The sequence below is a fragment of the Halomonas litopenaei genome, from assembly GCF_003045775.1.
GTDB lineage: Bacteria > Pseudomonadota > Gammaproteobacteria > Pseudomonadales > Halomonadaceae > Halomonas > Halomonas litopenaei.
The window spans coordinates 56,587-114,257 of record NZ_PXNS01000015.1 but is presented as its reverse complement, the minus strand read 5'-3'; the positions used below and the strand labels follow the sequence as shown (position 1 = coordinate 114,257).

Sequence of the window (57,671 nt, the reverse complement as noted above, 5' to 3'; positions counted from 1 at the left end):
TCGAGATCGAGGAGCAAAGCGGTCTGGTCTACCACCCGATCACTCGTCGGTTCTCGCTGTCCGCCAACGACGTCTCGGTCAACTACCTGATGATCTGTCGCAAGGAGACCGCGTGAACGATTCGCTACCTCACGCCCTGCTGTTCGACCTTGACGGCACTCTGGTGGATACCGCTCCTGACCTGGCCCAGGCCACCAATCGATTGCGCCGGCTGCATGGTCTGGACAAGCTGCCCTACCCTGCCATTCGCGCCCAGGTGTCCAATGGTGGCAGCGCCCTGGTCACCCTGGCGCTGGGGCTCGAAAGCGAGCATCCCGACCACGCTGCGGCGCGTCAACAGCTGCTCGACCTCTACGCCGAAGCGGTGGCCGAACACAGCCAGGTGTTCCCGCCGCTCGACCGTCTGCTGCTCCACTGGGATGGCCTCGACCGGCCCTGGGGGATCGTCACCAACAAGCCACGTCTGTATGCCGAGCCCCTGGTCGAGGCGCTGGGACTCGCGCCGGGCGTCATGCTCTGCGCAGACGACCTGCCGGTGAAGAAGCCACATCCAGAACCACTGCTGGAGGCGGCCAGGCGCCTCGACGTCGCGCCCGAGGCGTGCTGGTATCTAGGCGACCACGTGCGCGACATGCAGGCGGCAAAAGCCGCGGGCATGCCGGCCATCGCCGTGGGCTATGGCTACATTGCCGAGGAAGAAGATTACCGGGACTGGCCGGCCGACCGCTGGTTCGATACCGCGGAGGCGGTTCTCGAGGCGCTGAAACGGCACTGAGAGTCTAATAAGAGGACGCTGAGAGGCCATTGAGGGCCATTGAGAGACCACTGAGACGTTGCGGAAAGCCAGACGTCGACGAGGCCAGGGCGGCGGCCGAAGCCCTGCACGACGACAGGAGGCGCGACCTGAGCGTCGCATCGCTGGTGCTGGGGTCGGGATCGGCAGTTTAGGCGGTGAGACGCAAGGAACGGCGGGCCGATCGGCTCGCCGTTCCTTTTGCAACGCTCGTTGCTCGCTTCGCTCGCCTGTGACGTCAGCTTCTCGGCGGCTGGGCGTCGAAGGCTTCCCCGTTGCGGCCCTTGCTGTCAGGGCCCATCAGCCACAGATAGGTCGGCATGATGTCCTCTGCGGTCCGCAGGCTCATGGGGTCCTCGCCCGGGTAGGCGCTCTTGCGCATGGCGGTGCGGGTCGCCCCGGGGTTGAGGGTGTTGATCCTCAGGGTCCCCAGATGATCGATCTCCTCGGCCAGTACCTGGGCAAAGCCTTCGGTGGCGAACTTGGAGACCGAATAGGCGCCCCAGTAGGCCCGCCCCTTGCGGCCAACGCTCGACGAGGTAAAGATCACCGAGGCGTCGGCAGACTTGGTCAGCAGTGGCAACAGCGCCTGGGTCATCCAGATGGGCCCGTTGATGTTGACCTGCATGACCTGATCCCACAGTTCCGGATTGTACTGCTCGAATGGCGTGATCCGGCCTAGCTGCCCGGCGTTGTGCAGGATACCGTCGAGCCGGCCGAACTCCTTGTCCAGCGCCTCGGCCATATCGTGGTAATCCTTGAGCGTCGCCCCTTCGAAGTTCAACGGGAAGATCGCCGGTTGCGGACCTCCGGCGGCCTCGATCTCGTCATACACCTTCTCGAGCTTGGCGGTGGTGCGGCCCAGCAGAATCACGGTGGCCCCGCGACGTGCGTATTCGATCGCCGCGGTGCGCCCGATGCCGTCTCCGGCACCGGTCACCAGCAGAATGCGATCCTTTAGCAGGTCTTGAGGTGCCTGGTAATCAATCTTGCACTCGGTCATGGCGCTTCCTTGATCAGGCCCCGGCCTGACGCAAATAGTCATCGGCAAGAGATGCCGCATTGCTGTCAGGATAGTCCTGCTGGACGGATTCCAGAAGTGCGTGGCCGCCTTCGGTATCTCCCTGCCGCGCTTTCAGCAGCCCCAGCTTGTACATGGCGTCGGGAACCTTGCTGCTGTCGGGAAAACGGTCCAGTACGGTCTCGAAGGCAACGGCGGCATCGCCAAAGGACGACTGTGCCGAATGCAATTCACCGAGCCAGTAGTAGGCGTTGGCGGTCAGGCTGGAGTCGGGATAACGATCGACGAAGGTATCGAAGTCGCTGATCGCCTGATCGAAGTCTCGCGACTGCACCTTGGAGAACGCCGACTGATAGGCCTCCCTGGCATCATCGCTGGCCTGGCCAGAGGACGAAGAGGATGCTCCGCTGCCGCTGCTGTCTGCAGATTCGCTCGGCGGCTCCGTTGCTTCACTCGGGGCGCTTGGCGGCGCTGCCTGGCGCGGCAACTCGGACATGCGCTGATCGAGGTCCATGTACTGCTGGCGACTCTGCTGCTTGAGCTGATCGAGCTGGTAGCGCAGTTCTTCGATCTGCCCGCGCAATTCTCGCAACTCGCGCTGGTGCTGCTCGACCTGGTTGAACAGTGCGAGATTGCCGCTGGCCTGGGCCTGGGTGGCCGTCTGATCGTAAAAGCTGTTGCCACCGCTGAGGTCTCTGACGACCGGCTGCTGAGCCAGTGCAGGTGACAGGATGGCGGGTACCATGACGGACAACGGGAGCACCAGGGCTCCCGCGCCGCACAGTCCCTTAAGACTGTGTCTCATTGACTTCTCCCACGTCCGACGTCAGTGGCTTTCAGTAAGCAAAGACCACACGGCGGTTCTGTGCAAAGGCATCCTCGTTGCTGCCGCGAGCTGCGGGGCGCTCTTCGCCGTAGCTCACCACTTCCATCTGCGAGGGATTGACGCCCTGCAGGCGCAGGTAGCGCTCGACGGACCCAGCACGACGCTCGCCAAGCGCGAGGTTGTACTCGCGGGTACCGCGCTCGTCGGTGTGGCCCTGCAGCACGACGGAGGCGTTGGGGTTGCTGCTCAGGTACTGGGCGTGGGCGTTGACCACCGATTCGAACTCGGGACGGATGGCGTCGCTGTCGTAGTTGAAGTAGATGGTACGCACTTCCGGGATGCGGCCGTCGGCCATCTGGCCGGCACCGTCGGTGCCATAGCCGGAGCCGCTGACCTGGCCGCTGCCGGCGGTGCCGGTACCGACGCCGGTGCCACCCATGGTACCGCCGGTACCGGTGCCTGCGGCGCTGCCGTCCTGGGTGCCGCCGGTGCTGGAGCAGCCAGCCAGAACGGCCAGGGAAGCGGCGATGGCCAGCGAACGGGCGTAGGGCTTGAGAAACATCGTGTCACTCTCCTTGCGTGATGCATCAAAGTCGATTCATCGGCATATGGCCGTCGAATCAGTTCAGAAACGGGGACCAGGCCGGCTCACGGACATCGCCCTGGGCGGCGGGCAGACGGAACTGCGCACGTCCATCGGCGGTGACCGCTCCCAGCACCCCGGTGCTACCCTGCTGGGTGGCGAAGATTACCATGGTGCCATTGGGCGCGATACTGGGAGATTCGGCCTGCTGGGCATCACTGATTTCCACCAGACGCCCGCTCTCGAGGTCCTGCTTGGCCACCTGATAGCCATTGTTGCCGCGGTGGATCAAGAACAATGTTTCGCCATCCGGCGACAGGCGACCACGAGCATTGTAGTTGCCGGTGTAGGTCAGACGCTCGGCCTCACCACCGGACACGCTCTGGCGATAGATCTGGGGGCCGCCCGAGCGGTCCGAGGTGAAGATCAGGGAGCGGCCGTCCGGCGCCCAGGCCGGCTCGGTCTCGATGCTCGAGGAGTTGGTGACACGCTGAACGTTGCGCGAGCCGATATCCATCACGTAGATCTCGGGCTGGCCGTCCCGGGACAGCGCCATCGCCAGGCGACGGCCATCCGGCGACCAGCTCGGTGCGCTGTTGAGCCCCTCGAAGTCGGTCAGCTTGACGCGCTGACCGGTGGCAAGATTCTGCACGTAGATGGCCGGCCGTTCGGTCTCGAAGGACACATAGGCCAGCTTGCCGCCATCCGGCGACCAGGCCGGTGACATGATCGGTTCATCGGACGTCAGGACCTGCTGGCTGTTGCGCCCATCGGCGTCTGCCACATAGAGCCCGTACTGGGTGTTGTCGCCCACCCCCTGCGAGGTGACATAGGCGATGCGGGTCGAGAAGGCGCCGCGAATTCCGGTGATCTCCTCGAAGATCTGGTCACTGATATAGTGCGCCGCGCCGCGCAGATCGGAACTCGATGCCGTGACCGTCTCGCCCAGCAGCCGGGTCTCGCCACTGACGTCGAGAAGCTCGAAGCGCACTTTGACCTGGCCACCCTCCTGACTGGTGCTGCCGACCACCAGGTAGCGCGAGTCGAGACTGCGCCAGTCACCGTAGGTGACCTCCTCGCTGGTCGAGGGCTGGTTGAACATCTCTGAGCGCGGCAACGGTTCGAAGTAGCCGCTGCGCTCCAGGTCATCGGAGACGACCTGGGCGATATCCTCCGGTAGCCCACCCGCCTGGTCGGCGAAGGGCACCACCGCGATCGGTGTGGCCCTTTCGTTGCCGCGGGTGATATCGATGGTCAGATCGGCCTGGGCCGCTGGCCCGGCCAGCCACACCAGCATGCCTGCCACAACAGCAAGCAGACGCTTGGCAAGGCTCGTGTTAGCGACGGTCTTGCTGACCCTCCTGGTCCACCAACTCGCATTCAAGGCTCTCATCAGCGAATGTCTCCCGGTCTGAATCGCAGATTGAATTGACGATAGTCGCGTTGCACGCCGCTGGGAAGGTCTCGCAGTTCGGTGAACGGAGCAGCAGACTCCACCGCCTGGATGGCGGAGTTGTCGAAGGCGGCGTTTCCGCTCGAACGTGTGACCGTTGCAGCAAATACTTCACCCGAGGGCCCCAACCTGACCTGTACCTCGGCGGTGGTGCCGTCGCCCACATTGGGCGGGATGACCCAGGCCTGCTCCACCGCACGCCGCACCAGCTGGATAAAGCCATTGGCGGCCTCGTTCCCCTGTTCGGCGTTGGAGACGGCACTGGAATCGCCCTCGATGATCCGCTGAAGCTGCCGCTCGGCCTCTTCTCTGGCCTTCTGTTCGGCGGCCTCGCGGGCCTGGCGTTCGGCTTCTTCCTGTGCCTTGCGTTCCGCTTCCTGGCGGGCCTGACGTTCGGCTTCCTCTCTTGCCTTCTGCTCGGCTGCCTCGCGGGCCTGACGTTCGGCCTCTTCCTGTGCCTTGCGCTCGGCTTCCTCTCTTGCCTGCTGCTCGGCTGCCTCGCGGGCCTGACGTTCGGCTTCTTCCTGTGCCTTGCGCTCAGCCTCCTCTCTTGCCTGCTGCTCGGCTTCCTCTCTTGCTTTCTGCTCGGCTTCCTCGCGGGCCTGTCGTTCGGCCTCCTGCTGTCGCGCCGCCTCTTCCTGACGACGTCGCTCGGCTTCGGCCTGGCGCTCCTGCTCGGCCTGCTGGCGAGCGGCTTCACGCTCGGCTTCCTCTTCGGCCTTGCGCTGGGCGGCGGCTTCGGCCTCGGCGGCCCGCCTTTCGGCTTCCGCCTGAGCCTGCTCGGCAGCTTCTTCCCTTGCCTGCTGCTCGGCTTCCTGCTGAGCCTGTTGTTCTGCCGCCTGACGCTCGGCCTCTTCGGCGGCCTGCTGCTCTGCGGCCTCGCGGGCCTGACGTTCGGCCTCCTCCTGGGCCTGGCGCTCGGCTTCTTCCTGAGCCTGACGTTCGGCCGCGCGCGTGCGTGCCTCGGCCGCCTGCTGGGCCTGATCGGTACGTGTCTCGGTGCTGATCAGGGTAGCCTGCACGATGGCGTTGTTGGGCGCCTCGGGTTCACTGCTCGGCCACTTGATCACACTGATGACCAGGATACCCAGGTGCAGGGCAACGGCCAGCACCGTCGGCAGACCATAGCCAACTCGCCCGGCGGAACGCTTAAGTGTCTTTCGCCGCTGTGGTTTCGCCATGAGCGCTCCTAACCGTCCTGGGGCGGGGGTTCGGAGATCAACCCGACGTTGGCGACGCCGGCGACCTGCAGCGTGCTCATCAAGGTCACCACCTGGCCGTAGGAGACGTTGCGATCACCCCGCACCATGACCGGCGTGCCGGGATTGCGCTCGAGCAGAATGACCACCCGGTCACTCAACTCGTCCAGGCTGACCTGGGTCTCGTCGCCACCGAGGCTGATGAAGTACTGCCCTTCCTTGTCCACCGAGACGATGATCGGGTCGGTGTCTTCGGTGTCCTCGATCGGCTCCGAGGTCGCCTGAGGCAGGTCGACCTTGACCCCCTGGGTCAGCATCGGCGCGGTGATCATGAAGATCACCAGCAGCACCAGCATGACGTCGATAAAGGGGACCACATTGATTTCCCCCATGGGCTTGCTGCGCCCACGGCGATTGAAGGGTCCAAGCATGCGGCGTCTCCTTGATCAGGCGGCGCCGGCGTCGGGCCGGCCCTGCAGGTTGCGGTGCAGGATGGAGTGGAACTCCTCGGCAAAGTCTTCGTACTTGCCCAGCAGGCGCGACGATTCCGCCGACAGGCGGTTATAGAAGATGACCGCGGGGATCGCTGCAAACAGGCCCATGGCGGTCGCGACAAGCGCCTCCGCGATCCATGGTGCCACCGTGGCCAGGGTCGCCTGCTGGGCCATCGACAGCGACTGGAAGGAGCCCATGATGCCCCAGACGGTGCCGAACAGGCCGATATAGGGGCTGGCCGAGGCCACCGTGGCGAGGAACACCAGGTGCAGGTTCAGGCGCTCTTCTTCACGTGACCAGGCCACCCGCATGCTGCGTTGGACGCCGTCGAGGATCGCCTGGGGGCTGCGGGTCTTCGGCATCAACCGATTGAACTCGCGAAAGCCGGCGCGAAAAATGTGCTCGGCGCCCTGGGTCTCGCCCTCGGCCGGGGCGTCTCGATACAGCTCGTTGAGGTCGACGCCGGACCAGAAGCGGTCCTCGAAGGCGCGATGCGCCTTGCGTGCACGGCGCATCACAAAGCTGCGCTGGAACACCACGATCCAGGAAAGCACGGAACCGATCATCAGCAGCAGCATGACAAATTGCACCACGCCGCTGGCGTTCATGATCAGATGGGGAATGGACATGGAGTCGTTCACGGAAATCCTCGTCTCGGGTCAGTCGTTGGAAGCGTCGAAGGCCTGGTCGTCAGGGGCCATGCCGAAATGGGTCCAGGCCTGGCGCGTCACCACCCGGCCTCGTGCGGTGCGCATCATCAGACCTTGCTGAATCAGGTAGGGTTCGATCACGTCCTCGATGGTGTCGCGCTCCTCGCCGATGGCCGCCGACAGCGAATCCACCCCCACCGGGCCACCGTCGAACTTCTCGAGCATCGCCAGCAGCAGGCGACGGTCCATATGGTCGAGGCCATGGTGGTCAACGTGGAGCATGTTGAGCGCCTGGTCGGCCACCTCGGCGGTGATGCGCCCTGCCGCCTTGACCTCGGCGAAGTCGCGAACCCGCCGCAGCAGCCGGTTGGCGATACGTGGCGTGCCACGGGAGCGCCTGGCCACCTCACGGGCGCCGTCCGTGTCGGTGTGTACCTCGAGCAGGCGCGCCGAGCGTGCCACGATCTCGGTCAGCTCGTCGATGGCATAGAACTCGAGGCGTTGCACGATACCGAAACGATCACGCAGCGGTGACGTCAGACGCCCGGCTCGGGTGGTCGCCCCGACCAGGGTGAAGGGGGGCAGATCGAGCTTGATCGAGCGGGCCGCAGGGCCCTCACCGATGACGATATCAAGCTGGAAGTCTTCCATCGCGGGATAGAGGATCTCTTCCACCACCGGCGAGAGTCGATGGATCTCGTCGATGAACAGGACGTCACCGGCCTTGAGATTGGTCAGCATGGCGGCCAGGTCGCCGGCACGCTCGAGCACCGGCCCGGAGGTCGAGGTCAGGCCCACGCCCATCTCGGTGGCGATGATATTGGCCAGGGTGGTCTTGCCGAGTCCAGGCGGGCCGAATACCAGGGTGTGGTCGAGACTCTCGTCCCGGGCCCGGGCGGCATGGATGAAGATCTCGAGCTGTTCCCTGACCCGGGGCTGGCCGATATAGTCGGCCAGGCGCCTGGGGCGGATGGCGTGGTCCACCCGCCCTTCTCCTTCCTGCGGATCGGCAGCGATCAGTCGGTCGGTATCGATCATGGTCAACCCGCCATGCGGCGCGCCAACGCCGCCTTGATCATGGCTTCGGTGCTGCCCTCATCCTCGAGGCCGGACAACATGCGGCTTGCCTCGGTGGGCTTGTAGCCCAGACTGACCAGCGCCGCCTCTGCGTCAGCCAATGCCGTCTTGCCGGATACCGGTGTGGACGGCTGAGTGTTCCCTTCGAGCGGCAGGCTATCGGGATGCTGCCAGTGGGGAAAGCGATCGCGCATCTCGATCACCAGACGTTCGGCCGTCTTCTTGCCGACGCCAGGCAGACGTGTCAGCGCCTTGACGTCGTCTTCCATCACGCAGCGGATGAAGGCGTCCTCGTCCATGCCGGAGAGTATCGCCAGGGCCAGCTTGGGGCCGATACCGTTGACCTTGATCAGTGCGCGAAATAGCGCGCGCTCCTGCTCGCGGGCAAAGGCATACAGCAGATGGGCATCGTCGCGCACGGTCAGATGGGTGTACAGCGACACCCGCTCCCCGGCGCCCGGCAGGGCGACCAGGGTGGTCATGGAGGCTTCCATCTCGTAGCCGACGCCATTGACGTCGACCACCAGCCAGGGTGGTTGGGTTTCGAGCAGTGTGCCCGTGATGCGTCCAATCATGGCGCGAATACTTCCTTGATCTCGGCGGTAAAAGTGATCGCCAGTGTACCTGAGACGGCGGTCACGAATCGCGGGAGCGGCTACCCTGCAAGCGTACCTTGCATCCCACTATACGGTGGCAGCCTGGGCCCCGCCAGCACAAACAAACGCTGTTCGATAATGCTTCCGTCGCCACTTTGCGACAGCCTGAACGTCAGCCGACGCAGCAACAACAACCCGGCGCATCGGCGTAAAAAAACCCAGGCGCTGCCCGAAAAGTCGACGAGCGAAGGTTAGACAAGGCAAAAATCGGTGAGACAGCGCAGTTTACGGGGTGTAAATGAGCATGTTGATCCGATTTTTAACGCCGTATTACCGAGCGCAGGCACTTTTCAGACAAGCCCTAGGGACGATACTGGCGCCAGGACGTCCCCTTGCCGCCCCCCCTGGAGCCGCTGGGCCGCCCACCGAAGGAGCCCTGGGTGATCAAGCCACGTGACGCGTAGCAGTGCGTCAGGGCGATTCCCAGAGCATCGGCGGCGTCCGCCTGGGGCGTGCCGGACAGTCCCAGCGTCGCCGTGATCATGTGCTGCACCTGGGTCTTGTCGGCACCACCGCTGCCGGTGACCGCCTGCTTGATCTGGCGCGGCCCATACTCGTGCACGTCCAGGCCGTGATTGGCGGCGCAGACGATGGCGGCGCCCCGCGCCTGACCCAGTTTCAGCGCAGAGTCGGCGTTTTTCGACATGAACACCTGCTCGATGGCGAAGGCCGCGGGACGGTGGATGCCGATCAACTCGCTGATCCCGGCATAGACCTGCGCCAGACGCTGGGCCAGGGACTCATCCTTGAGTCGGATGCAGCCACTGGCGATGTAGCGCGGCTGCCGCTCGCTGGCATCGAGCACCCCGTAGCCGGTGATACGCGAGCCAGGATCGATCCCCAGCACGATCATGCCGGGTTCCCCGGCAGGTCAGCGCTCCAGTTCGGCAAGAATGGCATCATTGAAGTCCGCATTGGTGAAAACATTTTGCACGTCATCGAGGTCTTCGAGGTGATCGATCAGGGCGAGCACACGGCGCGCGAGATCGGCATCCTCGATGGGCGTGGTGGTATCGGCGAAGAGTCCGACGTCGCTGTAGACGGGCTCAAGCTCCGCGGCCAGCAGGGCATCCTTGACGGCACCAAAGCGCTCCGGTGATGTCACCACCTCCAGGCTGCCGTCTTCGTCGGTCAGGATATCCTCGGGCTCCGCCTCCAGGGTGGCCGCCATGGCTGCCTCCTCGGAGGTCCCCGGTGCCAGGGTCAGTCGCCCCTGGTGATGGAACATGAAGGCGACCGATCCGCTGGTGCCCAGGTTGCCGCCATGCTTGGAAAACGCGTGTCGCACATCTGAGACAGTTCGATTGCGGTTGTCGCTCATGCACTGCACCAGGATGGCGACGCCTTCCGGACCATAGCCCTCGTAGGTGATCTCCTCCATGTCATCGCCATCATTCTGCCCTGCCCCGCGATCCACCGCCCGCTGGATCGTGTCCTTGGTCATATTGTTGGACAGGGCCTTGTCGATGGCGGCCCGCAGACGCGGATTGTCAGCGGGTTCGGGCCCGCCCTGACGAGCGGCCACGCCCAGCTCGCGGATCAGCTTGGAGAATATCTTGCCGCGCTTGGCATCCTGGGCGGCCTTGCGATGCTTGATGTTCGACCACTTGCTATGTCCTGCCATGGTGCATCCCGTTGGTTGCTGGAAGCCCGCTTCGCACGTCGCCGGGCGATATTGGAAGACAAGGCCCTGAAGGAGCCTGCCAAAAGCACCTGAACACGGCGCTGGATCAAATGCGCGCCATAAAGCCCGCCACCTGATCACCCGTTGTGCTAGCGTCGGGCGCTTGATTTATCGCGCATTCTACCGCGCGTGCAGCTCACCAGCGAATCCAGCTCAGGAGTGACGAATGAAGGATGTGGCCATCATTGGTGCAGGGCCAGTGGGCCTATGCCTGGCGCGAGCACTGGCCGGTGCCGGCTTGAGTGTGGCACTGATCGATCGAATCGATCGCCCTCGACTGGCCGAACCCAGGCCCGATGGGCGCGAGATCGCCATGACCCAGGCATCCTGCGACCTGCTTGCCGACATTGGTGTGTGGCAGCGGATCCCCCAGCACGAGGTGGCACCGCTGACGCATGCCAAGGTGTTCAACGGACAGTCGTCCTTTGCCATGGACTTCGACTCCGGCGACGATCGACCATTGGGTTTCATGGTGCCGAACCATCTGATACGCCGCGCCGCCTTCGAGGAAGCCGAACGCATGGACGGCATCGACTGGCACTTCTCGGCGCTGGAAAGCATCACCAGCGACCCCGGTGCGGCGCGTCTGGCACTGGAAGACGGTACTCGACTGTCGGCACGTCTGGCGGTGGCCGCGGACAGTCGCTTCTCCGAGTCCCGCCGTCAGATGGGAATCGCTGCGCGCATGCGCGACAACGGCCGCAGCATGCTGGTGTGTCGGGTTCGCCACCAACGCGCCCATGACCAGTCTGCCTGGGAGTGGTTCGACCACGGCCAGACCCTGGCGTTGTTGCCATTGCACGAACACCTGTCGTCGGCGGTGGTGACCCTGCCCAGCCAGCAGATGTCGGAGCTTACCGCGCTGCCGCCCGAGGCACTGTCGCAGGCGTTGACCCATCGCTACGGACGCAGGCTCGGCGCCATGACCCTGGAGGGCGCGACCCACGTCTATCCCCTGGTAAGCGCCTACGCAGAGCGCTTCGTGGCCGAACGCTTTGCCCTGGTCGGTGACGCCGCGGTGGGCATGCATCCGGTGACGGCACACGGCTTCAACTTTGGCGCCCAGAGTCAGCACCGCCTGGCCCGCCGGCTGATCCGTGCCCACCAACTCGGACAGGACATCGCCGACCCGCAACTGCTGAAGCGCTATGAGCGCGAGCATCGGCTGGCCACTTGGCCGCTATATCAAGCCACCCAGGCCATCGTTGGCCTCTACACCGATGACGGAGTGCCGGCACGAATGGTCCGTCACCTGGGGCTGCGCCTGGGTGACCGACTGGCACCGGCGCGTAGAATGATCGGACAGCATCTGACCGAGCCTCATGGTGGCTCACCGATCTCACCGCTCTCGCCTCTATCGTCTCTCACCACCCTTCCGTCGCTGGCCCGTCGCGCGGCGTCTTCCTTGCCGTCACCACTGTCCAGGCTGCTGGGCTGATTTCCCATCAACGAAACCCCCCCGCCGATGGGCGGGGGGTTTTCGGTACAGCACGATAGCCTAGGGCTTGTCTGAAAAGTGCCTGCGCTCGGTAATACGGCGTTAAAAATCGGATCAAAATGCTCATTTACACCCCGTAAACTGCGCTGTCTCACCGATTTTTGCCTTGTCTAACCTTCGCTCGTCGACTTTTCGGACAGCGCCTAGCGTTATTCGCTGGCTTCGGGCTTGGCCTTCTGACGCAGGCGGATACTCAGATCCTTGAGCTGGTCGTTGCTGACCTCGCCAGGGGCGTCGGTCATCAGACAGGCTGCACTCTGGGTCTTGGGGAAGGCGATGACCTCACGGATGGTACGAGCGCCGGTCATCAGCATGACCAGACGATCGAGACCGAAGGCCAGACCACCGTGGGGCGGCGCACCGTAGTGCAGCGCGTCCAGCAGGAAGCCGAACTTCTCGCGGGCTTCTTCTTCACCGATACCCAGGATCTCGAATACCACGCTCTGCATGGCCTGATCGTGGATACGGATCGAGCCGCCACCCAGCTCCGTCCCGTTGAGCACCATGTCATAGGCACGCGACAGGGCCTCGGCCGGGTTGGCCTTGAGCTCCTCGGGGCTGCACGCCGGCGAGGTGAAGGGGTGATGCAGCGGGCTCAGGCGACCGTTGTCGTCGGCCTCGAACATCGGGAAGTCGACGACCCACAGCGGCGCCCAGGGCTGGGTGTAGAGATCGAGATCTTCACCCAGCTTGACCCGCAGAGCCCCCAGCGCCTCGTTGACGATGCGCGCCTTGTCGGCACCAAAGAAGATGATGTCACCGTCTTCGGCACCCACACGATCCAGCAGGGTCTCGATCACGCCTTCCATGAACTTGACGATCGGCGACTGCAGGCCCTCGATGCCCTTGGCACGCTCGTTGACCTTGATCCAGGCAAGGCCCCGCGCGCCGTAGATACCGACGAACTTGGTGTACTCGTCGATTTCCTTGCGCGACAGCTTGGCGCCACCGCTCACCTTGAGTGCGGCGACACGGCCGTCATCGGCGTTGGCCGGACCGGAGAAGACCTTGAAGTCCACCTCCTTCATCAGGTCATCGACGTCGGTCAGCTCCAGCGGGATGCGCAGGTCCGGCTTGTCGGAACCGAAACGATGCATCGCCTCATGCCAGGTCATGCGCGGGAACTCGCCAAGATCCACGTCGAGCACGTCCTTGAACAGGCCCTGCACCATGGACTCGGTGATGCGCATGATGTCGGCCTCTTCGACGAAGGAGGCCTCGAGGTCGATCTGGGTAAATTCCGGCTGACGGTCGGCACGCAGGTCCTCGTCACGGAAGCACTTGGCGATCTGGTAGTAGCGATCGAAGCCCGCCACCATCAGCAGTTGCTTGAACAGCTGAGGCGACTGCGGCAGCGCAAAGAAGCTGCCGGCGTGGGTCCGACTCGGCACCAGATAGTCACGTGCACCTTCCGGGGTCGCCCGGGTCAGCACCGGCGTCTCGATGTCGAGGAAGCCCTCGCCTTCGAGGAAGGCCCGCACGCTATGGGAGATGCGAGAGCGCAGACGCAGCTTCTCGATCATCTCCGGGCGACGCAGGTCGATGTAGCGGTGCTTGAGGCGAATTTCCTCACCCACCTTGCCGTGCTCGTCGAGCTGGAACGGCGGCGTGGCGGCGGTGTTGAGCACCTCCACTTCCTTGGCCAGCACCTCGATCAGGCCGGTCGGCATGTTCGGGTTCTGGGTTCCCTCGGGACGCATGCGCACTCGGCCCTGGATGCGCAGCACGTACTCGCTGCGGGCGCGGTCGGCATTGGCGAAGGCCTCGGCGGTATCGGGGTCGACCACGACCTGGGCGATACCGTCACGATCGCGAAGGTCGAGGAAGATCACCCCACCGTGGTCACGGCGGCGGTGTACCCAGCCGCACAGGCTGACCGTCTGGTCCACCAGGGTTTCGTTGAGCTGGCCGCAATAATGGCTGCGCATGTTGGTTCCTGTCATGTTGCGTGAAGGTAAAGGCAATTCGTTGGATCAGGCAGCGGCGCCGTCACCGGAAGCGGAGCCACCACCGGAGGAGGCGCCGCCTCCGCCACTGTCACCCGCCAGATTCTTCTTGGTGCCACCGGTCTTGAAGTCGGTCTCGTACCAGCCGCCACCCGCAAGACGGAAGCCAGCCGCCGAGACCAGGCGGTTCAGTTCGGGAGCTTCGCAGGCCGGGCAGTCGGTCAAGGGAGCGGCGCTCATGCGCTGCAGCTTCTCCAGCCGATGGCCACAGGCCTTGCACTGATATTCGTAGATGGGCATGGTTCTAGGTCTCCGTTCGCATTGTTCCTGCGGGGCGGGAAGCCGGCGTCTGATCTGCCTGACACACCCTCGATCACGCCGCTTCCGATCCCGACATGCGATATAGGGCCGGCCAACAGCAATTCCAAGCCCAAATCAAAGGGGCGCATTATAGCGTGCTGAGCGCCTCAAGGCCCAGCCCTGTGCACCGATCTTCGCCACCAGACTCACCACACCCACCAAACACAACAGGAGAAGCGATGAAAGCTGTATTACTGGACGCCGACAGCCTGGGTACCGACATCGACCTTGCACCGCTGCGCGAGCAGCTCGAGAGCCTCGAGGTTCACCCCACCAGCACCCCTGCCGAAGCGCGTGAACGGCTGGCCGGCGCCGACGTCGCCATCGTCAACAAGGTCGTGCTGGATGCCGATACGCTAAACGCCCTGCCCTCCTTGCGGCACATCTGCGTACTGGCCACCGGCACCAACAATATCGACATGGAGGTGGCGAAAGAGCGTGGCATCCGCGTCGACAACGTCAACGCCTACGGAACCGCCAGTGTCGCCCAGCATACCCTGATGCTGATCCTCGCCCTGGCCACTCGCCTGCCGCAGTACCAGCGCGACGTGGCCGAGGGCCGCTGGGGTGAGAGCCCTTTCTTCTGTCTGATGGACCACCCGACCCTGCAACTCGAAGGCAAGCATCTGGTGCTGGTGGGACAGGGTGAACTGGGCTCCAAGGTGGCCGCCCTGGCCGAGGCATTCGGCATGCGGGTGAGTTTCAGCGCGCGACCAGGCAACGAGGCCAATGACCGGCGCCCGGCACTGGCCGAGCTGCTGCCCGAGGCCGACGTGGTCAGCCTGCATTGCCCATTGACCGAACACAGTCGTCATCTGCTCAACGCCGACAACCTCAAGACCATCAAGAAAGGCGCCCTGCTGGTGAACTGCGCCAGGGGTGGAGTGATCGATGAAGAAGCCGCTCTGGCCGCCCTGCGCGAAGGGCAATTGGGAGGCCTTGCCGTCGATGTCCTTCCCGCGGAGCCGCCTCGTGATGGCCACGCCCTGATTGACGCAGTCAACGAGTCGCCGCGTCTGAACCTGCTGGTCACCCCGCACAGCGCCTGGATCACCCCTGAAGCGCGACAGAACATCGTCAAGCTGACCGTCGACAACCTACGGAACGCTGCGCAAGAGAGCTGACGCCGTCCATGGCGGGCACAGCAGACCGTGCCCGCCTGCCACCAGGCCATTCTTGCCACCCTGCCCCTTGCTGAGCTCTTTCCAGGCTTTCGCCCCGCTGATGCCGCGCTTATGCAACGTTATTGCGCCCCTGATCGGCATGTTCGGGCGAGTTTAGCGAATGCGACGCCTCCCAACGGCCTGTCCTCATCGACTATGAGTAACAAGTCGATGCAATTTGCACGTTCGGGTTTTGGTCAAATCAAGATAACGGTATAATTTTGGAAACAAGGGAACAGCCTCGTTACCGATGGCGGTTGCACCCTTGCGTCGGCCCGGCATCACTCCGATACTTCGCGCTGAGCCCACCCCCTCATCGGACACCCCATGCTGTACAACTACGGGTCGATCAATCTCGACCATGTCTATCGCGTTCCCCATCTCGTTCGCCCGGGGGAAACCCTGGCGAGCCACGAGCACCGAGTCGGCCTTGGAGGCAAGGGAGCCAACCAGTCGCTCGCGCTGGCCAAGGCCGGTGGTCAGGTGGCTCACTGGGGTAGCCTGAATGCCCAGGATGGCTGGGCCCGCCAGCAGCTTGCCGATGCCGGGGTCGACGTCAATGGTATTGCCGAGGTGGCCGCGCCCTCCGGCCACGCCATCATCCAGGTCGACGACGGCGCAGAGAACGCCATCCTGCTGTTCCCCGGAGCCAACCACCACCACGCGGCCGACGACCTTTCCAGGCTGATGGAGGGCACTCAGGCCGGCGACTGGCTGCTGCTGCAGAATGAATGCAGCGCCCTGGCCGATGCCATCCGGCTCGGACATGAAAAGGGACTGAACATCGCCTTCAACCCGGCGCCGATGAGCGACGCCGTGCTGGACCTGCCGCTCGACCGGTGCGATCTCCTTTTCGTCAATCGGGGCGAGGCCGCCTGGCTGGCCGGTGTTGCAGAGGATACCGATGCCGACGCCTTGCTCACCGCCCTTTCCGAGCGCCTGCCCAGCACCCAACTGGTGCTGACGCTCGGAGGCGAAGGCGCCTGGCATCAGCACGGCGGACAACGCCAGTTCCAGGCGGCGAGTCGGGTCGAGGCGGTTGACACCACCGCCGCCGGGGACACCTTCATCGGCTACTACCTGGCCGCGATGCAGGAACAAAAGACCGTGGCGGATTGCCTGGCGCTGGCCTCCACCGCCGCCGCCCTCGGCGTTCAGCGCCAGGGCGCGGCTGCCAGCATTCCGACCCGCGACGAGGTCGACACAGCGCTGGCGAGCGGCCAGCACGCCATCCGTTGAGACCTTCAGGCCAATCACAGGAGCTTCCGTGAGCACCCCGATCATCTTCGATACCGACCCGGGCGTCGACGACGCCCAGGCCATCGCCATCGCCCTGCGCCATCCCGACATTGAGCTGCTCGGCATGACCACCACCTTCGGCAACGTCGACATCGAGACGGCGACCCACAATGCCCTGCTGCTCGGCGAGATCGCGGGCCAGCCAGTGCCAGTGGCCCAGGGCTCGGCCTGCCCCATGGTCAAACCTCGTCATCCGGCACCCAAGCATATCCATGGCGACAACGGCCTGGGCAATATCACCCTGCCCGAGGTCAAGGGACAGGCCGATGCTCGCAGCGCCGCCCAGTTTATCGTCGACACCGTGCGCCAGCGTCCGGGCGAGGTCAGCCTGGTGGCGGTCGGCCCGCTGGGCAACCTTGCCGCAGCGCTGCAGCTGGACCCCGAGATCACCCGCCTGGTCAAGCAGGTGGTCATCATGGGCGGCTCCATTCGCGAAGGCGGCAACGTCACCCCGGTGGCAGAAGCCAACATCTTCAACGATGCCCACGCCGCGCAGCGCGTACTGACCGCCGACTGGCCGCTGACCCTGGTGGGGCTCGACGTGACCCATCGCTGCATCCTGACGCCGGAACACATGGCCCGCATCGAGGCAGGCCAGGGCGAGCTCGGCAAGATTCTGGCCGGCAGCTACGACTTCTATCGCGCCTTCTATCGTGAAGCTCTCGGCATCGACGGCTGCTGCCCCCATGACAGTGTGGCCCTGGCCTGGCTACTGCGCCCGGACCTGTTCGAGACCACCCGCGGCCACCTGGGTGTGGTTACCGAAGGGCCGGCCGAGGGGCAGACCATCCTCGCGCCGGAAGGCAGAGGCTTTATCGCCGACCGCTGGTCACAGACACCCGTGGTCAACGTCTGCATGGGGGTAGACGGCAAGGCCGTCAGCGACTGGATCGCGGACACCCTGGCCTGAACGACTCAAGCCAGCAAAAAGCCCCGGGCGGGCACGACGGATAATGTCGAGGGACATTGTCGTGCCCGCCCGGGGCTCTTCTATCGCTGGATCCTTGAGGTCATGGCGCCAGCGGCGACGACCACGGGCGCTCTACACCGGGCTCTAGCCCGTCGTGAAATCCCTCGGCGGCTTATCCAGCGTTACCTCACGGGTGGTGACCTGGGTCACTTCGGCCTGCTCGGGCCCATATTCAAGCCAGTCGGCGACCCGTTCCACCGCGTCACGAGGTCCACACAGCAACACCTCGACACTGCCGTCCGGCAGGTTGCGCGCATACCCCGCAAGCCCCTCTGCCTCGGCTTGCTGCCTGGTGGCAAAGCGATAGCTCACGCCCTGTACTCGCCCTTCCACCAGGGCCTCCAGGCATAGGGTGTCATCGGACATCGTGGCTGCCTCCTGCTGCTCGTCCATTGGTTCCTCTCTGGCGACATCGGCCCCTTGAACCGTATCATCGACGCTGACCTCGTCATCTTCGTTGGCCTGACGGCTCTCCACCGTGCCAGCAGTCTCCGCTCCCCCTGCCTCCAGCTCCGCCTCATGCTGACGCTCGCGAGCCTCCTGCTCGAATTCCCGTTCTTCTTCGGCGCTCAACTGGGCACGCACGCTCTGCTGATCGAGCAGTTCCTGCTTGACCAGCACGGCGCTGTTGCGCGGGATGATGGGCTTGTGCCGGGCGAGTAGATGGACCTTGGTAAAGGCAGCACCAAACAGCAGGATCAGCGAGGAGTAGTAGACCCACAGCAACACCACCACCACCGACCCCGCCGCACCGTAGGTCGAGGCAGTCGCGTTGTAGGCCAGATAGAGCGCGATACCGGTACGCCCTATCGAGAACAGCAAGGCCGTGACAACCGCACCGACGATGACGTCGCGCCAGCGCAGCACCACGTCGGGCAACACCTTGAAGATGGTGGCAAAGAGCGCGGCGATCACGCCGATCGACACCAGCAGCTCCACCCCTCGTGTCAGCAGGCTGACGTAGGGCAGCACATCATCGGCGGCTTTCAGCGCCGCCCTGACGAAGACCCCGAGCCCCACTGACACCAGCAGGATAAAGCCGATCGCCAGCACGATCGTCAGTGACAGCATTCGATTCTTGACGAAGATCCACAGGCTGTTGCTGCTGGGGCGTGCCGCGACGCCCCAGATGGTGTTCAGCGAGAACTGCATCTGGCCGAACACCGTAGTGGCACCAACCGCCAGGGCGGCAAAACCCAGCAGCGTCGGCAACAGCCCGGACTCCTGGATCCGCGACTGGGCGACGGCATGCTCGATGGCGGTGGCCGCTTCGGGGCCCATGGTGCCCTGCAACTGGGCGAAGATTTGCCCCTGTGCCGCCTCCTCGCCCAGCACCACACCGATCACCGTCACCGCGATGATTACCGTCGGCGCCAGCGAAAACAGGGTATAGAACGCCAGCGAGCCGGCGTAGCTGAAGGCGTTGCGCTCGAGCCACAACGCCACCGAGCGACGCAGCACCCCCCACCAGAAGGCGAAAAACTGAATGATCATGGCGTTCCCTCGTCATTATCGTTGCTCTCAGCATACCTAACACCGACGGTATACGCAGGAACATGCGCCAACGCGACGCCCAGGCGCTGCCAGTTCATCATGACCAGATCGTCGCGAAGGGTTGATCGAGCCTCCTTCATCTAGCCTTACCGATCCAGCTCGGGAGCCTATCTGTTTGCGCCGGTCTGTTTGCACCGGTCTGTTTGCGCCTGCCAGTCGTCGCCACCATAATGGCGGCGACGTTTTCCAGGAGTCCTCCATGCCCACCGATCTGGCCACCTCTCCGCCGCAGACCGAGTTCGACTGCCTGGTGTTCATCGGACGCTTTCAGCCCCCGCACCTCGGCCATCTGGCGGTGATTCGGGCGGCCCTCAAGCAGGCCAGACAGGTCATCGTGCTGGTAGGCTCCGCCTGGCAGGCGCGCTCACTGCGCAACCCCTGGCGTTTTGACGAACGCCGCCAGATGCTGCGCAGCGCCTTCGACGAAGACGACAACGCTCGCCTCGAGATCGTGCCGCTGCTGGATGCGCTGTACAACGACGATGTCTGGGTACACGACGTCCAGCGCAAAGTGCGCGATCTAGCCCATCCCGAGAGCGCACGGTTACCACGCATCGGGCTGATCGGCGCCAGCCGCGGTCAGTCGAGCTACTACCTGTCACTGTTCCCCCAGTGGGAGTCGGTGAGCGTACCGCTGGTCGAAGCGATCTCCGCCAGCCAGATTCGTGAACGGCTATTTCGCTCCGAGGGCTCGGCGGTGGAGTATCTCTCCACCAACGCAAGCCACGATCTTCCACCGGGCGTGGTGGAACATATCCGCCGCTTCATGAGCGGCAAGCCCTACCGCCAGCTCGGCGAAGAACAGCAACTGCTCGACCAGTACCGCTCGGCCTGGGCCCAGGCACCCTACCCGCCGATCTTCGTCACCGTCTGTGCGGTTGTGGTGCAGTCGGGCCATGTGCTGCTGGTGCGGCGCACCTCGGCACCCGGCAAGGGACTCTATGCCCTGCCCGGGGGCTTTATCAGCGCCCAGGAACGACTGATGGACGCCTGCCTGCGCGAGCTGCGCGAACGCATTCGGCTGAAGGTGCCGGAGCCGGTACTCAAGGGATCACTACGCGGTCAACGGTTATTCGACGAGCCGCACCGAAGCTGGCGTGGGCGAACCCTGGCCGAAGCCTTCTATTTTGCCCTGAGACCAGATCAGAACCTGCCGAGGCTGAAGCCAGTCAAGGGTGGCGACCATGCCCGCTGGGTACCCCTGGCGGAACTCGAGCCAGAAAGCCTGTTCGAGGATCACTTCTTCATCATCCAGAACTTTCTCGGGCTGCCTGCCGATCGACGCTCCTGAGCCACACGGCAACATCCAACGGCGGTAACGACATGGCGGACAAGGGAAGCCCCCCGTCCGCCAAGTTTGCTGCTTGTGACGGCCTGGCTAACCGTCAATCGTGCTCGGTCAGCAGCGCCAGCGCCTCAAGCAGATTCGGGTTCAGGTCATTCGTCCGGTGATGGGCCCGACTGAGTTGCTCGCTGAACCCTTGCGCGGCAACAGGGGACGATGGCTCACTTTCACTCACGTCCAGCCGGACCTTGTCCAGGTCCAGCACCAGGCGATAGTGATGCGCTTTCCCTTCACTGCCTCGGCTATCGATATCCAGCGTCACCTTTTCCAGCGCCGCCGGCCGTTCGATCAGCAGCTGACCGATCGAGGGACGCTGGATCCAGTCCGGCAAGGCTCGGCCCCCGGGTAACGACACCTTGATGTCGCGTTGCCCTTCCGGCAGCTTGAGCCACGCCCGCTCGTTCTCGACCAGAGCCTCCAGCGTCGCTCGGCCATCGCTGCTTGCCCACGACGTCGCTCGCACCTCACCGGGATGAGCCAGCGACCTGGCCTCGTGCAGCATCGAGGAGTTCCAGGCACTGGATTCTCTCGGCTGATCCTTGTTTGCCACCTCCATTTCGGCGTCGGTCAGCGCCGAAATACCGTGTACCGCCGCTCTTACTGCCCCATCGGCAGACAGATCGGCAAGGCCACCAAGGCCTCCGTACTGATTGACCACCTCATCGACCATGCCATCGGCATGCATCAAGGGCCCTTCAGCATCCGACTCGACATCCTGCGACGAGACTTCGGGCGCACGGTCACCGATATAGAAGCTATCGAGGGGCTCCACCGTCACCGAGACGGTCACGTAGGTTACACCTCCCTGCCCGTCCGACACCGCGACGACAAAGCTGTCGCTGCCGAAGAATCCTGCTTCCGGCACATAGACGAAGGATCCATCCGGGTTCAGGGTAAGCTGACCGTGTCGAGGACCGTCATCCAGCGCGAAGGTGAGATCATCCCCCTCAACGTCCGATGCCACCACCTGACCAGAGGCGGCTTCACCGCTACCGGTGACGATAGGATCGGCACTGGCCACAGGGGCGTCATTGACCGGCTCAACCGAGACGGTGACTACAACGGTAGTGGTGGCACCGCTGGCGTCGGTCACGGTCACGCTGAAGCTGATATCGCCACTGACGTCGGGGTCGGGCACAAAGGTGAAGGTGCCATCCTCATTGAGCGTGACGCTGCCGCCGTCCGGTTGATGGTCGAGACGGAAGGTCAGGTCGTCATTGTCCACGTCGGTGGCGACGACGCGCCCCTCGACCGGGGTATCCTCGGTGGTGACGATGGGATCCACGCTGGCGACAGGGGCGTCGTTGGCGCCGAGAACGCTGATCGTCAGCGTCGCGGTGGAAACACTGCCATCGCTGTCGGTGATGGTGTAGCTGAAGGTCTCGGTGAGCGTCTGCCCCGGTTTGAGCGCGTCCACCACGGGGTTGCTGTTGTCCAGCGTATAGGAATAGCTGCCGTCCGCGTTCAGCACCAGGCTACCGTAACGGCCCTCCACCGGCTCGCCAACGCCGCCCTCGGGCGATGACTGACCTGACCCCACCGCCGTGACCCCGCCATCCACCGCAACGCCATCGACACCATAGTGGTCATTGAGGAGGACATTACCGCTGCAGTCGCTTCCCGGCTCTGAGCCTTCCTCGCTCACCTCACCGCGGTCATTGCCGGTGCCAGGACCATCGTCGATGATGGCGATGGCCAGGGTGCCAATGTTGTCGGTGGTCTCGCCCTCCACGTCGGTGACGCCGATGGCGAAGCTGTCGTTGACCGCGCCGCCGGAGTGATCGGCCCTCGAGGCCAGATGGTAGGTATAGCTCACCTCTCCGGTGGCGGGGTCGTAGTAGCGCAGCACCAGGGTGCCGTGATCGCCGGTCACCTCGATGGGATGGCTACCACAGTCCTTGAGCTGATCCAGGCTGATGGTGCTTCCCCCCAGGGTCAGGCTGGACAGACTGTCGGCTGGTCCGAGGGTAAAGGTGCCACTGTGGCTCAGGCCCAAGCCCTCGTGGCTGCCTCCTGTCAGACCGGCCTCGTCAACCGACCCATCGGTGGTGGCGTCGCCTGCTGAATCGCCCCCTCCTGGCTCACCGCCTCCATCCCCCAGCCCACCGACAGTCACCTTGTCGTCCACCGCCGTGACCGAAATGCTCAGGCTCGCGTCGGAGGTCGCGCCCCCATCGTCACTGACGGTGTAGGTGACCAGTGGCACCTCGCCGTTGTAGTTCAGCGCCGGCACGAAACGGTAGCTGCCATTGGCGCTGATGGTCAGCTCGCCGACGCCTTCGATGACGGCGGTCTGCCCTGCCAGGAAGGTTCCCTCGATACCATCGACACTGAAGCCCGTAACACTGAGGCTATCGCCCTCGATATCGCTATCGTTGGCCAGCAGGCCGTCTTCGGCGGCGACCGTCAGAGGCGTGTCCTCGGCGATCGTGGCCTGGTCGTTCTTGGCGGACGGCGCGTCATTGACCGGTGTCACCGAGACATCGACCTCCACCGTGACGGTGGCACCGGAAGGGTCGGTCACGGTGACGGTGAAGCTGGTGTCGCCGTTGAAGTTGGCATCCGGTGTAAAGGTGAAGTTACCTTTCTCATCGAGGGTAACGGTGCCACCCTCAGGCTGCGCATCCAGACTAAAGGTGAGCTCATCGTCATCGACGTCGGTGGCGATGATCTTGCCATCCACCGGAGTATCCTCGCTGGCGGTCACCTTTTCCGCAGAAGCTTCCGGCGCGTCGTTGGCGCCACGAATGGTGATCGTCAAGGTGGCGGTGGCGAGATCGCCGTCGGCGTCGCGGATCTGATAGCTGAACGTCTCAGTCAAGGTATCACCGACCTGGAGTCCATCCACATCACTATTGGTGTTGTCCAACGTATAGCTATAGCTGCCATCGGCGTTGAGGATCAGGCTGCCGTAGCTCCCTTCCAGCGGGACGCCGGTGGCCCCATCGAGACTTCCGGCTTCAACACCAACCGCAACCACCGCCCCATTGGCATCCGCACCATCGGCACCCGGACGATCATTGGCCCAGACGCTGCCGGCGCCGGCAGCACCGTCCTCGTCGACGGTACCGCTGTCATCGGTCGCACTCGGGGTGTCATCGATGATCTTGATCGCCAGGGTACCGGCATTGGCGGTGACCTCACCCTCCACGTCGGTCACGCTGATCATGAAGTCGTCGCTGACCGGCTCGTTGGCGTGATCTGCGTTTGAGGTCAGCAGATAGCGGTAGCTGACCGTACCGGTGGCGCGATCGTAGCCTTCGATGGTCAAGGTGCCGTAGCGGCCCTCGATCGCGATGGGTGACGACGCGCTGGCCTCGAGCTCGGCAAGGCTGATGCTGCGACTGCCCAGGGTAAAGCTCGCCAGGCTGTCCGCCGGCCCCAGGGTAAAGCTGCCGCTATGGCTCAGTCCGTTACCTTCATCGCTGCCCCCGGGCAGGCCGGCCTCGCTGACGGAGCCATCACTGATGTTGCCTCCCTCGCCGCCATCGTTCCCGTCGCCCAGGCCGCCCAGGTTGACCTGGTCGTCCACCGGCGTGACCGTGATGTCCAGGGTGGCGGTGCTGGTCCCACCCTCGCCATCGCTGACGGTGTAGGTGATCGTTGGCACCTTGCCGTGGTAGTTGAGTGCCGGTTCGAATCGCCAGGCACCATCGGCCTCCACCGTCAGCTTGCCGACACCATCGATGGTGACGGTCTCACCGACATCGATGCTCTCGCTCATGCCGTCGACGCGAACGTCCACGACCACCAGGCTGTCGTGATCGGTCTCGATGTCACTGTCGTTGTCGAGCAGACTAGGCAGACTGTCGTCGCTCGACGAGTCAAGCGGCGTGTCCTCGGGGGTACTGGCGGTCTCGCCGGTCACCTTCGGCGCATCATTGACCGCTTCCACCTTGACCGTGACCTCGACAGTGGTGGTACCGCCATTGCCATCGGAAACCGTGACCTTGAAGGTGATATCGCCATTGACGTTGTCGTCGGGGGTGAAGGTGAAAGTGCCATCGTCGTTGAGCGTAACCTTGCCCCCGTCTGGCTGCGCGACCAGATCGAAGCTGAGGTCATCTCCTTCAACGTCACTGGCCTCGATGGTACCGCTGACCGGGGTATCCTCCTGGGTCGTCAATGCATCGACGCTGGCCGTCGGCGCGTCGTTGGCCCCCTCGATGGTGATGGTCAGAGTTGCGGTGGACGTGCTGCCGTCGGCGTCGGTGATCTGATAGCTGAATATCTCGGTCAGCGAACCACCCGATTTGAGGCTATCGACCTCCGTATTGGTGTTGTCCAGGGTGTAGGTATAGCTGCCGTCGGCGGCCAGGGTCAGACTGCCGTATTTGCCGACAACCTCGCTACCGACACCGTCTGAGCTGACGCTGGAGCCCGGGCCCGTCGCCGTCACCGTGACGTCTCCATCGGCGCCCTCGCGGTCATTGGTCAATACACTACCGGTGCCGGCATCGCCGTCCTCGGCGACGCTGACCTTGTCCTTGGCGGCGATGGGAGCATCGTCGAGAATCTCGATCATCAAGGCCTTGGGGCAATCCCGGGTCGAATTTTCAAGTTGGTCTGTCATGACCACGTCGACGCTATCGAACACTCGCTCTCCACCATGCTCAGCCGCTTCTGTCAGCACGAACCGATAGAGCACGGTGTTTTCCCGCACGTCGGTGCCGTCGCCTAGCTGGTAGCCGATAATCTCGAAATAGCCGTGATCGGTCTCGATGCGTACCGAGGGGTTGTCGGCGGACAACGCCGCCAACTCGCTCGGAGTGAAGCTCGTGCCACCGATGGTCAGGGTTGCGAGCTGCTGCGTCACCCGGTCCACCACCGAGAATGATCCTTCGTAGATCACCTCACCCGAGTCTCCAGGGTCTGTGCCGGTGGCGCCATCCGTGTTGAGTTGAGCTTCGTCTACCTCGCCCCCTTCCGTGCCAACCACCGCCGTCGTGCCGTAGATGCGGATGGTCAGGGTGGCGGTGGCCGTATCTCCGTCAGGATCGGTGATCTGGTAGGTAAAGGTGTCTGAAACGTGTCGCCCGGCAGCCAGCCACTTGACCGTGTCCGAGTCGAAATCGGGTACATAGCGGTAGCTGCCGTCGGCGTTCAAGACAAGGGTGCCGTATTCGCCCTGAAGCCCCTGTCCGATATGGGACGCCGACGGCCCATCTGATCCTGCACCCACTGCACTGACCGTGCCACCGTCACCGCCCAGGAGATCGGCGTCACCGTCCATGGCATCGGGATCGTCGCCTCCGTCGCCGGTCAAGACGTTTCCATCGGCGATGCTGCTGGGTTGATTCGGCTTGTTGATCGTGTCGTCGACGTCGTTCACGGCCTTCGGTGCATCATCGAGTATGGCGATCGACAGGGTACCGGCATCCGCGGTGACGTCACCGTCGACGTCGGTGACGGCGATCGCAAAATCGTCACTGACAGGCCCCTGGCTATGGTCGGCGTGTGCCGTGAGGGTATAGATATAGCGGACCGTGCCACTGGCCCTGTCGTAGCCATTGATCACCAGCTCGCCGTGGCCACCCTGGATCCTGATCGGCGTACCGGCACTGTTGACCAGCTGGTCAAGCGTCAAGGTGGTTCCGCCAAGGCTGATACTGGCGAGGCTGTCCGCCGGTCCCAGGGTGAAGCTGCCGGTATGGGAGACGCCACTACCCAGGGTACCGGTCCCCCCCGCCAGGCCTGACTCGCTGACCTGTCCATCGTTGGCACCATCACCGTCAGCACTACCATCGCCCAGGCCACCGACGGTGACCTTGTCGTCGACCGCCTCGACGCTGAGCTGGAGCGTTCCGGTGGTAGTTCCGCCGGCACCATCGCTGACGCTGTAGCTGATCTTGGGCACGTCACCGTGGTAGTTCAGCGCCGGCTCGAAGCGGTAGGACCCATCGGCGTTCAAGGTGAATTTGCCGACGCCCTCGATGGCGACCGTCTCGCCCGGCTCGAAGGTTCCCGTCACGCCCTCGATGGTAAAGCCGCTGACGCTGAGACTGTCACCATCCACATCGCTGTCGTTGGCCAGTACCCCACTGTCCTTGTTCACCACAAGGGGGGTGTCTTCACTCGTGCTGTTGGTGTCCGGGGTGGCCACAGGAGTATCGTTGACCGGCGTCACCGTCACCGTAACTTCCACCGTGGTGGTACCGCCGTGACCGTCGTCTACCGTAACGCTGAAGCTGACGTCACCGTTGACGTTGGCGTCGGGGGTAAAGGTGAAGCTGCCGTTTTCATTGAGCGTGACCGTGCCCCCGTCCGGCTGGGCCACCAGATCGAAGGACAGCGAATCCCCATCCACGTCGCTGGCCGTGATCTGGCCGTCGACCGGCGTGTCTTCAGGCGTGGATATCGCATCCACGCTGGCCACAGGGGCATCGTTCGCGCCCATGATGGTGATGGTCAGGGTCGCTGTACTGGTATCACCATCGGCATCGATGATCTGATAGATAAAGACCTCGGTCAGGTTCGCCCCCACCGCCAGCGCGTTCACCTCACTGTTCGTGCTATCGAGTTTGTAGAGGTAGTTGCCGTTGGCATCCAGGATCAGGCTACCGTAACTGCCGGCGACGCTGCTGCCGACACCGCCGCTCGGCGACGCCTCACCGCTGCCCACCGCGTTGACCAGCCCCTTGCTGGGGGCGCCATCGGCTCCTGCCAGGTCGTTGCCAATGACCGAGCCGCTGATGTTGCCACCGTCCTCCACGGCCTGACCGGTATCGGCCTTGGCCACCGGTGCATCGTCGATGACGGCGATGGTCAGAGTGCCCGCATTGGCGGTGACATCTCCTTCGACGTCGGTCACCCCAATGACGAAGCTTTCGTGGACCGCACCATCGCCATGGCTGGCATTGGTGGTCAGCGTGAAGGTGTAGCTGACGATACCGGTCTTCTGGTCGTAGCCGGTAATGGTCAGCAGACCATGGGTGCCGTTGATCTTGATCGGGGTGGTGGCGCTGGCTTCCAGTTGCGCCCGAGTAATCGATGTAGTGCCAATGGACAGGCTTGCCAGACTATCGGCGGGCCCCAGCGTGAAGCTGCCGCTGTGGGATATCCCGCCGCCCGCCACATCCGAGCCACCGGTCAGGCCCGACTCCTTGACAGAGCCGTCGGTCATGGCGTTGCCGTCACTGCCATCGTTGCCATCGCCAAGCCCGCCCAGGCTGACCTCGTCATCCACCGGCTTGACTGTGATAGCCAGCGCACCGCTGGTGGTCCCGCCATTACCGTCACTGACGCTGTAGGTGACCTTCGGCACGCTGCCGTTGTAGTTGGTCGCCGGCACGAAGGTATAGGAACCGTCGGCGTTCAGGGTCAGGGTCCCCACCCCGGCAATGGTGGCGGTTTCGCCCGCCTTGAAGCTGCCCGTCATGCCCTCGACACTGAAGCCGCTGACGCTCAGGCTATCGCCTTCCACATCAGTATCGTTGGCCAGTACGCCCTTGTCCTTGGCGACCTCGAGTGTCGTGTCTTCGTTGGTCTCGGCCTTGTCATCCACCACCGTCGGGGCGTCATTGACCGGCGTCACCGTGACGCTGACCTCGACAGTGACGGTGCCTCCGTTGCCGTCGGAGACGGTTACGCTGAAGGTAATGTCACCATTGACGTTGGCGTCGGGAATGAAGGTAAAACTGCCATCCTCACTCAGGCTGACGGTACCGCCTTCCGGCTGGGCGACCAGATCAAAGGACAGGTTATCGCCATCCACGTCCTCGGCCACGATGCTGCCGTCCACCGGCGTATCTTCCGATGTGGTCAAGGCGTCGACCGACGCGGTCGGTGCATCGTTGGCCCCCTTGATGGTGATGGTCAGGGTGGCGGTGCTGGTATCGCCGTCGGCGTCGATGATCTGGTAGCTGTAGGTTTCGGTCAGGGTCTCGCCCTGCTGCAGGGCATTGACCATGGCGTTGGTGTTGTCCAGCGCATAGACATAGCTGCCATCGGCGTTGAGTGTCAGGGTGCCGAAGCTGCCCACAAGGGCGCTGCCGACGCTTCCCCCATCGATGGATTCGGCAACACCCACCTTTGACACCTTGCTGCCATCGGCGCCCTGCCGGTCGTTGCTCAGAACGTTGCCTGTGGAGGCGGCGCCGTCCTCGGTCACCGAACCGGTATCGGCGGTGGCCGACGGCGCATCATCGGTGATGCGGATCGACAGGGTACCGATACCCTTGGTGATATCTCCCTCGACATCGGTCACATCGATGGCAAAGCTGTCCTTCACCGCACCACTTGAGTGGTCGGCGGCGGAGGTCAGGGTGTAGCGATAGCTCAGCGTCCCGGTCTGGCGATCATAGCCCTTGATCGTCAGGATCCCGTGGCTGCCGGTCACCTTGATCGGCGTCGTGGCACTGGCCTCGAGCTGGGCCAGCGTTATGGTTGAACCACCCAGGGTAAAGCTCGCCAGGCTGTCCGCCGGACCCAGCGTAAAGGTGCCGTCGTGGGTCAGTCCTGTGCCGTCGGCATCGACCAACCCTGACTCCTTGACCTCTCCGTCGACGCCGTCCCCGCCATCACCGAGCCCGCCCACCGACACGCTATCGTCGACCGAATCGACCGTGATGCTGAGGGTGGCGGTGTCGCTGACGTGCCCGTCGCTGAGCACATAGGTCACCTTGGGTACGCTGCCATGGTAGTTGAGCGCGGGATCGAAGCGGTAGGAACCATCGGCGTTCAAGGTCAGGGTCCCCACCCCGGCAATGGTGGCGGTTTCCCCCGCCGTGAAAGTGCCCGTCAGCCCCTCGACGCTGAAGCTTGCCACCGACAAGGCATCGCCATCGATATCACTGTCATTACTCAGCACGCCCTCGTCCTTGCCAACGATCAAGGGGGTGTCCTCCGCTGTGCTGGCGCTGTCGTCTGACGCGACCGGCACATCATTGACCGCACTAACCTTGACCGTCACCTCTACCTGGGTCTTGCCGCTGTGGCCGTCATCCACCGTGACGCTGAAGGTGATGTCGCCGTTGACGTTGGCGTCCGGCACGAAGGTGAAGGCGCCGGTGTCCTCGTCGAGGGTGACGGTTCCCCCCTCGGGCTGAGCATCAAGGGTAAAGCTCAAGGAGTCACCATCAGGGTCCTCGCCGACGATGGTGCCCGTGGTCTCGCCGTCCTCTGCACACTTGGCGGTGATATCCTCCGCTGTCGGGGCGTCGTTGGCGCCCTTGATGGTGATGGTCAGGGTCGCCGTGCTGGTATCGCCGTCAGCGTCGGTGATCTGATAGGTAAAGGTCTCGGTGAGGGTTTGCCCCTTCTGCAGGCCGTTGACCGTAGCGTTGGCGTTGTCCAGGGTGTAGAGGTACTTGCCACTGGCGTCCATCACCAGGCTACCGTAGTCACCGGCAATGCTGCTGCCCACACCCCCCGAAGGCGCAGCCTCGCCCTTGCCGACCGCGCTGAGTGCACCGCTGTCGGCGGCCCCATCGGCCCCCAGGGTGTCATTGGAAACGACATTGCCCGTCAGCGAACTGCCGCCGCTGGCGTCCTCGTCGACGCTGCCCTGGTCTGCCTTGGCGGTCGATACGTCATCGACCACCAGGATGGCCAGCGTGCCTGCGTTGTAGGTCTCGTCGCCATCGCTGTCGGTGGTGCCGATGGTAAAGCTGTCCAGAACCGGATCCGACCGATGATCGGCGACCGACGACAGCACGTAGCGGTAGGACACGACCCCGGTATCGCTGTCATAGCCGTTAATCGACAGCTCACCGTAGCTACCCGTGATGGTGATCGCGGTGGTGCCACTGGCCTCCAGCTGTGCCCGGGTTATCATCGTGACACCGATGGTCAGGCTGTCGAGGCTCGAGGCAGGCCCCAGGGTAAAGGAGCCCGTGTGCACACTACCACTGCCGCCGGCGGCAGAGCCCCCGGTCAAGGCCGATTCGTTGACGCTGCCATCGCTGCCGTCGCTGCCATCCCCGAGGCCGCCAAGTGACACGCTGTCTTCCACCGAGGCAACCGTAATGGTCAGGGACCCGCTGGAGGTCCCGCCCTTGCCGTCGCTGACGGTGTAGGTGATCTCCGGGACACTGCCGTGGTAGTTGGGCGCCGGAGTAAAGCTGTAGGAGCCATCTGCGTTGAGCGTTAGCGTCCCCTTGCCGGGGATGCTGGCGGTCTCACCCGCGGTGAAGCTGCCGGTGACGCCGGCCACGCTGAAACCGGAGACGACCAGACTATCCCCTTCCACATCGCTGTCATTGGCCAGAAGTCCTTCGCTCACGTCGACACTCAGCGTCTCGTCTTCCTTGGCATCGCCCTTGTCGTTGGTGACCACAGGGGCATCATTGACGGCGGTTACCGTAATCGTGAGCGTCGAACTGGCGTAGCCTCCGGATCCCTTCAGGGTGTAGCTGATGATCGGCAGTGCACCGAAGAAGTTCGCCACCGGATCGAACCGGTAGGAGCCATCCTTGGCCAGCGTCAGCTTGCCGATGACATTGCCGTCACTGTCCTTGACGGTATTGGCCAGCCCCAGCACCAGGGCGGTATCGGCCACGCCGTCGCCGTCGGTGTCGATGGCCGCCGAGGCGATTTCGGTGGCCCCCGCCAGGGTATCGTTGGTCAACAAGCCCTTATCCTTGGCGACCACCAGCGCCACGTCCTCATTGGTCTTCCCGGCGTCTTCTACCGCCGTCGGCGGACCGATGCTGTCGCGATAGTCCAGGTCGAAACCGGGGGGTGAGGCGTCGCTGCCATCTGCTGCGATATCATCGTCGCTGTCAGAGAGCGCAAAGTTGCCGTCAACAAGGTTCTCATCATTGGCATCAAAGCCATCGTTGGCGTCCGATCCCTCGAAGATGTCGAGGAGCCCGTCGCCGTCGGTATCGGTGCTGTCACTGACCGACGTTGCGCCATCGTCGCGCTCGGCGATATCCAGCTTGCCGTCGTTGTCGGAGTCACTGTCGAGGTAGTCTACTGTGCTGTCGCCATCGGTATCGACCGGCGTCAGCCCCTTGCTGGCCGTAGCGGTGGTATTGCTGGTGTCCTTGTCGTAGGCGTCATCGAGTCCGTCCTTGTCGACATCGGTGCCAGTGGGCTTTATATAATCCTGGGTCGTCTGCGACTCGACATTGTCGGTGATGCCATCATTGTCGCTGTCGATATCCAGGTGATCAAAGACACCGTCTTTATCACTGTCCCTGTAAGCCGCATGATTGCCGGAACTGGCGAGCCCCAATTCCCTTAGCTGAAGCTTATACCCCGCTATCGAGGGTCCTGTTTCATGGGTACTCGTGATAACAACTTCAAACCGGAGAACGCCGCGATACACGTGACTAAAGTTATAAATATCGTGCGTACTCGTGTTATCACAACCAATATTGGCTAAAACTTCCTCGCCCAGCAGCCCATCCTTCCCATACACCCTGATAGTAGCCGACCTTATCCCATCACCAACAACACCGCGATCATTGGCAATATAAAATTGATCGACCGTCAAACCAGAATTCGACAAGGAATCTACTACAGAGACAGATATCACTATCGGCGGATCAAGCTCCCCTTTCCTGCCTCCTGTATCGATATGTATGTAATCGCTACTCGAATCATCACCGTCGAATACATCCCCGGCTTCACCCACGACGATTTCGCCGCCATCCACCTTGATGGAAGAGTTGTCCCAGTAGTCTGTTCCTATCCAATTTCCCGCGACACCCTCACCCCACTCATTGATATCAAGGATTCCATCATTGTCGTCATCGATGTCCAAGCTATCTGCGATTCCGTCACCATCAGTATCAATCTGGCTATCCCGATAATCCAGGTCGGAACCGGGGGGCGAAGCGTCGCTGCCGTCGGCCGCAACGTCGTTGTCGCTGTCAGAGAGCGCAAAGTTGCCGTCAACAAGGTTGTCATCGTTGGCATCATAGCCATCGTTGGCATTCGTTCCCTCGAAGATATCCAGCAGGCCATCATGATCGGTGTCGGTAGCATCCGTGATGGCCCAGGCGCCATCATCGCGTTCGGCAATATCCGGCATGCCATCGTTGTCGGAGTCGCGATCGAGATAGTCTGCCGTGCTGTCGCCATCGGTATCGACCGGCGTCAGCCCCTTGCTGGCCGTAGCGGAGGTATTGCTGGTGTCCTTGTCGTAGGCGTCATCGAGTCCGTCCTTGTCGACATCGGTGCCTGAAGGCTTTATGTAATCCAGGGTCGTCTGCGCCTCGACATTGTCGGTGATGCCATCATTATCACTGTCGATATCCAGGTGATCGGCGATATTGTCACGGTCGGTGTCCTTCGCCACACCACCGATACCAATCCTGACACATGACCCTACATTGGCAGCCACATTGTAGTCAGGATGCCACCCCATGCTCAGGGTCACCGTTTTTACATCAACGACCCTTACTGACCACGACAGTCCGTACAGGTTCCCCAATCCTCTCATGCTGAATGTGAGCGAGTTGAGATAAACCCCCTGAGCGACATTCAGGACATTGTTGGGATCGTAGACCACGATATAGGCACCGGGGCTCGATACGGTAAGCTGGTCATACCTATCAAACTGTCTGCTACTAGGTACGTTCTTGCTGTCGATGACGAAGTCCACAAAGGTATCTGTTGCAAGACTGACCGTTGCAACATTATCCGCGGAATAGTCAAAGTTTACCGCTCCGGCTTCTTGACCATAGCTGAGGCTACCCTCGGTGGTATTTGAGGTCACCTCTACCTTTGTGCCGTTAAAGTCAAGATCCGGTATCTTGTCGTTGGCGATATCGGTCGTGTCGATTTGTTCTTGTACAGAGGTATCTTTTCCTTCGGTAACATCAATGATGCCGTCGTTATCCTGATCGATATCAACCGTATCGATGATACCATCGCCGTCACGATCCAAGACAGCATTTTCCCGATAGTCAAAATCGACAACAAGTGGTTGTGCTCCGTCGCCATCCGCCGGCAGATCGTCGTCGGAATCAGCCAGCGTAAAACCATTCTCCGTGACATTTTCATCGTTTGCATCATAGCCATCGTTGGCGTTCGTTCCCTCGAAGATATCCAACAGGCCATCATGATCGGTGTCGGTCGCATCCGTAATGGAAGAGGCCCCATCATCACGCTCGGCGATATCCAACTTACCATCGTCGTCGGAGTCACGATCGAGGTAGTCTGCCGTGGTGTCCCTATCGGTATCGACCGGCGTCAGCCCCTTGCTGGCCGTAGCGGAGGTATTGCTGGTGTCCTTGTCGTAGGCGTCATCGAGTCCGTCCTTGTCGACATCGGTGCCAGAAGGTTTTATATAATCCTGGGTCGTCTGCGCCTCGACGTTATCGGTGATGCCATCGTTGTCGCTGTCGATATCCTTGTCATCGCAGATACCATCACCATCGGTATCCTTTGAAATATATTGAAACGCCACCCGGTCCATGGCGTAGTCACCGTTTCCTCCGTCCCCGTCCTGATCAACCACCATTACGATGCCATAGTTGCCGGCCTTGCTCAGATCAAACACACCGCTAAACGTCTTGAAAATACCGCTTCCAGGAAGATCGCCGATAAGGCCGTACGCAAGCGTCTTGACGCGCTTCCCAGCATCAAAATCCCAGATAAATACATTATATCTATCCGAACCACGCGAATACGTTTTTGAGAGATCGAAGCTGTATCGATAGTCACCTGCCGCCAACTCCTTGCCGAACTTGTAGACAAGTGACTCGCTGTGGTCCGCTGCATTTACCAAACTATGATTCCCACCGTTCTCACCAGGGCTGATCTCATCAAAAAGCCCCCCGCTCAGCGATGAGTTTTTTGCACTATTAACCCAACTAGGCTTTGAAGTATTGTTATCAACAAGGTCTGAGCCGCTGAAATACCAACCGGAGGAATCCCCTCCGGAAAATCCGCCATTCTCCACCAGGTTTGGTCGACTAAAGTCATACTCGTTATCGTCGATAATCCCATCGTTATCATCATCGATATCGACGCTATTATCGATGCCATCACCATCCGGGTCGAGGCGAGCGCTATCACGATAGTCAAAGTCAGCTACGTTCGGCACCGCGTCTGAGCCATCCGCGCTGACGTCGTTGTCACTATCGGAAAGGGTAAAGTTCCCGTCCTTGATCAGCTCGTCGTTGGCGTCATAGCCATCATTGGCATCCGCTCCCTCGAAGATGTCGAGCAGACCGTCACCATCGGTATCGGTTTCACTTGTGATGGACCATGCCCCGGCGTCGCGCTCGGCGATATCCTGCTTGCCGTCGTCGTCGGAATCGCTGTCGAGGTAGTCTGTCGTGCTGTCGCCATCGGTATCGACCGGCGCCAGGCCCTTGCTGGCCGTAGCGGAGGCATTGGCGGTGGCAGCATCGTAGGCGTCATCCAGGCCATCCTTGTCCTTGTCGATACCGCTGGGCGCCACATACCCCTTGGAGGACTGGGCCTCGATGTTGTCGGTGATACCATCGTTGTCGCTATCCAGGTCAGCAGAATCAGCGACGCCGTCTCCGTCACTGTCGATCCTGCCGAAGAATGCGACTTCTGTCACGGCAATCCCTGAACCGCCTCCCGCCCTACCTTTAATATTGAAAAACTGAATACTAGCCACGCCGTGGATATCTTTTGGTATATCCATATGAAGTGGCCAACCTGCCGCCCCTTCCGGAACAGAGTTAGTGGCAGCATATCGAGTGGTTGAATAGATCAAGTCCCCTGAAGAATTATAAAACCTGATCTCGCCTATCGACCCAATCGATTGTGAATCATTGAGTATACTTCCCGCATTGTTCCACAGATCGATCCCATAGATGCGATCGATGGGTGTGTCAAAGTTGAACGTAAAATCGCTGATTTGCTCTACAGTGGACGAGATAAAGTAAGTTTTGGTATTCCCGTCTACCAGGCGATCCAGAGGAGCCGAAGAAGCCCCGCCGCTCGTCACTCCATTGCAGGTTATTTTCTGTGACCCACCTTCCACTGAATCGAGAATACCGTCCCCGTCATCATCGATGTCGTCGACATCCAGGACGCCATCTCCATCGATGTCGGAGCCCCCGGCAGCACGCTCCCGCCCGCCCTTCTGGGCTTCCACGTGCTGCAGGGCGCTCATCAATACATCATGGCCTGCATCATGATCCGCGGAGCCCGTATCTGTCGTTGCGACTGCGGCGTCAGCCGCTTGCTTGACGTTATCGACGGTGGCGGTACTGGCAGCATCCAGCAACACCCGGGCTTCGAGTTCGCGAATCAACAAGTCGTCCTTGATCATGTCGGATCTCCCTCTTTGAATTCGGGCTAACCGTCACCTGGACGTGTCAGGTTTCAATGACTGCGACGCCTATGACCCCCACTCACGCACCAGCACCTGGGCCACGCGGCGTGCCATGCTGGCTGCCAGGCTCGACGGTTGCCCCTCCAGGTGAAGCTCCCCGCGAAGCTCGGTGAGCGGCGACGATTGGTCCTGGTCAGAGACTGCCAACAGTTCGAATAGCGCACCTTCCGGTACGGAGCGTTGGTCATCGGGCCGTGCCGCTATAGGCCCGCCGTGGTCTGACGCCAACATCCACTGATCGACGTAGCGGGAAGCGGCGGCGGCGATTCGCTCGACGTGCATGGGGGTCTGCGGCCAGAGACGCTCGTCATCGACAAAAAAACAAGGCTGACCGAGCGCCAGCAATCCCAGATCATCGCTGCTGACGTAGCCACGGGCGGATAGCCGATCCGTACTGGCTACTAACGCCAGACGAAGGTCTGTGCCGACCCAGCGGCCCGGATGCAGGTAGTCGGCAAGCTCAACCACCGTGCCGTCCATGGGGGCGATGACGTCGAGCCGACGACGTTGATCGGTGAGTCCTGCGAGCTGCTGGCGTTGCATGTCCCGTTCGCTCTCCAGCACCAGACTCTGGGACAGGTCCGTGTTGTCGGCACTTCGTCGGTCCAGGCGTCTATCCACCAGATTCAGATGTTCCTGCACCGTTCTTTCCCGCTGTTGCAACGCTGGCACTTCGAGCCTGACCAGTACCTGCCCCCGCTCGACGACATCGCCGACGCGGACCAGCACCTGCTCGACCCTGGCGGCGCGATGGGCAAACACCGGAACCTGTTGACTGGCACCGAACACCACCGGCACCGTGATTCGATGAGGCAGAGGCAAGGCAACGAAGGCAGCGATGCCGGCGGCCACCGCCAGGGTCATCAGCACCCGCCGGCCGGCCTCCCTGCGTCTTTTCCACCAGACCGTCAGCTCACGCAGTATCGGCATGACAATGAACCATAGAATTTCCACGCTGAAGAGAAAGACGCCCAGTACCTTGAAAAAGAGGTGGTAGACCACCAGGGCAATCCCAAGAAACAGAAAGAAGCGATACACCCATACCGCCAGGGCATAGCCGATCAATACCCGGCGCTTGGCACGACTCAGCGCTTCCGGCGGCGTATCGCCAAAACCGAAAAGCCCTTCCCTCAACCACCAGCGCCCCATGGCAAAGCCCCGCTCCTGCAGGTTGACAATGCCGAGCAGGTCACTGAACAGGTAGTAGCCATCGAAGCGCATCAGGGGATTGAGGTTCACCGCCAGGCTCAGCACCCAACCGGTGGTGGCAAGCGCGAAGGCCACGAAGCGCAGTGCGCCATCCGGTAGAAAAACCCAGGCCAGAGTGGCATAGACAGCGATGACCAGTTCCACCGCCACCCCGGCCAGATCGATCAGCACACGTTTGCGCCGCCGGGGCAGCCGCCAGGCATCGGTGGTGTCGGTAAACAGCACCGGCATCATCACGATCAGCGCCACCCCCATGCTCGACACACGAACCCCAAAGTGGGTCGCACAGAAGCCGTGGCCAAGCTCATGCAGCGTCTTCACCAGCACCAAACTCAGGGAAAACGCGACCACGCCGGAAACGCTGAACATCGCCGGCAAGGTGGTGAAGAAGCTCTCCCACTGGCGAGAAACAAGGTAGAGGCCAATGACACCCAGGATCGCCGTAAAGAGCCAAAAGCCTCGATGAAAGAAGATGGCGACCAGCGGTAGGCAGCGCTTCAACCCTCGCCCTGGATACACCAGGGGGATACGCACGAACAAGTAGTGATGAAGCAGCCACTTCCACCAGGATGGCCGGCTGGCCTCACGATATCGCCGAGCCTTGTCGAAGCTGCGGCCTTCGCTGGCCTCGAGCAGGTCGTTGTGATCCAGAAATTGCTGGATCTGGCGAATATCCTCTTCGCTGATGTCGACGTGTCCGCGAGCATCAAGACGTCGTCTCAAAGCCTCCACCGTCCCCGCCGACCAGCAGGCGAGAATATCGACGACCCTGGCATCAATCTCGAAAAACCGTCCGGCCAGTGGGTCATGAATCTTCCAGCGAGCGGCCTTGCCTGGTTCTGCCCCACCTTCGATCAGCTCGAGCTCCTGACGAAGCGACCCAAGCAGCTCCTGCTCTGCTGAATCGGACGTGTCCTGCATTGCCCTGGCCACGGCCTAGACGCCTGTCAACTGTCTGAAGGTGACGATCGGGCGCCGGAACAGATAGTAGAACAGTGATACCGGCTCACCATGGATTCGCGCCGTGCCTCTGAGACCCAGCCGCGGCATGTCTTCGCTCGGCGTTTCCGGTATCGCCATCACCTTGAAATTGGCGATACTGCTGGCGTTCTTTTCGGCCTTGTAGGCGGCCCGTGCCACGACCGCCGACACCGGTTCGAGGGGTGCTGCATCAAGAAACACATCCACCGAGGCTCCACGTTCGAGGGTGACGGCGTCGGCGGCCGCCACTTCGAGCCGGAAAGCAATATCCGCCGGGTCCGCTACCTGCATCACGGCTTCACCCACCCGCACGGGACGCCCTACCCAATCCTGAGGGTCGCCATAGAGGGCGACCCCGCTGCGCTCGGCGCGAACTACCGCCTTGTCAAGCAGGTCATGGGCATAATCTCGCTCGGCTTCGGCAACTCTCAGCTCGCTGCGAGCGATGGCGAGCTCGCGCTTGGCCTCACTGCTTGCGATGGCAGCCTGCTGCAGCCTCAGCGCCTTGGACTGGGCCACCTGAACCTTGCGCTGGGCAACTTCGAAGTCATTACGTAGTTCCACGTCCACCAGCTGCACCAGCGGATCACCCAGCGCCACCCGTGCGCCGGGAGCGACCAGGATGCGGTCGACGACGCCCGCCATCGGTGCCGCCACGACAAACGGCTCACTGGCGACCACCTCAGCGGGCGCCCTCGACGTCAGCGGTACCTGCACCAGTGCCAAGGCTGCCCCCAGGCCCAGCACCGTAGCCAGCGCCAGTCCGCGCGCGCCCCGTGCATGCCCAAGAGACACACGGCGTCGACCTCGGATCGCGCTGGCGCCGTGACCGTAGGCCTGGGCAAGACGACTGGCCAGGGCCAGGTGCGGTGTTTCCCAGGCACGCTCGCGAGTCAGTAACCAACCGGCGCCGATGGGCCGGTCGCCGTGGCTTAATGGTATCCACAGCCCATGGCGCATGGCGGGTATGCCTTCGTCCTCCAGGACGTTGGCAAGATCCAGCAAGCGCGGCTGCGTCTCGTCCCGGTGTTCACGCCAGTCGCTCCCTACCAGATGCTGGTAGGCAAGCACCTGAGCACTGTCATGAGGCACCCGCGCGAGTCCTCCCACCGCCTTGACTCGCCAGCGATTTCTGCCCGACAGGCAAAACACCAGTGACTGGCGAGCCTGGAGCAGGCTCTGCCCCTCATTGGCCAGGTGGCACCACAGCTGGTCGAGGCTGTCACAGTGGCGCAAGGCGCCTTCGATACGAATCAGCCGCTCGCCACCTGCCCCCACCTCCGAGCCACTCGCTCTGGCCTGACCCTCCGCCACCGGGTGTTGCGCCTCGGTAGTAGACTGGCGCTCAATCGCCACACTCGTCATGAGGAGGTCACTCCACAGCGCCTGCCCTCACCGTCCCCGCTAGAGAGCCAGGTCGCGGTGCCGCTCATCCCGGGAAGAACCCGTGCCGGTGCCTTGTCCACTCGGCTGATCACCTTGACGGTCTGGCTGACGGGATCGACGGCAGCCGAGATGCGGGACACTTCTGCGTCAAGCCTGTCGCCGGTCTCGTCCACCTCGAAGCCGAAGGCGCTACCCCGGGTCATCCAACTCAACCAGCAGGAAGGCACCACCATATGCAATTCCAGTGCGCCGTCACTCACCACCTGGATCAGCGGAGCGTTGGCTTCCGGCGTCTCGTTGGGGCGTACCATGGGCTCAACCACTCGCCCGGCAAAAGGCGCCTTGATCTGACAATCCTTGCGTTGCTCCTGGATGGCGGCCACCCGGGCCCGCTGCTCACGCAGCTTGAAACGTGCAATGTCGGCATCCGCCTGTCCGGTGGCGCCCATCTGCAACAGTTCGTTCTGCATGGCGGCGTTACGGGATTCCGCTGCGGCCTTAGCCTCCGTCGCACGCAACTCGGCGTCGAGTCCGGCGCAGTCGAAGCCGACCAGTACCTCATCGGCATCGAAGTGGTCGCCTTCCTTGAACGGCACCTCAAGCACTCTGGCCGATAGACGACTCGAGAGTATCGCCTCGTGCTCGGCCCTCAGGATGCCTCTGGCCTCGCCCATGTCGCTGGCCTGGGCAGCCCCCGACAGCAGCACTGCCAGCACGAGTCCCGGCCAGAGCGTGCGAGTCGACTGGCCACACTGCCCCGCCCCCAGGCTTCTGCTGTTCATCCCGTGCGCCCTCATGGCGATGCCACCACGTCAATGGCCAAGGCATCGCCACGCTGCGCCCACAGAGCACGCAGATCATCGGCAAGCTCCAGGACGCTTTCGTTGCTGCTCATGCCGGCATCCACGGCGTCGATGCCGGTGGCCGTATAGACATTGGCGTAGGCCCCCTGGAGGTCCGACAGCGCCTGATCCATCCGCACCTCGGCCAGCAGGGTATTCATCTGTTCGCGAATCAGGGTCTGCTCGCTGACGTGCCTGGCACGATAGCCGGCTTCCACCTGATGCTCGATCGCTCGCTGCACCTCAAGGAAACGCTTGGCCGTGCCGAGTTCTCCACGTCGCAGTTCATAGCGTGCTCGGGTCACCGATACCTGAGTCGCCACCGCCATGGTCAATGCCAGGCTCCGTGCATCGAGCAGATCGCTCTGGGCGTCGATACGATCCTGACGGGCCGGCAGACTGAACACCTTCAGCAGGTTCCAGCTGGCGCGAGCGCCATAGCTGACCCAGTCACTGTTGTAGAGAAAGTCGTCGTCGCTATAGTTGGCTCCGACGAAGAGTTTGAGACTCGGCAAGGTTTCCAGAATCGCTGTGGTGCCCTCGCGCTCGTTGTTGCGCAATTGGTAGGCGACTTCGCGCAGCTCCGGGCGATTCATCACCGCCAGCTTCAACATGGTGTCGTAGGAAAGGTCGATCCCTTTCCAGGCCAGGTCACGCGGCGGCAACACCAGTTGGTAGGGTTGCTCGGGCGGAAGGTTCATCAGCGCTGCCAACTGCTGCTTGGACACCCGCAGTTCCCGCGTCAGTGACTCGAGGTCGCGGCGAATGGTCAGCAGTTCACGTTCATAGCTAAGCGCAGGAAGCGGCGCCGTCAAAGCGCTGTGCTGCTGCCGGTGGGCCTGATCCAGCGCCCTTCGTGTGCTCTCCTCGAGCTCTCGAGTTTTGGCCAACAGACGTTCTGCGCTGACCGCTCGCCAGTAGGCGGCGCGTACATCCTCGATGATGCGCTGGATGACCTTGCGCTTGCTTTCCTCGGCCAGCATGACGCTGTCGGCCCTCTGCTGAGCCCGCACATAGGACAGGCCAAAATCGAGTACGTCCCAGCTCATGGTAAGGTCGGTCGCCAACTGGTTGCGTTCGCTGGATGACGAAGGTTCCAGCGACTCCTGACCACTCAACAGAGAAATACTGGAGCTGCCCGGTTCATTGTCGCGTCCGGTAAAGTTGAGGTTGCCGACCACCTTGGGAAGCAAATCGTAGTGCGCCAGATCGAGCTCCTTGGTGCGCAGGGCTTGCTCCATCACTTCCACCCGATAGTCCAGGTTGTACTTGATGGCGCGGGCCATTGCCGAATAGAGATCGATTGGGGCAATAACGGGTTCCTGACTGGCCGTGACCCTCGCCAACAGGTCGTCGGCGCGTTGTTCATTGGCCTGTTGCGACATCGGTTGAGGGGTGACAGCGCAGCCGGATAGCACCAGCGCCGTTGCGACGCCGACCCAGGTCTTTCCATATTGCTTTCCGAAGCACGAGGCCCTCTGGCCTGCCACTCCACACTTTTTATCGACCATCCCTGTGCCCCCTGCCGAAATTACCTCAGCCTTCAAGAGTGACGAGTCTTGCCTGCTGGTTGCGCACCTGCCTACCGGCCGCCACCGACAGGCGCCCAACATTGCAACAGCGCACAAACGTCGAGAAAGCGAGCGTATAACTTATGTTACTTCGTGTAATCAACTATCCAGACAGCTGGACAATGGGTCAATATGAAAACCCGAAGAGCGCAAAGGTTGGCCCAGTTTCTTGACCTTGATCACAGTCGTTACCGACAACTTTCGATAGTGCACAGAGTGGAAACTGGAGCGAGAAAGGCCCTCCTTTGTTACACCTTTCATGCTTCTTTTCATTGGCTGGGTACGGATATACACGCAGCAGGTAGCGCGAGAAAGACATGACCGAGCTGCATGCCATCGGATGCAAAACCCTCGCTTAACGGGACAAGCGCCACCAGCTAGCATCGTGAATTTCCAAGCCATCTAGAGCGAAATCGTCGGTACGCGACAGCCAGGATCAGTCAGGAATGCCTGGAGAAAACGTCAGGACACGAATGTAGGGATCAACCAGGAAAACAAAGCGGGATCAAAGACAGGAAATGGGAATAGACACGGGGGTCTTCGCAACCACTGAGCGACATGGCACCTCCATACCGGGTCCAGCAGCTGCTTGCCTGTCTGTCGTCGTACAAGGGGGGATAGCGCCTGACGGGCACAGGCCTGCAGGCGCTTGTCAGAGGTAAAGGCGATCAGGCCTCGAGGAAGTCTCGCGGCAGCTTCATCATCTGGCGCCACAGTTTTTCGACACCGGGCTTGTGCACCAGTGAACAGCGATACAGGCGGATCTCCAGGGGGACGTCCCATTGCTCGCCACCGGCGCGCACCACCGCCCCGCTCTTCAGCTCCTGCCTGAGGCAGAAATCGGGTATCCAGGCCATGCCCACGCCCTGCATGACCATGGCCTTGAGCCCCTCGGCCATGGCGGTCTCGTAGACGGTACGCAAGCGCATGCGCAACGGGTCATTCTTCAACAGCATGCGCACGCTACGCCCGAGAAAGGCGCCCTGGGTGTAGGCCAGGTACGGCAGGGAGTCGTCACCGTCCAGAGGGAAGCGCGGCGCCCCCTGCTCATCAGGCAGGCTCACCGGTATCATCTTGACCCGCCCGATGGAAAAGGAGGGAAAGACTTCCCCGTCAAGCTGCATGCTGGCGTAGGGGTCGTAGTAGGCCAGCATCAGGTCGCAGTTGCCTTCGCGCAGCACATGGATGGCCTCCCCCACGTTCATCGCCACCAGCCGCGTCGGCAACTCCCCGAGCCCCTTCTGCAGCCGCGAGATCCATTGAGGGAAGAAGCTCAGCGCCAGCGAATGGGCTGCCACCACGTCCAGCGCCTCGTTGGCCATGGCCAGGCCGCGCAGATGGCCGAGGGACTCGTTGAGCTGCTCGACGATATTGCGAGCGGTCACCAGAAACAGCTGCCCCTGAGGGGTCAGGTCGATGGGTGTGGTCGAGCGATCCACCAGGGTGACGCCCACCGCCTGTTCGAGTGAGCGAATACGGCGACTGAAGGCCGGCTGGGTGACGTGGCGCTGGCGTGCGGAGGCCGAGAAGCTGCGGGTGTTGGACAGCGCAACGAAGTCCTCGAGCCATTTCGTTTCTAGATTCACCAGCACTCCTTGTCAAGACACCAACCACACGGGACGCCATCGCCTTGAACGTGACCGAAGGGGCCACATCAGACCGCCCGATAAAACGGCTAAATGTACCGGAAAGCGCCCACCTTCCCAAGGGAATACTGACGCTTTATTGCTCCGCTACGCTGCGCGCCACTGTGCCGGACATTGACCAGCCTCCAGGAGAAGCCATGATCTTTTCGCCTCGGGGATGGCAAGGCAGCGGCGGCGACTGCACAGACTACTGCACAGGCGCCAGCAGGTAGGCGGCCCGGGACACCAGCTTGCGCCACAGCGGACGCGAGCGCAGCTCGTCGAGGCTGACCTCGCGGCAGTTGGCGAAGTCCTGTTCCAGCATGGCCTCCACCTCCAGGGCGAACGCCTGATGTGGCACCAGGGCGGTGATCTCGAAGTTCAATCGGAAGGAGCGGTTGTCCAGATTGACAGTACCGACACTGGCGGCGCTGTCATCGATCAGCATGACCTTCTGATGGAGAAATCCCGGCTGATAGCGATAGACCTTGACCCCGGCGCGGATCATGTCCGGCAGGAAGGCGAAGGCCGACAGGAACACCAGCAGATGGTCGGGACGTTCCGGCATCATGATGCGCACATCCACCCCGCGCATGGCGGCCAGGCGCAGTGCATCCTGGACGCCTTCATCGGGAACGAAGTACGGACTGGTCACCCACAGACGCTGATGGGCGCTGTGGATCAGGTGCTGGACCAGCAGGCTCGCGGTCTCCTGGGGATCCGCCGGGCCCGAGGGAACGATCACCACATGGCGCCCGTTGCCTTCATCGAGCGTGGACTGATCCACCTGGGGCGCCCAGGACAGACTCAGCATGGTGCCGGTGGCCCAGTGCCAGTCCTCCCAGAAGGCTTCCTGCAGCCCCAGCACACTGGGCCCGACCAGCTTCAGATGGGTATCGCGCCAGGGTCCGTGGCGAGGATCCTTTCCCAGATACTCCACCCCCACGTTGAAACCACCGAGCCAGCCTTCGCAACCGTCCACTACCAGGATCTTGCGATGGTTGCGGAAATTGAGCTGGAAACGGTGACGCCATCCGCGCGAGGAGTGAAAGGCGCTGACGTGTATGCCCGCCTCGCGCAGCTCGCCCAGATAGCCGTCGCCTAGCTGCCGGCTACCGATCTCGTCGTACAGGAAGTAGACCCGCACCTGACGCCGTGCCGCCCGCACCAGATGTTCCTGCAGCCGACGACCAAGTTCATCATTACGCACGATGAAGAACTGAATGAGGATATAAGAGCGGGCCGCATCGATACCGGCAAACAGGCTGTCGAAGGTCTGATCGCCATCGACCAGCAGCTCCGTCGAGTTGGCGCGGGTCAGCGGCATCATGGCAAGCTTTTCGACCGCCTTGACGTCAGCGTCGGTGGCCCCCACCAGATAGGAATCGAAGCGATCTCGATAGCGCAACAACACGCGCCGCAGCAGCGTATCGCGCTGGCCGCGCGCCGACACATAGCCGTAGAAGCGTGGTCGGCCGAAGACCCAGTAGGCCGGCAACGCCAGATACGGCATGGCGACCAGCGAAATGATCCAGGCGATCGCCCCCTGAGAGGTTCGACTCGACATCAGCGCGAGCACGGCGGAGATGGCCCCGCCCAGGTGAATCAGAAAGATGGCCAGGCCAAGTAGCCATGAGGTCATCGAAGGTCTCCATCCGTGTGACACCGCACCACATCGGCCGGGGCGCACTTGCTAGCGTTATTGCGGACTCCAGCATACCCGTAACGCAGGCGGCCCCGCCAGATGACGGGGCCGCCTATCGTGTCTCGCCGTGCACCGGGGCGAGACATGGCATGGGGAGATCAGACGCTCTCGGCGATGATTTCCTTCCACTTGGCCGGACCGGTCTGGTGCACCGATGAACCCTGGCTATCCACCGCCACGGTCACCGGCATGTCCTCCACCTCGAACTCGTAGATGGCTTCCATGCCCAGGTCCTCGAAACCGACAACCCTGGAGGCCTTGATCGCCTGGGACACCAGGTAGGCCGCACCACCCACCGCCATCAGGTACACCGCCTGGTTGTCACGGATGGCCTCGATCGCGATCTGACCACGCTCGGCCTTGCCGACCATGCCCAACAGGCCGGTCTGCTCGAGCATGGTGCGGGTGAACTTGTCCATGCGCGTGGCGGTGGTCGGTCCGGCCGGCCCCACCACTTCGTCACCGACCGGATCGACCGGCCCCACGTAGTAGATGAAGCGCCCTTTCAGATCCACCGGCAGCGACTCGCCCTTGGCCAGCATGTCGACCATGCGCTTGTGCGCCGCGTCGCGACCGGTCAAGAGCTTGCCGTTGAGCAACAGGGTATCGCCCGGCTGCCAGGTCTTCACCTCTTCCGGGGTGACCTCATCGAGATTGACGCGCTTGACGTTGCCACCGGCTTCACGGGTGATCTCCGGCCAATCCTCGAGCTTGGGCGCCTTGAGCGCCGCCGGGCCACTGCCGTCCAGGGTAAAGTGGGCATGACGGGTCGCCGCGCAGTTGGGGATGATCGCCACCGGCTTGTTGGCGGCGTGGGTCGGGTAATCCTTGACCTTGATGTCGAGCACCGTGGTCAGGCCACCCAGCCCCTGGGCACCGATGCCGCTGCGGTTGACCTTGTCGAACAGCTCCAGGCGCAGCTCCTCGGCGCGATTGGCAGCGCCCCTGGCCTGAAGGTCCTGGATGTCGATCGGATCGAGCAGGGCTTCCTTGGCCAGCTCCATGGCCTTCTCGGCGGTTCCGCCGATGCCGATGCCGAGCATGCCGGGCGGACACCAGCCAGCGCCCATCTTGGGGAGCTGTTCCATGACCCAGTCGACCACCGAGTCGGAGGGATTGAGCATGGCGAACTTGGACTTGGCCTCGCTGCCGCCGCCCTTGGCCGCCACGTGAACCTCGACGGTGTCGCCAGGCACCAGCTTGTGGTGGATCACCGCTGGAGTGTTGTCCTTGGTGTTCTGACGCTTGCCGTCGGGGTCGGCCAGCACCGAGGCGCGCAGCACGTTGTCCGGGAAGTTGTAGGCCCGGCGCACCCCTTCGTTGATCATGTCATCGAGGCTCATGTCGGCCTCGAAGCGCACGTTCATGCCCACATGGACGAAGACCGTGACGATGCCGGTATCCTGGCAGATGGGACGATGGCCGGTGGCACACATCCGCGAATTGATCAGGATCTGGGCGATGGCATCCTTCGCCGCCGGATTCTCCTCCCGCTCGTAGGCGGCCGCCATGGCGTCGATAAAGTCCTTGGGGTGGTAGTAGGAGATGTACTGCAGGGCATCGGCGACACTCGTGATGAGGTCGTCCTGGCGAATCACGGTCATGGCAGACTCCTTGGCTGGGTCGATACGCCCGCTCTCTTGGCGTCCCGTAGGCGACATGGCGGGCTTGCGAGGGCCCGTAGTGTAGCGCATTACGCCACGGCTCGGCAGCCGTCTGTGCCGGTTCGTTTAACGCGCTGTTGACCCGGCGTTTGCTTGCCGGCTGGCGGAGATCCCGCCTCACTCTAGAGAACGAGCCTGCGCTGCGCCAATTGAACAAGATGCACCAGCCAGGGCAGCCAGGCGGAAGATCAGGCCAATCGGCAAGATAACGGTATAAGGCTCGAATAAAGACACCAAGAGCGCGGTCACGGCAGGACGGGCTGACAGATTCGCCCGCCCCGCTTACGCTGCCTCCTCTATACCGCTCCGAGCGCCAGCTGACGCTCTCTGAGCTCCTGCAGGCGATCGCGCAGACTCGCCGCTTCTTCGAACTCCAGATTGGCGGCAGCCTCGCTCATGGCGTCCTCGAGGCGCGTCATCTCCTTGCGCAGCTCCTCCGGGGACAGGCTGGCGGGATCGTAGACCGCTTCCGGTTCGGCCACCTTGCGCTCGCCCTTGCGTCCACGAGTCTTGCGGCTTCCCGGTGCCTGGGCGGCTTCGAGGATATCCGCCACCGAGCGGGTCACCGTCTGCGGCGTGATGCCGTGTTCTTCGTTGTGTGCCGTCTGCTTGGCGCGGCGCCGCTCGGTCTCGTCGATGGTCTTGCGCATCGAGTCGGTGATGCGGTCGCCGTAGAGGATCGCCTTGCCGTTGGCGTTACGCGCGGCCCGCCCCACCGTCTGAATCAGCGAACGTTCGGCGCGCAGGAAACCTTCCTTGTCGGCGTCGAGGATCGCCACCAGCGACACCTCGGGGATATCCAGGCCCTCGCGCAGCAGGTTGATACCGACCAGCACATCGAACTTGCCCAGGCGCAGGTCGCGGATGATCTCGACCCGCTCCACCGTGTCGATGTCCGAGTGCAGGTAGCGCACCTTGACGTCGTGTTCGTCCAGATACTCGGTCAGGTCTTCCGCCATGCGCTTGGTCAGGGTGGTGACAAGCACCCGCTCGCCCACGGCGGTGCGCAAACGGATCTCCGACAGCAGGTCATCCACCTGGGTCGAGGCCGGACGCACCTCGATCTCGGGGTCCAGCAGGCCGGTGGGACGTACCACCTGCTCCACCACCTGGCCGGCGTGCTCGGCCTCGTAGGGACCCGGCGTGGCCGAGACGAAGATGGTCTGGGGCGAGATCCGCTCCCACTCCTCGAACTTCATCGGACGGTTGTCCAGGGCCGACGGCAGGCGGAAACCGTACTCGACCAGGGTCTCCTTGCGCGAGCGGTCGCCGCGGTACATGCCGCCCACCTGGGGCACACTGACGTGGGACTCGTCGATGAACAGCAGCGCGTCGGCGGGCAGGTAGTCGAAGAAGGTGGGGGGCGGCTCGCCGGGGTTGCGTCCGGACAGGTAGCGCGAGTAGTTCTCGATACCGTTGCAGTAGCCCAGCTCCAGCATCATTTCGATATCGTAGAGGGTACGCTGCTCCAGCCGCTGGGCCTCGACCAGACGGTCTTCCTTGCGCAGGAAGGTCAGTCGCTCGACCAGCTCCTCCTTGATCCGATCCACCGCCGCCAGGATGGTCTCCCGCGGGGTCACGTAGTGGCTCTTGGGATAGATGGTCATGCGCGGCACCTTGCCGCGCACCTCGCCGGTCAGCGGATCGAACAGGCTGATGGTGTCGATCTCGTCGTCGAACAGCTCCACCCTGACCGCCTCATCCTCGGCGTCGGCAGGGAAGATGTCGATGACGTCGCCACGCACCCGATAGGTGCCGCGCTTGAAGTCCATGTCGTTGCGGGTGTACTGCAGTTCCGCCAGACGACGCAGAAAGCCGCGCTGATCGATCAGTTCGCCGCGGGTGAAGTGCAGGCGCATCTTCAGATACTGGTCCGGATCACCCAGGCCGTAGATCGCCGACACCGACACCACGATCAGCGCATCGCGACGCTCCAGCAGGGCCTTGGTCGCCGACAGTCGCATCTGCTCGATATGGTCATTGATCGAGGCGTCCTTCTCGATGAAGGTGTCCGACGAGGGCACATAGGCCTCGGGCTGGTAGTAGTCGTAGTAGGAGACGAAGTACTCCACGGCGTTGTCCGGGAAGAACGCCTTGAACTCCCCGTACAACTGGGCCGCCAGGGTCTTGTTCGGCGCCATGACGATGGTCGGCCGCTGCAGCCGCTCGACGATGTTGGCCATGGTGAAGGTCTTGCCCGAGCCGGTCACCCCGAGCAGGGTCTGGTGGGCCAGACCCGAATCGAGCCCGCCGACCAGGCTTTCGATAGCGCTCGGCTGGTCACCGGCAGGCTGGAACTTCGACGACAGACGAAAGGACTTGCTCATCATGACTCCTGCTGGGGGACACCACCCAGATCGGGGCGGCTGGCGCCGACTTCAAGTCTCGCGCACGCTCGCCGACGTCAGGTTTGGGCCGTTGGCGCCAGCGTTCGCGTGGTGATTTCCACCGTGGAAGTGGTCATCAAGCGGTGGATCGGGCACTTGTGGCTGATCTCCTCCAGCCTTGCCAGCCGCTCGGGATCCTCGATGCCGTGGAAGGTCATCGCCACATCGAGCCGATAGACGCCCTTGCGCTCGTCGCGCTCGTCTCTGGTGACCTTGACGCTGACGCCATCCAGCGGCCACTCCTTGCGCTGCGCGTACATGCGCGAGGTGATCGCCTTGCACGCCCCCAGCGACAGATCGAAGTAGTCGTGTGGGTCCGGCGCCAGGCCGTCGCCGCCGAAGGCGGTGGGCACATCGACCAGCAGGTCGTCGAAGCTTTCGATGCTGACCCGCTGGCGCAGCTTGCCATCCTTCTCGGTAGTAATCTCGATACTCATCATTTCACCTCGATGCCGAGCTTGAGCCGCTTGATCGCCTCGATCAGGGCCTCGCGACGCGCGCGCCCTTCCACCTCGGCGCCATGGCGGCCGACCTCCACGCTGTCGACGCCGTCGAGCATCATCAAGGCGGTGGTGATCTGGTTGACCTGGTCGGCGTTATCGACGCCCTGGAAGGTCAGGGATTGCTGGGACATGAGGCGCGCCTCCTTGGCGGGTAAAGCGGAAGGACCGAAGATCGTAACGCAAGCTTGAAACTGGTGGAAAAGCTTAGCACGACACCCCGTGCGGGTTCTTCTGCCCGTACCTTGCAAAAGGGGCGTCTCACCCTCACATTGCTGACAGGCGCAAACTTCACCTTTTTTCGATACGCGCGACAGGATTGCTCATGACGGATTGGATCACCGCCCACGGCGGCCGCTTGACCGGCTCGGACCAGGTCGACTTCGACACCCCCGACGCGGCCCGCCTTGCCCTGGACAGCACCGTGGCCACCCCGCTGGTCCATCTCGGCGCGCTGGACGTGGTCGGCCCCGACGCTGAGCGCTTTCTGCAGGGCCAGACCAGTGCCCAGCTCGCCCACGCCAACGGCCACTTCGCCCCGCTGACCTGCTTCTGCACCCCCAAGGGCCGCATGCTTGCCAACGGCCAGCTGATGAAGGTCGACGACGAACGCTTCAGGATCGTGCTGCATCGCAGTCTGGTGGCCCCGCTGGCCCAGCACCTGGGCAAGTTCGCCGCCTTCTACAAGGCCGAGCTGACGGCTCGCGATGACCTGGCGCTGATCGGCCTGATCGGCCAGGAAGCACCCGCCCTGACCGAGGTCGACTGCGACCTGACACCGCCCGATCCCTGGCGCCAGGCGAGCCACGGCGAGACCCTGGTGCTCGGCCAGCCTGGCCCTCGCCCCCGCTACCTGATCATGCTGCCGGAAGACCAGGCAGAGGCCTTGTTCTCGCGCCTGATCGAGCAGTGTCAGCCGGTGGGCAACCAGGTATGGCGGCTGGCGGATATCCAGGCGGGGCTGTGTTTCATCGACGCCGATCAGCAGGATGCCTACCTGCCCCAGATGCTCAACTGGGAGGCGCTGGCAGGCATCAGTTTCAAGAAAGGCTGCTACACCGGGCAGGAAGTGGTGGCTCGCGCCCACTTCCGCGGCCAGGTCAAGAAGCGCCTGTATCGCGCCCAGCTAGAGGGGACTCGACTGCCGCCGCTGGGCAGCGAGGTGATCGACGAAAGCGGCAAGCGCCAGGGCGAGGTGGTGGCAAGCGCCCTCGATGCCTATGGGCAGGCCGAGGTACTGGCGGTGCTGAATACCCGCGCCGATGAGGCCGCACTCAGCTGCGAGGATCAACGTCTGAAGCTTCTGCAGCTGCCCTACGCCATCGATCGCCTCGACCCCGAGAGTCTGGTCTGACACCGCTGACGCCTGGGCATTTCGACCCGGGCGATATTCCTGCCGTCGCCGTGGTCAGGGTGCCGGCAGGCCGAACAGCCGGCGGGCGTTGTCACTTGAGTTCAGCGCCACGGTTTGCGGTGTCTGCCCTCTGATGTCGGCCACGTGGCGACACACCTCGGCCACCAGGGCAGGTTCATTGCGCTCGCCCTGGTGGCCGGACAACGGCATGTCAGGGCTATCCGTCTCCAGCACGAAGGCGTCATCGGGCAGCGACGCCACCGCCCGGCGCACCCTCCTGGCCCGGGGATAGGTCACCGCCCCGCCGAGCCCCAGCGTAAACCCCAGATCGACAAAGCGGCTCGCCTGCTCCGGAGAGCCGGCGAAGGCATGGATGAGGCCCCCTGCGGGGAGGCCCAACTGGGCCAGACGCTTGGCGACGTCGTCGTTGGCACGCACACAGTGAATCACTACCGGCAGGCGCAGATCCCGCGCCAGCCTGAGCTGGGCATCGAACAAGTGCCATTGGCGATCGAGGGTGTCGCCAAAACGCGCATCGATCCCACACTCCCCCAGGGCGACGCAGCGAGGGTGGGCCTTCAACGCCTGGCCCAGCGCGCTGATGTCGTCATCCTCGCCATCCAGCCGATGATGCTCCAGAAACACCGGATGCAGACCGAGACAGGCGTGCAACCCCGTCTGCTCGGCCAGGCCCAGGGTGCCCTGCCAGGCGTCACGGTGGGTACCAGCGACCACCAGCTGTTCGACGCCCGCCCGCCTGGCCCTGGACAGGACCGCGTCGCGATCGGCGTCGAAGTCGGCAAAGTCGAGGTGGCAGTGAGCGTCGATCAGCATCAGAGCTCCTCTTTCCACGGAGGCGCCGTAAAAACGTCGCGAGCGATTCGAGCGCAGCAGTTTTTCCGGTGTCTCCTCAGTGCTCGCGGGTCTCCCTGAACCTGATATCCGGCCAGCGCTCCTGGGTCATCTGCAGATTGACCCGGGTCGGGGCGATATAGGTCAGGTAGCCACCGCCGTCGATGGCCAGGTTGGTGCTGGCCTTGCGCTTGAACTCTTCAAGCATCTTCGGATCGTCGCAGTAGATCCAGCGGGCGGTGTTGACGTTCACCCCTTCGTACATGCAGTCGACCTTGTACTCTTCCTTGAGGCGATGGGCGACCACATCGAACTGCAGGGTACCGACGGCGCCAAGGATCAGATCGTTGTTGTCCAGCGGCATGAACACCTGGGTGGCGCCCTCCTCCGAAAGCTGCTGCAGGCCCTTCTGCAAGGCCTTCATCTTCAGCGGGTCCTTGAGCCTGACCCGCTTGAACAGCTCCGGGGCGAAGTGTGGAATGCCGGTGAACCGCATGTCCTCGCCCTGGGTGAAGGTGTCACCGATCTGGATGGTGCCATGGTTGTGCAGGCCGATGATGTCACCGGGCCAGGCTTCTTCCACGTGGGCACGATCGGAGGCCATGAAGGTCAGGGCGTCGGCGATCTTGACGTCCTTGTTGATGCGCACATGGCGCATCTTCATGTTCTTCTGGTACTTGCCCGAGCACACCCGCAGGAAGGCGATGCGGTCACGGTGATTGGGATCCATGTTGGCCTGGATCTTGAACACGAAGCCGGTGAAGCGCTCGTCCTCGGCCGGCACCTCGCGCACGTCGGTTTCCCGCGCCTGGGGCGGCGGCGCATACTCGACGAAGCCATCGAGCATCTCGCGCACACCGAAGTTGCCCATGGCGGTACCGAAGTACACCGGCGTCAGCTCGCCACGGCGATAGGCCTCAAGGTCGAAGCTGTGGGAGGCACCGCGCACCAGCTCGACTTCCATGCGCAGTTCCTCGGCCAGATCCTCGCCGAGCACCTCGTCCACCTCGGGGCTATCGAGGCCTTCGATGCGCTTGTCTTCCGGAATCCGGTTGCCCTGCCCCTGGGTGTACAGGTGGATGACGTCATTGTAGAGGTGATAGACCCCCTTGAACTGACGCCCCATGCCGATCGGCCAGGTCATCGGCGCACACTGGATATTGAGCACCGTCTCGACCTCATCCATCACCTCGATGGGGTCACGGATGTCGCGGTCCATCTTGTTGACGAAGGTGAGGATCGGCGTGGTGCGCAGGCGGCAGACCTCCATCAGCTTGATGGTGCGGTCCTCGACGCCCTTAGCGCCGTCGATCACCATCAGCGCAGAGTCCACCGCGGTCAGGGTGCGGTAGGTATCCTCGGAGAAGTCCTCGTGGCCCGGCGTATCGAGCAGATTGACCATGCGACCGCCGTAGGGGAACTGCATCACCGAGGTGGTCACGGAGATACCGCGCTCCTGCTCCATCTTCATCCAGTCCGAGGTGGCGTGGCGATCATCACGCTTGCTCTTTACCGAACCGGCCAGCTGGATGGCGTTTCCGAACAACAGCATCTTTTCGGTGATGGTGGTCTTGCCCGCGTCCGGGTGGCTGATGATGGCAAAGGTGCGCCGAAGCCCGGTTTCCTGGGCCTGCTTGGGGTTGGACATGGAGACGGTTGCCTGCTTGCTCGTAAAAAAGTGGGGCACGGGGACAAGGCCCCATGCGCAAGGGCGCCATGATACCGCGACAGGGGCCCTGGCTGCATCTGACTATACTGGCACCATTATCCTCTCTACCCAGGCCCCTCGCGTTTCGTTGCGGCTCTGCGGTTCATAGCGCTTCGCATTAATGCAATAGATTCGCGATCAAGCTGTCATCGACGGCCGCAATGCTAGGCGACTGGCCGCGACCGCTCCCCTCGAAGGGCGACGCGCCACCCCGCCAAGACCACCGGACGCAACGACAAGGAGAGCCCCATGCAACCCACCCGACGCCAGTTTCTTGGACTCGGCCTCAAGGCCGGTGCCGGCCTCGGCCTGATCACCGCCGCCCCCGGCATCGTGCTGGCCGAATCCCGTCGGCCCGTGATCACCTCCGGGGTAATGAGCGGCGACGTCGGCACCGACCGCGCCATCATCTGGTCGCGTGCCGACCGCCCCTCGCGGATGCTGCTGGACATCGCCGACAACGCTGCCTTCAACAACGCCCGTACCCTGCAGGGACCCACCGCCCTGCCGGCCAGCGGGCTGACCGCCAAGCTCGACGTCACTGGCCTTGCCGACCTGCCGGAGGTGTTCTACCGCGTGCGCTTCGCCGCCCTCGGCGACGACCGCGCCGTCAGCGAGCCGGCTATCGGCAGACTGGTCATGCCGGGACGCTCACGCCGTTCGGTACGTTTCGTGTGGTCGGGCGATACCGTCGGCCAGGGCTGGGGCATCGACGAATCCCGCGGCGGCATGCGCATCTACGACACCATGCTCAAGCAGTCGCCGGACTTCTTCCTGCACTCCGGCGACACCATCTACGCCGATGGCCCGCTCGAAGAAAGCGTGAACCTGGAGGACGGCAGCGTCTGGCGCAACCGCATGACCGACGCCAAGAGCAAGGTGGCCGAGACCCTGGACGAGTATCGCGGCCAGTACTTCTACAACCTTTTGGACGACAACCTCAAGCGCTTCAACGCCAAGGTACCGATGTACGCCCAGTGGGACGACCACGAGACCGTCAACAACTGGTACCCCGGCGAGATCCTCGATGATCCGCGCTACACCGAGAAGAACGTCTCGCTGCTGGCGGCGCGTGCCCGCCGCGCCTTCCTCGAGTCGATGCCGATCCGTCAGCGCCCCGAGGCCCCCGAGATGATTCGTCGTCGTTTCACCTACGGCCCCGAACTCGAGGTGTTCATGCTCGACATGCGCACCCATCGCGCGGCCAACAGCACCAATACCCAGGGCGCCGACGACCCGGCCTCGAGCCTGATGGGGGCTCGCCAGGTGGATGAACTGATCGCGGCGCTGAAGGCCTCGACGGCCACCTGGAAGATCATCGCCTCCGACATGCCGGTGGGCCTGGTGGTCGCCGACGGCGAGCACTTCGAAGCGGTGGCCAATGGCGAGGGTGGCGCCCCTTCCGGGCGCGAGCACGAGATCGCCCGACTGCTCAAGGCGATCCACGACAACGCTATCGCCAACGTGGTGTGGCTGACCGCCGATGTCCACTACACGGCCGCCCATCACTATGCGCCAGAACGTGCCAGCTTCAAGCAGTTCACGCCCTTCTGGGAATTCGTCAGCGGCCCGCTGCACGCCGGCACCTTCGGCCCCAATACGCTGGACGCCACCTTTGGCCCGGAAGTGGTGTTCCAGAAGGCCCCCGCCGATGGTCGAGCCAACCTGCCGCCTAGCGAAGGCTTTCAGTTCTTCGGCCAGGTGGATCTGGATGGCGACAGCCTGGCGCTCACCGTCACCCTCAAGGACACCGAGGGCAACAGCCTGCATCAGCAGGTATTGACGCCCCAGCAGGCCAGCTAGTCAGGCGATGCCGCCTGTCGCTGCCAAGACCCGACAGCGCCGCCGTCAAGGCGGCGCTTGTCCTTTGCCCCTGAGGCCACGGGCCCAATGGAGCGCACGACAGGCCCACCATGCGCTGGCCCGAGCGCGCCCTCTATAGCGGCCTAGCCCTCAGACGTGGTGTGACGTGATGTCCGTGAGGCCAGCGCGGCCTTGAGGTGTTCCAGGTAGCTCAGCAGCACCGGGATCACCGCCAGCACCAGCAGGGTCGAGACACCGAGGCCGAAGGCGATGGTCACCGCCATGGGGATCAGGAACTGAGCCTGCAGCGAGGTCTCGAACAGCAGTGGGGTCAACCCGCCGATGGTCGTCAGGGATGTCAGGAACATGGCCCTGACCCGCTGCACCACGGCCTCGTTGAGTGCCGCGTCGATATCCCGCCCGGCGTCACGCTCGTGACGATAGAAGGTCACCAGGATGATCGCATTGTTGACCACGATCCCGGACAGCCCGAACAGCCCGAACATCGACAGGATGGTGAGATCCAGCCCCATCACCCAATGGCCCAGCAGGGCTCCCACCAGCGCCAGCGGAATGGTCGCCATCACGATCAGCGGCAGGCTCCAGGAGGCAAATACCCAGGCCAGCACCACATACATCAGGCCCAGCCCGATGATCAGGCCGGTACGCATGTCGGCGAAGGTATCACGCTGGTCCGCCGCCTGGCCCTCGAAGGTGTAGCTCAGGTGGTAGCGCTCGGTCAGCGCCGGCAGCACCTCGGCTTGCAGCGCCTCGACCACCGTGGCGGTGTTGGTCACCTCGGTGTCGAGGTCGGCACTCACCTCCACGGCCAGACGCCCATCGGCGTGACGCAGCGCCTCGAAGCCCTGGCGGTGATCCAGCGCCATCACCTGGTCCAATGGCACCAGGCGGCCATCGTCCACTCGCACCATCAGCCGCGGCAGGGTCGCCAGGTGCTCACGCTGGTCCTGCGGTAGCAGCACCCGCACCTCGATCTCGTCGGCACCGTCCTGGTAGGTCTGCACCAGCACGCCATCGAAGGCTGCCCGCAGCTGGCGCCCGAGTTCCCGGGTGGTCAGGCCCAGCGCCTGACCATAGGCGTTGACCGAGTAGATCAGCTGTTCGCGCCCCCAGGGCATGTCGTCCTCGGGCTCCAGCACCCCGGGCAACTGTCCGAGGCTGCGGGTCAGTGATTCCGCCGCCCGCTTCAGCGACTCGGCGGACTCGCCGACCAGGCGCACGTTGACGTCACGCCCCGGTGGCCCGCCGCTGCGCTCGACGATGGACAGGGTGTCGAGTCCCGGGACCTCGGACAGACGCTCTCGCCAGGCACGGATAAACGGCAGGTTGCGCACCGAGCGCCGGTCTGACGGCACCAGCTCGACCATGATCGAGCCGACATTGTCACCGGTACGCCCGCTGGCGTCGGCGGACAGGGTGCCCCCCACGCGCACCACGGCGCTGCGCACCAGATCCCCGCCGAGGGCCTGTTCGGTGTCGTCGAGGGCCTTTTGCATGGTGGCCAGATAGTCCTCGACCCTATCTCGAGAGGTGCCGGTGACGAAGCTCAGGTTGGCGTAGAGGATGTTCGGCTCCGGCGTGGGGAAGAAATTGAACGCCAGACGCCCGCCCGCCAGGAGTCCCACCGTCACCAGCACCAGCGCCAGCGCCGCGCTCAAGGTCAGCGCCCGATGGCGCAGGGTGCTGGCGGAGAAGCGTCGGAAGGGCCCCTGGCGAAAACGATCGAAGCCTCCGTCGAAGGCACGTCGTAGACGCCCCAGCGGTCCCGGACGGCGCTCGCCGCCGGCGCGAGGCGAGAAGGCGTTGCGCAGGTGGGCCGGCAGCACCACGAAACACTCAAGCAACGAGGCCACCAGCACGCAGATCATCACCACCGGAATGTCGCGCAGGATGTTGCCGATGATGCCCCCCACCATCAACAGCGGCATGAAGGCCGCCACGGTGGTCAAGGACGACGCTACCACCGGCCACAGCATCCTGCGGGCCGCACCCGCCGAGGCCAGGCGTGCCGCCTCGCCTGCTCGAAAGTGGGCATCGGCGTCCTCGCCAACGACGATGGCGTCGTCGACGATCACACCCAACGCCATGATCAGCGCGAACAGCGAGATCATGTTGACCGAGCCGCCGATGCCCCAGAACACCGCCAGTGCGCCGAGAAAGGCGGTGGGAATACCGATGGCTACCCACAGCGCCACCCGCGCCGGCAGGAACAGATACAACAGC

General features: G+C 63.1%; 39 protein-coding genes and 1 pseudogene (2 of these 40 only partly in view). 11 read left to right on the top strand and 29 right to left on the bottom strand.

Annotated elements, in window-relative coordinates; translation table 11 throughout:
* Together ubiG and C6W88_RS19050 are read left to right on the top strand one after the other, a co-directional pair.
* Positions 1–116 carry the 3' portion of a bifunctional 2-polyprenyl-6-hydroxyphenol methylase/3-demethylubiquinol 3-O-methyltransferase UbiG gene (gene ubiG, locus C6W88_RS19055; RefSeq protein ID WP_108133608.1) on the top strand. 610 nt of this gene lie to the left of the window's left edge, so 116 of the gene's 726 nt are visible here — the last part of the coding sequence; its start codon lies off the left edge, out of view; the stop codon is at positions 114–116.
* On the top strand, positions 113–775 hold the full coding sequence (locus tag C6W88_RS19050; RefSeq protein ID WP_108133607.1) for an HAD family hydrolase: 663 nt from the start codon (positions 113–115) through the stop codon (positions 773–775). Before ubiG ends, C6W88_RS19050 begins: the two co-directional genes overlap by 4 nt.
* A 256-nt stretch (positions 776–1,031) precedes the next feature.
* On the opposite strand, the gene C6W88_RS19045 is transcribed toward C6W88_RS19050, so the two are convergent.
* The 11 genes from C6W88_RS19045 to C6W88_RS18995 all read right to left on the bottom strand — a co-directional run bounded on the left by C6W88_RS19045 (position 1,032) and on the right by C6W88_RS18995 (position 10,377).
* Positions 1,032–1,796 carry a YciK family oxidoreductase gene (locus C6W88_RS19045; RefSeq protein WP_045992050.1) on the bottom strand — a complete coding sequence of 255 codons (765 nt, stop codon included), beginning with the start codon at positions 1,794–1,796 and terminating at the stop codon, positions 1,032–1,034.
* A gap of 13 nt (positions 1,797–1,809) precedes the next feature.
* Positions 1,810–2,619: a tol-pal system protein YbgF gene (gene ybgF, locus C6W88_RS19040; RefSeq protein ID WP_108133606.1), complete on the bottom strand. Its 810-nt coding sequence runs from the start codon at positions 2,617–2,619 to the stop codon at positions 1,810–1,812.
* Between the two features lie 31 nt (positions 2,620–2,650).
* Positions 2,651–3,202 carry a peptidoglycan-associated lipoprotein Pal gene (gene pal, locus C6W88_RS19035; protein ID WP_045992086.1) on the bottom strand — a complete coding sequence of 184 codons (552 nt, stop codon included), beginning with the start codon at positions 3,200–3,202 and terminating at the stop codon, positions 2,651–2,653.
* A gap of 58 nt (positions 3,203–3,260) precedes the next feature.
* Positions 3,261–4,520 carry a Tol-Pal system beta propeller repeat protein TolB gene (gene tolB, locus C6W88_RS19030; protein ID WP_219906541.1) on the bottom strand — a complete coding sequence of 420 codons (1,260 nt, stop codon included), beginning with the start codon at positions 4,518–4,520 and terminating at the stop codon, positions 3,261–3,263.
* A 95-nt stretch (positions 4,521–4,615) separates the two neighbouring features.
* Positions 4,616–5,857 carry a cell envelope integrity protein TolA gene (gene tolA / locus C6W88_RS19025; protein ID WP_108133604.1) on the bottom strand — a complete coding sequence of 414 codons (1,242 nt, stop codon included), beginning with the start codon at positions 5,855–5,857 and terminating at the stop codon, positions 4,616–4,618.
* 8 nt (positions 5,858–5,865) lie between these two features.
* On the bottom strand, positions 5,866–6,306 hold the full coding sequence (gene tolR / locus C6W88_RS19020; protein WP_108133603.1) for a protein TolR: 441 nt from the start codon (positions 6,304–6,306) through the stop codon (positions 5,866–5,868).
* A 15-nt stretch (positions 6,307–6,321) separates the two neighbouring features.
* A complete protein-coding gene (gene tolQ / locus C6W88_RS19015) occupies positions 6,322–6,999 on the bottom strand; it encodes a protein TolQ (RefSeq protein WP_181248684.1) in 678 nt (225 codons plus the stop codon).
* A 30-nt stretch (positions 7,000–7,029) separates the two neighbouring features.
* Positions 7,030–8,058 (bottom strand): Holliday junction branch migration DNA helicase RuvB, encoded by a 1,029-nt coding sequence (ruvB, locus tag C6W88_RS19010; RefSeq protein WP_045992045.1) that lies wholly within the window; start codon positions 8,056–8,058, stop codon positions 7,030–7,032.
* A 2-nt stretch (positions 8,059–8,060) separates the two neighbouring features.
* On the bottom strand, positions 8,061–8,672 hold the full coding sequence (gene ruvA, locus C6W88_RS19005) for a Holliday junction branch migration protein RuvA (RefSeq protein ID WP_108133602.1): 612 nt from the start codon (positions 8,670–8,672) through the stop codon (positions 8,061–8,063).
* Between the two features lie 382 nt (positions 8,673–9,054).
* A complete protein-coding gene (gene ruvC / locus C6W88_RS19000; protein WP_108133601.1) occupies positions 9,055–9,606 on the bottom strand; it encodes a crossover junction endodeoxyribonuclease RuvC in 552 nt (183 codons plus the stop codon).
* An 18-nt stretch (positions 9,607–9,624) separates the two neighbouring features.
* The gene (locus C6W88_RS18995) at positions 9,625–10,377 is read right to left on the bottom strand and encodes a YebC/PmpR family DNA-binding transcriptional regulator (protein ID WP_108133600.1); all 753 of its coding nucleotides are present in this window, start codon (positions 10,375–10,377) and stop codon (positions 9,625–9,627) included.
* A 226-nt stretch (positions 10,378–10,603) separates the two neighbouring features.
* On the opposite strand from C6W88_RS18995, the gene ubiM reads away from it, so the two are divergent.
* Complete coding sequence (gene ubiM, locus C6W88_RS18990) at positions 10,604–11,875, top strand: 5-demethoxyubiquinol-8 5-hydroxylase UbiM (RefSeq protein ID WP_108133599.1); 1,272 nt, start codon at positions 10,604–10,606, stop codon at positions 11,873–11,875.
* A 209-nt stretch (positions 11,876–12,084) separates the two neighbouring features.
* On the opposite strand, the gene aspS is transcribed toward ubiM, so the two are convergent.
* Both aspS and C6W88_RS18980 read right to left on the bottom strand, forming a co-directional pair.
* Positions 12,085–13,863 carry an aspartate--tRNA ligase gene (gene aspS / locus C6W88_RS18985; RefSeq protein ID WP_108133598.1) on the bottom strand — a complete coding sequence of 593 codons (1,779 nt, stop codon included), beginning with the start codon at positions 13,861–13,863 and terminating at the stop codon, positions 12,085–12,087.
* A gap of 45 nt (positions 13,864–13,908) precedes the next feature.
* The gene (locus C6W88_RS18980; RefSeq protein WP_045994967.1) at positions 13,909–14,181 is read right to left on the bottom strand and encodes an FmdB family zinc ribbon protein; all 273 of its coding nucleotides are present in this window, start codon (positions 14,179–14,181) and stop codon (positions 13,909–13,911) included.
* A gap of 239 nt (positions 14,182–14,420) precedes the next feature.
* Between C6W88_RS18980 and C6W88_RS18975 the strand changes: the two genes are divergently transcribed.
* The 3 genes from C6W88_RS18975 (at position 14,421) to C6W88_RS18965 (ending at position 17,613) form a co-directional block, all read left to right on the top strand.
* Entirely contained in the window at positions 14,421–15,365 is a 945-nt protein-coding gene (locus C6W88_RS18975) for a D-2-hydroxyacid dehydrogenase (RefSeq protein WP_108133597.1), read from the top strand.
* A 366-nt stretch (positions 15,366–15,731) separates the two neighbouring features.
* Complete coding sequence (locus C6W88_RS18970; RefSeq protein WP_108133596.1) at positions 15,732–16,643, top strand: ribokinase; 912 nt, start codon at positions 15,732–15,734, stop codon at positions 16,641–16,643.
* 28 nt (positions 16,644–16,671) lie between these two features.
* Positions 16,672–17,613, top strand: coding sequence for a nucleoside hydrolase (locus C6W88_RS18965; RefSeq protein ID WP_045994964.1), 942 nt, complete (start codon positions 16,672–16,674; stop codon positions 17,611–17,613).
* 144 nt (positions 17,614–17,757) lie between these two features.
* Here C6W88_RS18965 and yccX read toward each other — a convergent pair whose 3' ends face one another.
* Both yccX and C6W88_RS21715 read right to left on the bottom strand, forming a co-directional pair.
* A complete protein-coding gene (yccX, locus tag C6W88_RS21720) occupies positions 17,758–18,039 on the bottom strand; it encodes an acylphosphatase (RefSeq protein WP_197037157.1) in 282 nt (93 codons plus the stop codon).
* Positions 18,040–18,270: 231 nt separating this feature from the next.
* Positions 18,271–19,167: pseudogene (locus C6W88_RS21715) on the bottom strand (YihY/virulence factor BrkB family protein); the annotation flags it as partial.
* 259 nt (positions 19,168–19,426) lie between these two features.
* Between C6W88_RS21715 and C6W88_RS18955 the strand changes: the two are divergent.
* Positions 19,427–20,518 (top strand): bifunctional nicotinamide-nucleotide adenylyltransferase/Nudix hydroxylase, encoded by a 1,092-nt coding sequence (locus C6W88_RS18955; RefSeq protein WP_045994963.1) that lies wholly within the window; start codon positions 19,427–19,429, stop codon positions 20,516–20,518.
* A 94-nt stretch (positions 20,519–20,612) separates the two neighbouring features.
* Here the strand turns inward: C6W88_RS18955 and C6W88_RS18950 are convergent, their stop codons facing one another.
* On the bottom strand, positions 20,613–31,751 hold the full coding sequence (locus C6W88_RS18950; protein ID WP_181248677.1) for a cadherin-like domain-containing protein: 11,139 nt from the start codon (positions 31,749–31,751) through the stop codon (positions 20,613–20,615).
* A 345-nt stretch (positions 31,752–32,096) separates the two neighbouring features.
* Here C6W88_RS18950 and C6W88_RS21710 point away from each other — a divergent pair, with 345 nt between their 5' ends.
* A complete protein-coding gene (locus C6W88_RS21710) occupies positions 32,097–32,705 on the top strand; it encodes a hypothetical protein (protein WP_181248678.1) in 609 nt (202 codons plus the stop codon).
* Positions 32,706–33,311: 606 nt separating this feature from the next.
* The gene (locus C6W88_RS21705) at positions 33,312–33,914 is read left to right on the top strand and encodes a hypothetical protein (RefSeq protein ID WP_181248679.1); all 603 of its coding nucleotides are present in this window, start codon (positions 33,312–33,314) and stop codon (positions 33,912–33,914) included.
* A gap of 1,932 nt (positions 33,915–35,846) precedes the next feature.
* Here the strand turns inward: C6W88_RS21705 and C6W88_RS18945 are convergent.
* From C6W88_RS18945 to C6W88_RS18900, 10 genes are all read right to left on the bottom strand, one after another.
* The gene (locus tag C6W88_RS18945; RefSeq protein ID WP_108133594.1) at positions 35,847–37,970 is read right to left on the bottom strand and encodes a site-2 protease family protein; all 2,124 of its coding nucleotides are present in this window, start codon (positions 37,968–37,970) and stop codon (positions 35,847–35,849) included.
* A gap of 15 nt (positions 37,971–37,985) precedes the next feature.
* Positions 37,986–39,395 carry an efflux RND transporter periplasmic adaptor subunit gene (locus C6W88_RS18940; protein ID WP_108133593.1) on the bottom strand — a complete coding sequence of 470 codons (1,410 nt, stop codon included), beginning with the start codon at positions 39,393–39,395 and terminating at the stop codon, positions 37,986–37,988.
* Entirely contained in the window at positions 39,392–40,198 is an 807-nt protein-coding gene (locus tag C6W88_RS18935; protein ID WP_181248680.1) for an efflux RND transporter periplasmic adaptor subunit, read from the bottom strand. The genes C6W88_RS18940 and C6W88_RS18935 overlap by 4 nt, the downstream gene beginning before the upstream one ends.
* Positions 40,199–40,209: 11 nt before the next feature.
* Positions 40,210–41,544 carry a TolC family protein gene (locus C6W88_RS18930; RefSeq protein ID WP_197037156.1) on the bottom strand — a complete coding sequence of 445 codons (1,335 nt, stop codon included), beginning with the start codon at positions 41,542–41,544 and terminating at the stop codon, positions 40,210–40,212.
* Positions 41,545–42,497: 953 nt separating this feature from the next.
* Positions 42,498–43,415 carry a LysR substrate-binding domain-containing protein gene (locus tag C6W88_RS18925; protein ID WP_108133590.1) on the bottom strand — a complete coding sequence of 306 codons (918 nt, stop codon included), beginning with the start codon at positions 43,413–43,415 and terminating at the stop codon, positions 42,498–42,500.
* A gap of 247 nt (positions 43,416–43,662) precedes the next feature.
* Positions 43,663–45,096 carry a cardiolipin synthase gene (gene cls, locus C6W88_RS18920; protein ID WP_108133589.1) on the bottom strand — a complete coding sequence of 478 codons (1,434 nt, stop codon included), beginning with the start codon at positions 45,094–45,096 and terminating at the stop codon, positions 43,663–43,665.
* Between the two features lie 161 nt (positions 45,097–45,257).
* Complete coding sequence (locus C6W88_RS18915) at positions 45,258–46,763, bottom strand: fumarate hydratase (protein WP_045991456.1); 1,506 nt, start codon at positions 46,761–46,763, stop codon at positions 45,258–45,260.
* 356 nt (positions 46,764–47,119) lie between these two features.
* Entirely contained in the window at positions 47,120–49,150 is a 2,031-nt protein-coding gene (uvrB, locus tag C6W88_RS18910; protein ID WP_108133588.1) for an excinuclease ABC subunit UvrB, read from the bottom strand.
* A gap of 77 nt (positions 49,151–49,227) precedes the next feature.
* Positions 49,228–49,647 (bottom strand): OsmC family protein, encoded by a 420-nt coding sequence (locus tag C6W88_RS18905; RefSeq protein ID WP_108133637.1) that lies wholly within the window; start codon positions 49,645–49,647, stop codon positions 49,228–49,230.
* The gene (locus C6W88_RS18900) at positions 49,647–49,844 is read right to left on the bottom strand and encodes a hypothetical protein (RefSeq protein ID WP_045991458.1); all 198 of its coding nucleotides are present in this window, start codon (positions 49,842–49,844) and stop codon (positions 49,647–49,649) included. The genes C6W88_RS18905 and C6W88_RS18900 overlap by 1 nt, the downstream gene beginning before the upstream one ends.
* Before the next feature lie 191 nt (positions 49,845–50,035).
* Between C6W88_RS18900 and ygfZ the strand changes: the two genes are divergently transcribed.
* Positions 50,036–51,064: a CAF17-like 4Fe-4S cluster assembly/insertion protein YgfZ gene (gene ygfZ, locus C6W88_RS18895; protein WP_108133587.1), complete on the top strand. Its 1,029-nt coding sequence runs from the start codon at positions 50,036–50,038 to the stop codon at positions 51,062–51,064.
* A 54-nt stretch (positions 51,065–51,118) separates the two neighbouring features.
* On the opposite strand, the gene C6W88_RS18890 is transcribed toward ygfZ, so the two are convergent.
* Positions 51,119–51,898, bottom strand: coding sequence for a TatD family hydrolase (locus tag C6W88_RS18890; protein ID WP_108133586.1), 780 nt, complete (start codon positions 51,896–51,898; stop codon positions 51,119–51,121).
* A gap of 76 nt (positions 51,899–51,974) precedes the next feature.
* A complete protein-coding gene (locus tag C6W88_RS18885) occupies positions 51,975–53,564 on the bottom strand; it encodes a peptide chain release factor 3 (protein ID WP_108133585.1) in 1,590 nt (529 codons plus the stop codon).
* Positions 53,565–53,873: 309 nt separating this feature from the next.
* Here C6W88_RS18885 and C6W88_RS18880 point away from each other — a divergent pair, with 309 nt between their 5' ends.
* A complete protein-coding gene (locus C6W88_RS18880) occupies positions 53,874–55,427 on the top strand; it encodes an alkaline phosphatase D family protein (RefSeq protein ID WP_108133584.1) in 1,554 nt (517 codons plus the stop codon).
* Positions 55,428–55,570: 143 nt separating this feature from the next.
* On the opposite strand, the gene C6W88_RS18875 is transcribed toward C6W88_RS18880, so the two are convergent.
* Positions 55,571–57,671, bottom strand: partial view of an efflux RND transporter permease subunit gene (locus C6W88_RS18875; protein ID WP_231498705.1) — the 3' portion only. The gene runs 1,052 nt beyond the window's last position; the window shows 2,101 of its 3,153 coding nt (coding positions 1,053–3,153); its start codon lies beyond the right edge, outside the window; it ends in the stop codon at positions 55,571–55,573.

Excerpts from the sequence above, each read along its gene's own strand:
- C6W88_RS18995 (WP_108133600.1), bottom strand. The coding sequence starts at position 10,377 with ATGGCAGGACATAGCAAGTGGTCGAACATCAAGCATCGCAAGGCCGCC.
- tolA (WP_108133604.1), bottom strand. The coding sequence starts at position 5,857 with ATGGCGAAACCACAGCGGCGAAAGACACTTAAGCGTTCCGCCGGGCGA.
- aspS (WP_108133598.1), bottom strand. The coding sequence starts at position 13,863 with ATGCGCAGCCATTATTGCGGCCAGCTCAACGAAACCCTGGTGGACCAG.
- C6W88_RS18915 (WP_045991456.1), bottom strand. The coding sequence starts at position 46,763 with ATGACCGTGATTCGCCAGGACGACCTCATCACGAGTGTCGCCGATGCC.
- C6W88_RS18945 (WP_108133594.1), bottom strand. The coding sequence starts at position 37,970 with ATGCAGGACACGTCCGATTCAGCAGAGCAGGAGCTGCTTGGGTCGCTT.
- C6W88_RS18980 (WP_045994967.1), bottom strand. The coding sequence starts at position 14,181 with ATGCCCATCTACGAATATCAGTGCAAGGCCTGTGGCCATCGGCTGGAG.
- tolR (WP_108133603.1), bottom strand. The coding sequence starts at position 6,306 with ATGCTTGGACCCTTCAATCGCCGTGGGCGCAGCAAGCCCATGGGGGAA.
- C6W88_RS19045 (WP_045992050.1), bottom strand. The coding sequence starts at position 1,796 with ATGACCGAGTGCAAGATTGATTACCAGGCACCTCAAGACCTGCTAAAG.
- C6W88_RS18930 (WP_197037156.1), bottom strand. The coding sequence starts at position 41,544 with ATGGCCCGCGCCATCAAGTACAACCTGGACTATCGGGTGGAAGTGATG.
- pal (WP_045992086.1), bottom strand. The coding sequence starts at position 3,202 with ATGTTTCTCAAGCCCTACGCCCGTTCGCTGGCCATCGCCGCTTCCCTG.
- C6W88_RS18940 (WP_108133593.1), bottom strand. The coding sequence starts at position 39,395 with ATGACGAGTGTGGCGATTGAGCGCCAGTCTACTACCGAGGCGCAACAC.
- ruvB (WP_045992045.1), bottom strand. The coding sequence starts at position 8,058 with ATGATCGATACCGACCGACTGATCGCTGCCGATCCGCAGGAAGGAGAA.
- C6W88_RS18890 (WP_108133586.1), bottom strand. The coding sequence starts at position 51,898 with ATGCTGATCGACGCTCACTGCCACCTCGACTTTGCCGACTTCGACGCC.
- C6W88_RS18905 (WP_108133637.1), bottom strand. The coding sequence starts at position 49,647 with ATGAGTATCGAGATTACTACCGAGAAGGATGGCAAGCTGCGCCAGCGG.
- C6W88_RS18975 (WP_108133597.1), top strand. The coding sequence starts at position 14,421 with ATGAAAGCTGTATTACTGGACGCCGACAGCCTGGGTACCGACATCGAC.
- C6W88_RS18970 (WP_108133596.1), top strand. The coding sequence starts at position 15,732 with ATGCTGTACAACTACGGGTCGATCAATCTCGACCATGTCTATCGCGTT.
- C6W88_RS18900 (WP_045991458.1), bottom strand. The coding sequence starts at position 49,844 with ATGTCCCAGCAATCCCTGACCTTCCAGGGCGTCGATAACGCCGACCAG.
- ygfZ (WP_108133587.1), top strand. The coding sequence starts at position 50,036 with ATGACGGATTGGATCACCGCCCACGGCGGCCGCTTGACCGGCTCGGAC.
- C6W88_RS18885 (WP_108133585.1), bottom strand. The coding sequence starts at position 53,564 with ATGTCCAACCCCAAGCAGGCCCAGGAAACCGGGCTTCGGCGCACCTTT.
- tolQ (WP_181248684.1), bottom strand. The coding sequence starts at position 6,999 with ATGTCCATTCCCCATCTGATCATGAACGCCAGCGGCGTGGTGCAATTT.
- C6W88_RS21710 (WP_181248678.1), top strand. The coding sequence starts at position 32,097 with ATGTATGTAATCGCTACTCGAATCATCACCGTCGAATACATCCCCGGC.
- C6W88_RS18880 (WP_108133584.1), top strand. The coding sequence starts at position 53,874 with ATGCAACCCACCCGACGCCAGTTTCTTGGACTCGGCCTCAAGGCCGGT.
- ruvA (WP_108133602.1), bottom strand. The coding sequence starts at position 8,672 with ATGATTGGACGCATCACGGGCACACTGCTCGAAACCCAACCACCCTGG.
- cls (WP_108133589.1), bottom strand. The coding sequence starts at position 45,096 with ATGACCTCATGGCTACTTGGCCTGGCCATCTTTCTGATTCACCTGGGC.
- yccX (WP_197037157.1), bottom strand. The coding sequence starts at position 18,039 with ATGTCCGATGACACCCTATGCCTGGAGGCCCTGGTGGAAGGGCGAGTA.
- C6W88_RS18955 (WP_045994963.1), top strand. The coding sequence starts at position 19,427 with ATGCCCACCGATCTGGCCACCTCTCCGCCGCAGACCGAGTTCGACTGC.
- ruvC (WP_108133601.1), bottom strand. The coding sequence starts at position 9,606 with ATGATCGTGCTGGGGATCGATCCTGGCTCGCGTATCACCGGCTACGGG.
- C6W88_RS18935 (WP_181248680.1), bottom strand. The coding sequence starts at position 40,198 with ATGAACAGCAGAAGCCTGGGGGCGGGGCAGTGTGGCCAGTCGACTCGC.
- uvrB (WP_108133588.1), bottom strand. The coding sequence starts at position 49,150 with ATGAGCAAGTCCTTTCGTCTGTCGTCGAAGTTCCAGCCTGCCGGTGAC.
- ubiM (WP_108133599.1), top strand. The coding sequence starts at position 10,604 with ATGAAGGATGTGGCCATCATTGGTGCAGGGCCAGTGGGCCTATGCCTG.
- ybgF (WP_108133606.1), bottom strand. The coding sequence starts at position 2,619 with ATGAGACACAGTCTTAAGGGACTGTGCGGCGCGGGAGCCCTGGTGCTC.
- tolB (WP_219906541.1), bottom strand. The coding sequence starts at position 4,520 with ATGCTGGTGTGGCTGGCCGGGCCAGCGGCCCAGGCCGATCTGACCATC.